Genomic DNA, 56,932 nt, shown 5'->3' with positions numbered 1-56,932 from the left:
CGACGTCCACCTCAAGGCGACCGCCCAGGCGATGGGTGTCGGCGACACCTTCCACCTGGCGCCCGTCGGGGTCTTCTTCGGCGACGGCAAGGACGCCGACGGCACGGCCAAGGCCGAACCGGGCCGGAAGGCCGACGACCCGTACTTCGGCGGCGCGGGCCCTTCCCGCCGCGCCTGCACCGAATGCGGCGAGTGCATGACCGGCTGCCGGCACGGCGCGAAGAACACCCTCACCGAGAACTACCTCCACCTCGCCGAGAAGGCCGGGGCCGTCATCCACCCCATGACCACGGTCACCGCCATCACCGAGGCCACGTCCGGCGACGGCTACGCCGTCTCGACCGTCCCCACGCACCGCCGCCGCAAGGCCGCCCCGAAGACCCTCCGCTGCCGGTACGTCGTCGTCGCGGCCGGCACGTACGGCACCCAGACGCTGCTGCACCGGATGCGGGACGAGGGGCGACTGCCGCGCATCTCCGCCCGCCTCGGCGAGCTGACCCGTACCAACTCCGAGGCCCTGGTCGGCTCCCAGACCACCGACCGCCGCTACCGCAAACGGCACGGCCACAAGCGCGCGGACTTCACCCAGGGCGTCGCCATCACCTCGTCCATCCACCCGGACGCCGACACCCACATCGAACCGGTCCGCTACGGCAAGGGCTCCAACGCCATGGGGTCGCTGTCCATCCTCCAGGTCCCGTACTCGCAGCGCCGCGTCCGCGCCTGGCTGGGCAACGTGGCCCGCCACCCGTGGCTCGCGCTGCGCGCGCTGTCCAACCGCCGGTGGTCGGAGCGGACCATCATCGGACTCGTCATGCAGTCCCTGGACAACTCCCTCACCACCTACCGCAAGCCTGACGGCCTCGGAAAGGGCCTCCTGACCGCCCGCCAGGGCCACGGTTCCCCCAACCCCAAGCAGATCGCCGAGGGCACCCGCGCGGCGAGCCTCCTCGCGGAGGAGATCAACGGCTTCGCCGGCTCCAACGTCGGCGAACTGATGGGCACCCCGCTCACCGCCCACTTCCTGGGCGGCTGCGTGATCGGCGCCACGGCCGAGGACGGCGTCATCGACCCGTACCACCGCCTCTACGGCCACCCGGGCATCTCGGTCGTCGACGGCGCGGCCGTCTCCGCCAACCTCGGCGTGAACCCCTCCCTCACCATCACCGCCCAGGCGGAACGCGCCATGTCCTTCTGGCCCAACAAGGGCGAGGAGGACCCGCGCCCGCGACAGGGCGCGGCGTACGAACGCCTCGCCCCGGTCGCCCCCAAGTCCCCCACGGTCCCGGCGAACGCCTTCGGCGCCCTGAAGCTCCCGTTCCTCGGCATCCCGGCGGTCCCGCCGAAGTCCTGAAACCCCCCGACGACATGAGAGAGGCGCTGCACCCCCCTCCGAGTGCAGCGCCTCTCTTGCTATGTGGTGCGCGTGTTACGCGGTGGCACCGTTGCTACGGCGCTTCAGCGCGAAGACGACACCGGCACCGGCGACGATGGCGATACCACCGGCGATACCGATGGTCGGCAGCATCGAGTTGGAACCGGTCTCGGCGAGGTTGCCGGTGACCGGGATCTCCTTGGCCTCACCCTGCGGCTTCAGGTCCGTCGTGGGCTTCTCGCCGGTCGGCTTGGAGTCCTCGACAGGGCCCGGGTTGGTGCCGGCCGCGACGACCTGGAACGGGTACATGTCCCCGCTCTCGTAGCACTTGTACGAGTCGTCCTCGGCGCCGTTGTCGTGGCTGCCGGCGGCGAGCGCCAGGCCGTCGCCCGCGGGCGCACCCTTGTCGATCTTCACGCGAAGGTCGATGGTGACCTTCTGGCCGGCGTCCAGGTCGAACATGCCGAAGAAGAAGCCGTTGTTGAAGGGGGAGCCCTCAAGGTCGTTGACCCACTTGCCCGATGGGTCCTTGTACTCGAAGTGGGCGTACTTCTCCACGAGATCGTCCGCGGACTTCTCGAGGTTGTCGGCGTAGATGGCGACGGTGAAGACCTGGAGGTCCTTGATGTCGTCCTTGCCGGTGTTCTTCACGTTGAACGTGAAGTTCTTCCACCCACTACCGGCGGTGATCTTGTTCGGGAAGCCACCGAGCGAGACCTCGACGGAGGCCTCCTCGCACTGGAACTCCTCGCCGAGCTCGTCCTCGTCCTCTTCGGCCGGCTCTTCCTCGTCCTTGCCGGTCTCGGTGCCCGGCTTCGAGCCGTTCTCGGTACCGGTCTCGGTGCCGCCCGTGGTCTCGTCGTCCTCGGTCTTGGTGCCGTCCTCGGTCGCCGGCTCGTCCTCGGTCTTCGTACCGTCTTCGGTCTTCGTGCCGTCCTCGGTCGTGGCGGCACCGTCGTCGGTCGCCGAACCGTCCTCGGTCTTGGTGCCGTCCTCGGTCGTCGCGGCGCCGTCCTCGGTCTTCGTGCCGTCGTCCGTCGTGGTGGCGCCGTCGTTCGTGGTGCCGTCCGTCTCGCCCGTGGCGCCGGAGGTGGAGGTCGTGCTGGTGGTGCCGTCCGTCGCGTACGCGGCCGGAGCCGCCAGGAAGGCGGCAGGGGCTATGACGGCGGTCGCGGCGGCGACCGCCATGGCGCGGCGAAGCTTCATGAAGACCTCAGTGAAGTCCAGGCGTACCGCGAAGGCGCGGCACGGTGTCGTGGGGCCGACCCGGCGTGGGGTGTCACGGGCGTGGCCGTTGTTTCCGCATGCATGACCTGTGACGGCCGGGGATGGTTGCACGCCAACTGACGAAAACCTTATGTGGGCTGCATCACACATTCCGCTTGTGTGCGCCCGGTGCCCGCCGTGCCCAATCCGTGATCTCCCGGCCGCGCAACCATTCGGCCCGCCCCATGGTCGAACCCATGTTCAGGCAATCAGACCGCATGCCGCCAACCAGGGGTTCCTTGATGAGACGCCTTTCCTCCTCCCTCGTCGCCGCCGGGCTGCTCGCCGGTGTCGCGCTGAGCGCCGCCCCGGCCGCGTACTCCGCCGACGCCGCCGCCCCGGTGTTCCTCCTCGACGGTCCCGCCGAGGTGGGCCTGCGGCCCTACCCGGCCACCGGCGAGCCGCGGAGCGCGACCATCGACGTCACGGTGGAGAACCCCAGCGAGGACCAGGAGAACGGCGGCTTCGACGGCGAGTACACCGTCACCTTCGACCTGAGCGGCGTCGCGGGCGTCGCCGACGTGCGCTTCGGCCAGACCGGCAGCTCGGACTGCACGATCACCGGCACGACCGGGACCTGCACCGACCCGTTCGGCATCTCACCCGGCGTCAACAGCGTCGCCGAGCTGGAGATCACCGCCGCCAAGGGCAGCGCGCTCGGCGCCACCGGCGAGATCAAGGTCACCGGCAAGGCCGAGGGCGCGACCTTCACCTCGTACACGGCCGGCGTGACCGTCGGCGGCCCCGACCTCGTGATGCACCCCCTGGAGCTGAAGCACGAGGTCAAGCCGGGCGAGGTGCAGCACGCCCCGCTCACCTTCAGCAACGCCGGCACGGCCGACGCCGACGGCGTACGCCTCACGCTGACGAACTCGCACGGGCTCGACTACACGCGGCGGTACGCCAACTGCGACTACACCGAGACCAGGGGCGTGACCAAGGCGGTCTGCGACTTCCCGGGCACGTTCGAGGCGGGCGCCACCTACACGCTGGCCGAGCCGATCGGGCTGAAGGCCGCCGACCACGCCTACATCGAGATCTTCACCCACCGCATCGAGGAGCGCGGCGGCGTCCGCAAGGCCGCCAAGGGTTCCGGCCCCCTGCTCACCCTGAAGAAGGCGCCGGCCACCCCCCGCGCGGCGGACCTCGACCCCTGGGACAACCAGCAGGAGTTCGACTTCCGGGCCAAGAACACCGCCGACTTCGTCGCGTACGGCGACACGCTCCTCGCCGCGGCGGGCGAGACGGTCGAGGCGCGGGTCGGCTTCCGCAACAGCGGCCCCGCCTGGATCGCGTACCTCCGCTCCGGCGAGCCCGTCGCCACCGTGGACGTGACCGTCCCGGCCGGTGCCACGGTCACCAAGAAGCCGGCCGGCTGTGAGCCGCGGACCGCCAAGGGTGAGTACCGCGAGGAGCCGCTCGGCGCGCCGCGCTACTTCTGCGACACGCCGATCCGGGTCTTCGAGGACGAGGACTTCGCGCTGCCCTTCGAGCTGAAGATCGACAAGGTCGTCCCGGACGCCAAGGGCGCGGTCACCGTGCGGAACATGTTCCTGAGCCACCCGAAGCTCGCCTTCGACCCGAAGGCCGGCAACAACACGGCCCAGCTCGTCCTGAACCCCAAGGACACCGGCACGACCACCACGGGCGGCTCCACCACGGGCGGCTCCACCACCACCGGCGGTACGACCACGGGCGGTACGGCCACGGGCGGGACGACCACCGGCGGCTCCACCACCACGGGCGGCACGTCCACCACCGGTACCACCGGCACCACCGGTGGCTCGACCCCCACCACCCAGACCGGCGGCCTCGCAGCCACCGGCTCGCTCGCCCTCCCGGTGGCGGCCGGCGCCGCCGCCCTGATCGCCGCGGGCGCCGCGACCTACGCCGTCGCCCGCCGCCGCGCCAACGCCTCCTGAACGACAACCGGCACAACAAGGGCCCCGCGGAATCGCTTCCGCGGGGCCCTTGGCCGTCAGCACCGGCGTCAGGGCAGCGCCGGTGCCGAGGGAGGCGGCGCCGGGGGGTAGCGCCGCTCGTGGCGGTGGTCGTGGGGCATGAGTCGTGTCCGGCCAGGCGGTTGTGGACGAGGGCCTGGGCAACCGGTGGTGTGGACCTTTGGCGGTGCGGTGGTGCGGGGGACCCGACTCGTGTGCATCGTGCTGGACGGCCGCGGTCGGCGCAACCGTTCGGACCGGATGCGGTCGGCTCCGGGCGTCCCCGGAGCCGACCGCCTTTTTCGGGTGACCGGGCTGCTGTCCCCTGCCGTCCGGTCACGCGCGCTGGGGCGAGGTCCCACGACGTACCCCATGAGGTACGCCACACGCCCCAGCGGAGCCACGCGTGGTTTCTTCGGCCCGCCCCTGGCTGACACGGACAACCGATCCAACGAAGCCCGGGCCGGTGCGGTCACGCGCCGTACGGGTGAGAGCGCGCCCGAACTCAGATGCGTCCCCGGCACAGCTCCAGCATCGTCATGGCCAGCGAGGTGCCCGGCTTGCCCAGCGCGTCCCTGTAGTGGGCGAGCACCTCCATCTCGCGTGCCAGGTTCACGCGCCGGCCGCCGGACGAGATCCGCGCCTCCTGGATGACGGCCGAGACGGCCATCCGTTCCTGGATGAGGCCGATGATCCGGTCGTCGAGCGCGTCGATGCGCTCACGCGCGCCCGTGATCACGTCGGCGGCCTCGTCGGTGCGGGCGCCGGTCCTGTCAGCGTTGAGCGTGGTCATGTCGGGGCTCCTCTGGTGGGTGTGGGGCCCCGGGCCGGCGATCGGGTCCGGAGAAACGACAGGCGCCCCGGACCTTGTCGGCCCGGGGCGCCTGGGAAGTCGCTTGTCAGTGGCTCAAGCAGCACGACCATGGCAGCCGGACGGGCCCGGTGCCATAGGTAAAGACGAAGGTCGAGAGCTTGCGCATGCGGCCAGTATGGACCATCCGCCGAGCGGGGCGAGCCCGGGTTCGGATGGTGAGACAAAGGCCGACCTCCCCGCGCCGGTAGAATCGACATACAGACTCTCCCCGCTCCTCCCGCCGGAAGGCCGCCGTAGTGTCATCAGCGAATCCCGCTGCCGCGCCCGACGCCGTACTCGTCGTCGACTTCGGCGCGCAGTACGCCCAGCTCATCGCCCGCCGCGTCCGTGAGGCCCGGGTCTACAGCGAGATCGTCCCGTCCACCATGCCGGTGGCCGAGATGCTGGCCAAGAACCCGAAGGCGATCATCCTCTCCGGCGGCCCGTCCTCCGTGTACGAGGAGGGCGCCCCCCAGCTCGACCGCGAGATCTTCGAGGCCGGCGTCCCCGTCTTCGGCATGTGCTACGGCTTCCAGCTCATGGCCACGACCCTCGGCGGCACGGTCGACAACACCGGCGCGCGCGAGTACGGGCGTACGCCGTTGCACGTCAGCAAGACCTCCTCCACGCTGTTCGAGGGCACCCCGGCCGAGCAGCCGGTGTGGATGTCGCACGGCGACGCCTGCTCCGCCGCCCCCGAGGGCTTCACCGTCACCGCGTCCACGGACGTCGTGCCGGTCGCGGCCTTCGAGAACGACGCGAAGAAGCTGTACGGCGTGCAGTACCACCCCGAGGTGATGCACTCCACGCACGGCCAGCAGATCCTGGAGCACTTCCTCTACCGCGGCGCCGGGATCACGCCCGACTGGACCACCGGCAACGTCATCGAGGAGCAGATCGAGGCGATCCGCGCCCAGGTCGGCGAGAAGCGCGCCATCTGCGGCCTGTCCGGCGGCGTGGACTCCGCGGTGGCGGCCGCGCTCGTCCAGAAGGCCATCGGCTCGCAGCTCACCTGCGTGTACGTCGACCACGGGCTGATGCGCAAGGGCGAGACCGAGCAGGTCGAGAAGGACTTCGTGGCCGCCACCGGCGTCCAGCTCAAGGTCGTCGACGCGCAGGAGCGGTTCCTGACGGCGCTCGCCGGGGTCTCCGACCCCGAGGAGAAGCGGAAGATCATCGGCCGGGAGTTCATCCGGGTCTTCGAGCAGGCCCAGGCCGAGATCGTCGCCGAGGCGCCGGACGACCACCCGGTCGAGTTCCTCGTCCAGGGCACGCTCTACCCCGACGTCGTCGAGTCGGGCGGCGGTACGGGTACGGCCAACATCAAGTCGCACCACAACGTGGGCGGGCTCCCCGAGGACCTCGAGTTCAAACTGATCGAGCCGCTGCGCCAACTGTTCAAGGACGAGGTCCGGATGGTCGGCCAGGAGCTGGGCCTGCCGGAGGAGATCGTCCAGCGCCAGCCCTTCCCCGGCCCCGGCCTCGGTATCCGGATCGTCGGCGAGGTGACCAAGGAGCGGCTCGACCTGCTGCGCGAGGCCGACGCCATCGCCCGCGAGGAGCTGACGGCGGCCGGTCTGGACGGCGAGATCTGGCAGTGCCCGGTCGTGCTGCTCGCCGACGTCCGCTCGGTGGGTGTCCAGGGTGACGGCCGTACGTACGGGCACCCGATCGTGCTGCGGCCCGTCTCGTCCGAGGACGCGATGACGGCGGACTGGACGCGGATGCCGTACGACGTGCTGGCGAGGATCTCGACGCGGATCACCAACGAGGTGAAGGACGTCAACCGGGTCGTACTCGACGTGACGTCGAAGCCGCCGGGCACCATCGAGTGGGAGTGATCCCACCGCGCGCCTGACCGCCCGGCGGTCCCGAAGCCGTCGCCTACTTCCTGTGGGCGGCGGCTTCGAGCGTGAAGTCCTCGTAGTGGAAGCCGGGCGCGACGACGCAGGTGACCAGGACAGGCTCGTCGCCCGCGGGCTCGGCGGCCTGCCAGGTACCGGCCGGGACGAGGAGCTGCGGCTGTTCGCCGGTCTCGACCGACGGGCCGAGCACCAGCTCCCACGGCTCGGACGGGGCGTCGCCCTCGCCGCCCAGGGAGAGGCGCAGCGGGCCGCCGCGGTGCCAGAGCCACAGCTCGTCGGAGCGCACCCGGTGCCAGCGGGACCTCTCGCCGGGGTGCAGCAGGAAGTAGATGCCGGTCGCGTACGTGCGGGGACCGGGGTAGCCGGGCGGGGTGGTCGAGCCGGTCGTCTTCCACGTCTCCCGGAACCAGCCGCCCTCGATGTGGGGCTCCAGTTCGAGGAGGTCGACCAGGGGCGAGGGCGGGGTCGGGTCGTCGTCCGTCATACGGTCCGTCATGCGGTGCATTCTGCTCCAGCCGCCCGGTGGCCGCGATGTGGCTGCGATCTCTCTGGTCAGTTGTCGTGACCGGCGGTAACTTCCGGCCATGAGTGAAGCCGAAGCACATGTGCCGTCAGCACCTGCGCCGATACCCGTCGAGCGGCTGCACTTCGCGATGCCGCCCACGCACGCGTCCGTCGCCGACGAGCGGGCGTACCGCAAGCAGCGGCTGGCGGGCGCGCTGCGCCTGTTCGCGCGGTTCGGGTACGAGGAGGGCGTCTCCGGACACATCACCGCGCGGGACCCGGAGTTCCCCGACTGCTTCTGGGTCAACCCCTTCGGTGAGCCGCTCGCCGGCCTCACCGCCTGGGACCTGATCCTGGTCAACGGTGACGGGCAGGTCGTCGAGGGCACCGAGCACGTCAATCAGGCGGCGTTCACCGTGCACGCCGAGGTGCACCGGGCGCGACCGGACGTGGTGGCGGTGGCGCACTCCCACTCCACGTACGGCCGGGCGCTGGCCGCGCTCGGGGAGCTGATCGAGCCGATCACGCAGGAGGCGTGCGCGTTCTACGAGGACCACTGCCTGTACGACGCATACACGGGCGTCGCGGTGGACGCCGCCGAGGGGCGGCGGATCGCGGCCGCGCTCGGTGGCCGCAAGGCGGTGATCCTGCGCAACCACGGGCTGCTGACGGTGGGCGACTCGGTCGACGCGGCGGCCTGGTGGTTCATCTCCATGGAGCGGTGCAGCCGGGTGCAGCTCGCCGCGCGGGCGGCCGGGAAGCCGGTGCCGATCGGGCACCGGGAGGCGGTCGCGACGCGTGAGCGGCTCGGCACCGACCTGGTGGCCTGGATCAACTACCAGCCGTTGTGGCGTCAGATCAGTCGCTCCGAGCCCGAACTCCTGTCGTAGCCGGTCGAAGGCGGTCAACTTCGCGGTGTGCTTTTCACCCCCGTGGGAGGTGTGAGCGGGGCGCGGGCCGTGACTTTCATAGGAAAGAATTCCTTTTCCTTGTCGGGTGGTTGAGACGCCGGTTGAGACACGGAAGACATGGAAGGGGCCGCCATGGCGGTGCACGAGGCGGGGCGGTGCGGTGGGTGTACGCACGAGGCACGCGAGGAGCACCGGCGGGCGGTGGCCGCGTTCCGGGCCCGGCGCGACCGGCTGGCGGTGGGGGACGGTGTCCCGGACCTCCCCGGCGGCGCGGCGCGGCGGTGGGTGTCCGAGCAGCTCGCCGAGCACGCCCGCACGGTCGCCGAGCACGGCAGGGCGCTCGGCGGGGCGTGGCCGCACGCGGTCTGGCGCGGCACGCTGTACGCGGTGTGGGGCACCGTCGCGGTGCTCGCGGGCGTCCTGCCCGTCCTGCACGCGGTGACCGCGCCGGACGGCGGCGGCTGGACCGGGGCGCGGACGGCGGGGGTGGTCGCCGCGATATGCATGGGCACCCTGCTGACCGGCGCGGCACGCGTGCACCGGGCGTACGGCGGGCTGCTGGCGCCCCTGATCGGTGAGGACAACCGGCTGTCGACGTCCCGGGCGGTGGCCGCCGCGTGGGTGCTCCTCGTGGTGTTCGCTGCCCTCCACCTCACCCTCCAGGGCGCCGCCGGGGGCGCGGTCCGGCTCGCGGGGGGCGCCCGGCTGCTGACGGTGCTCGCCCTGGTGTGCGCCGTGGTCGTCGCCGTACGCAAGATCGTGACCGTACGCCTCCTGGGGCAGCGGGTGCAGAAGGTGCGCGCCGAGCGGCCGCGCGCCGCCGACCTGCTGTGCGACGACGCGGGGCGCGCCGGTCTCGCGGACGCGCAGTACGTCCTGGTGTCGGCCTTCGCGGTGCTGTTCGCCGCCGCCCGGCTGGTCCGGCGCCCGGGCGAGCTGCCCCAGTTGCCGTGGGCGCTCGTCGCGCTGGTCGCCCTCTCCGCCGCGACCTACCTGGCCGCCAAGTGCGCCGAGGGCGTCCGCCCGGTCATCCTCTCCGTGGTGCGCGCCCCGGACGCCGGCGCCCCGGACGCCCCGATCCGTACGGGCGACGACATCGAGATCCGGGGCGCCGGCTTCGTACCGCCGGGGGCCATGACCCCCGCCCACCTCACCCGCACGGTCGTGCGCATCGGACCCGTCCACGTCCACGTGCCGCTCGTGCCCGCCCCGGGCGGCTTCACCAACCCCACGGACACCACCCTCACCGTCCCGGTCCCGGCGGACGTGCCACCCGGCTGGACGGACGTCCAGGTCGTCACCGCCGCCGGCGCGGTGACCAACCGCGTCGTCATCGACGTGGCCCCGTGAGACGTGGCCCCGTGAGACGTGTCCGCGTGTGACGTGTCCGCGTGTGACGTGTCCCCATGACGGCGGGGCTCCGGCCTGAACCGGCGCCCGGTCCGCCGCGTATCCATGGGCGGGAAGGCCGGGGAGAATCGGCTCCGGGGACCGTTGTGTGGAGAGGCAGGCCGGCGATGACGCACACCTACCGGACGACAGCGACCTACGGGAACGCCGGCGAACCACGCGGCTGGAGGGCCACCGCCTCCCGGTACGCGCTGCTTCCGCTGCGGGTCTTCCTCGGCGTCACCTTCATCTACGCCGGGCTCGACAAGATCACCGACGAGGGGTTCATGGCGGCCTCCGGGACCGGCTCGATCGGGGAGATGATGCGGTCCGTCCGGGACTCCTCGGCCGTGCCGTGGCTCGTCGACCTGGCGCTGAAGAACCCCGAAGGCTTCGGCTACGGCATCGCCTTCGGCGAACTGGCCGTCGGCATCGGCACCCTCCTCGGCCTGCTGGCGCGGCTCGCCGCGGCGGGCGGGGCGCTCATCTCGCTCAGCCTGTGGCTGACCGTGAGCTGGCAGGCCGACCCGTACTACTACGGCAACGACCTCGCCTACCTGATGGCGTGGCTGCCGCTGGTGCTGGCCGGCGCCCCGCTGCTCTCGCTCGACGCGGCCCTGGCCGCGCGGCGGCGCCGGGCGCGGTAGCCGATCCAGCCGGCGACGCCCGCCAGGAGCAGCCCGGCGCACAGCAGTGGCAGCGCCGCGTACCAGGGCGTGTCCCAGGAACCGGCCACGTCACCCGCGTACAGCGCCGCGATGGCCAGGCCCGTGGCGCCCAGGACCAGCCGGCCCGGGCGGAACTCATGACGCCACTCGCGGTGGTCGTCGGGCACGGTCTTCTCCTGATCCGGCGTGGTCTTCCCACGGCCCGGTACGCCCTGGCCACCACCCGGTCCGCCCTGCCCGGCACCCGGTACGGCCTGCTCATGACCCGGCACGGGAGACCTCCACCTGTCCGAGCCCGACCTCCAGGGTGAGGTCGAGCGTGCCTGCCGGGGCCGTGCCCCTGGGCGGGGCGATCGTGCGGGTGACGTCGCGGTCCGGAGCGACGTCCACGTCGTCGGCGGGCTCGGAGGGCAGCCGCAGATCGCCGAACCCCACCTGGACGCGCACCTTCACGGTCACGTTCCTCGGGACGACGACGTGGAGGCGGCCCGCGCCCACCTCGGCGGCGGTGCGCGCCGTCCGCTCCGCCGGAACGGCCAGGCGGGACAGGTCCAGGGTGCCGACACCGGTACCCAGCTCGTACCGGGGGCGCAGGTCAGCCGCGGACGCCGGTCTCCAGTCCGTACGTATCCACTCCGTGTCGATCTGCTGGGGTATCAGGGCCGCGCCCGTCAGCAGCACGGCCGTCACCACCGTCATGAAGACCGTGCCGACGCCCGTCCGGCCCAGGAACGAGCCGGCCACCAGCCCGAGCGCGAACACCGCCAGCGCGCACACCAGGCCGATCTGGAGGCAGACCCCCAGGGGCTGCGACCCCCAGGACAGCCCCGTGCCCAGCCCGCCCGCCACCAGGGCCAGCAGGAGGACCGGGCCGCCGATGGAGCGCGGGCCACGGGCGGCGGCCGCCACCCCCGCCCCGGCGTTCTTCGGAGGGCGCCGCAGGATCGCGTCCTCCACCCCCGCACCGTCCTCGGGGCCCCACAGATAGCCGAGCGGAACCGGCCCCGACGTACCGTCCTTGACGATCGGCTCCCGCCACCACGACGGGAACTCCGGCGGCGGCGGCGCCTTCGTCTCCGGGGGCGCCTCCGCCACCGTGTGCGCCGTCGCCGGGTCCGCCACCGCCTCGTGGCCCTCGACCAGCCGGCGCCGCCGCGACCAGACGGCCGCACCGCTGACCGCGATGATCAGGAGCAGCGAGAAGGAGACCGTGCTGCCGCTGCCCAGCATCGACAGGAACAGGCCGCAGCCGACCAGCGCCATCAGCAGGGCGATCAGCGAGGCGCCGTCCACCCGGCCCGTCACCAGCCGCCGGGCCTCGTTCTCGTCCTCGTCGTCCGCCGCCATGAGCAGCCAGGCGAAGCCGTAGAAGACCAGGCCGAGGCCCCCGGTCACGGCCAGCACGCCGGTCACGACCCGGAATATCACCGGGTCGAGGTCGAAGTGCCGCCCGAGTCCGCCGCAGACCCCCGCCACGACCTTCCGCCGCGGCGTGCGCCGCAGCGGCGGGTGAGGCGGTGCTTCATCGGCCTCTGCGGAAGCGGGGGTCGTACGCGTCATACGTCCATGGTGACGGCCCGTGAGCCCCGTCGGCACCTTCCGCGACCCTGGCCCGTCCCTGATATTGCCCCCAGGGGCCGCCGGGCTCCGGGCGGTTCCCCGTCGGGACATCTCAGGGTCGGATGAGGGGCGGCCCTGATGTCCGGGGCCGGGCGGCGTGTGACGATCGGGTCATGCCAGTCGCCGCCCGCCCGCCCGAGACGACCGACGAACCACCCGTGCGCAAGCTCTACCGCAGCGCCGACGGGCGGATGCTCGGCGGCGTCGCCCGCGGTCTGGCCGGGCACCTGGGGCTGCCCGTCATCTGGGTGCGCCTGGTCTTCCTCGCCCTCTTCATGGCCGACGGCCTCGGTGTGCTCGTCTACGCCGTCTTCTGGATCGTCGTCCCCCTGGGCGTCGGTGGCCGGTCCGCCGAACCGCGCTCGGTCTTCGAGACCACGCCCGACGGGCGGCGCCGGCTCCGCAAGCCCGACAAGGGCCAGATCGTCGCGCTCATCGCGCTCACCGTCGGCGCGGTCGGCTTCGTCAGCAGCGTCGACCTCGGCGGCAACGCCAACCGGTACGTGTGGCCGACACTGCTCGTCGGCGTCGGCGTGGTCCTGGTGTGGCGGCAGGTCGACAACGCGCGGCGGGCGAGCTGGACCGAGCCCGGCCGGCGCAAGCGGCTCTTCCAGCTCGTACGGGGCCTCGCGGGGGTGGCGCTCGTCGGCATGGGCCTGACCGTCTTCATGGTGGTGCGCGGCTCGGCCGCCCAGCTCGGCACCGCGCTCACCGCCGCGATAGCCGTCCTCGCCGGGATGGCCCTGCTCGCCGGACCCTGGCTGGTGCGGATGTCGCAGGACCTGTCCGAGGAGCGCACCATGCGCATCCGCGCCCAGGAGCGGGCCGAGGTCGCCGCCCATGTGCACGACTCCGTCCTGCACACCCTCACCCTGATACAGCGCAACGCCGACGACCCCGGCGAGGTCCGCCGCCTCGCCCGCGCACAGGAGCGCGAGCTGCGCAACTGGCTGTACCGGCCGGAGGGCACCGGCAAGGACGAGGACCAGGAGCCGGACACCCTGGCCGAGGCGGTCAAGAAGACCGCCGCCGAGGTCGAGGACAAGCACGGCGTGCCCCTGGAGGTCGTGGTCGTCGGCGACTGCCCGCTCGACGAGAAACTGGCCGCCCAGATGCAGGCCGCGCGCGAAGCCATGGTCAACGCCGCCAAGTACGGTGGCCAGGGAGGGGCGGTGCAGGTGTACGCGGAGGTCGAGGGCCGGACGGTCTTCGTGTCCGTACGGGACCGGGGTCCGGGCTTCGACCTCGATTCCGTACCCGCCGACCGGATGGGCGTACGAGAATCGATCATCGGCCGGATGCGGCGCAACGGCGGCACCGCGCGGCTGCGGTCGGTGCCGGGCGACGGCACCGAAGTGGAGCTGGAGATGGAGAGGGCGGACGGATGACCGACGAGACGACGGTTTCCGGGGAGCGGCGGGTACGGGTGGTGCTCGTCGACGACCACCGGATGTTCCGCACCGGGGTGCAGGCCGAGATCGGCCGGACCGAGACGACGGGCGTCGAGGTGGTCGGCGAGGCCGCCGACGTCGACCAGGCGGTGGCCGTGATCACCGCGACCCGCCCCGAGGTGGTCCTCCTCGACGTCCACCTGCCGGGCGGCGGCGGCGTCGAGGTGCTGCGCCGCTGCGCGAGCCTGATGAGCGCCCCCGAGAACCCGGTGCGGTTCCTGGCCCTGTCCGTGTCGGACGCCGCCGAGGACGTCATCGGTGTCATCCGGGGCGGCGCGCGCGGGTACGTCACCAAGACGATCACCGGGACCGACCTGGTCGACTCGATCTTCCGCGTCCAGGAGGGCGACGCCGTGTTCTCGCCCCGGCTGGCCGGCTTCGTGCTGGACGCGTTCGCCTCGACGGACGCCCCGCCGGTCGACGAGGACCTGGACCGGCTCACCCAGCGGGAGCGGGAGGTGCTCCGGCTGATCGCGCGCGGATACGCGTACAAGGAGATCGCCAAGCAGCTCTTCATCTCGGTGAAGACGGTCGAGTCGCACGTCTCGGCGGTGCTGCGCAAGCTCCAGCTCTCCAACCGCCACGAGCTCACCCGCTGGGCGACGGCCCGTCGGCTGGTCTGACCCGGCCTGGTATGACCCCGGCTGGGGGCCGTCGGGCGCAGTCGGGAGGATTTGTGAGGTAACCGGTACATAGGAGCGGCAACCAGTACGGCACAGGTTCCCTCCTACTCCCCGTGATGAGCCTGACAGGTACTCCCTTCTTCGTGACCGCGGTGGTGCTGGCCGTGATCGCCGTCCTGCTGCCCCTGGCGATGTGGAGCCGTGTGCGCGGCCCCGCCGTCGTCCGGGGCGCCCTGCGGCTGGGCATGGTGGCCTTCGCCCAGCTCACGGCGATCGTCGTGGTCTTCGTGGCGGTGAACAACGTCAACGGGCTGTACGACAGTTGGGACGACCTGCTGGGCACCAGCGACCACGTCGACTCCGCCATCGACCTCGGCCCCGACGGCCTGGGCGGCAAGCGCATCTCCGACCTGCCGAAGGTCAGGCAGACCTTCACGCGCGTCGACGACCCCACCATGGGCCCCGGCGTACAGAAGACCATCCTGAAGGGTCAGATATCGGGGGTGAAGGCCGAGGTGTACGTGTGGCTCCCGCCGCAGTACGACGACCCCGCCTACAAGGACAAGAAGTTCCCCGTCGTCGAGCTGCTCTCGGGCTTCCCCGGCTCGCCGAAGTCCTGGTTCGTCGGCATGCACGTCACCCAGCAGGTGGAGCCGCTGATGCGGAACGGCACCGTCGAGCCGTTCATCCTCGTGGCGCCGCGCAGCCACCTCCTCGGCCACACCGATACCGGCTGCGCCAACGTACCCGGCAAGATCAACGCCGACACCTGGCTCAGCGTGGACGTGCGCAAGATGGTCACGGACAACTTCCGGGCCTCCGACAAGCCCGACGCCTGGGCGGTCGCCGGATTCTCGTCCGGCGCCCACTGCGCCACCAAGCTGGCCATCGCCCACCCCGACCGCTACCGCTTCGGCGTCAGCATGTCCGGCTACAACGACCCGGCCGCCGAGCCGTCCTCGCTCACCGGGAAGGACCCGGAGCTGCGGCACGCGCACAACCCGCTCAACATGCTCAGGTCCGCCCCGGTCCCGCCCCGCGTCACGCTGCTGCTCACCGGGGACGGGGGCGACGGCTACCAGCAGGGCGTCGCGTTGCGGGAGGCGTCCAAGCCGCCGACGCGCGTCGACGTCCAGCAGGTCTACGGCGGTCACCGCGTCAGCACGTGGGTGCGCGAGGTGCCGTCGGTCTTCCAGTGGCTGACCCAGCAGTTCCGCACCGAGGCCGCCGGCGCGGGTGCCGCCTCCGGTGCCGGTGTGGGCGCGGGTACGGGTGCCGGTACGGGTGCCGCCTCCGGTGCCGGTGCGGGTACCAGTGCCGGTACGGGTGCCGCCTCCGGTGCCGGTGCGGGCGCGTGATCGCCTCAGTGGACGAGCACTTCCCTCACGTCACGCGTGTGGCGCCCGCCCACGGCATCTCGTCGATCGGCGCGATCCGCACCGGGGCGCCCGGGCGCGGGGCGTGGATCATCCTGCCGTCGCCGATGTAGAGACCGACGTGGCTCACCCCGGAGTAGAAGAACACGAGGTCGCCGGGGGCGAGCGCGGAACGGGGCACGCGCCGGCCGGCGTCGATCTGGGTGTACGTGGTGCGGGGCAGCGACACCCCGGCGGAGCGCCAGGCGGCCTGGGTGAGCCCCGAGCAGTCGAAGGCCGACGGGCCGGTCGCGCCCCACACGTACGGCTTGCCCAAGGCGCCGTACGCGTACGAGACGGCCTGCGCCGCGCGGGGGTTGGGCGCCGGGACCGGGCCTCGCGGCGCGGTGCCCGGTGCGGTACGGGAGGGGGCGTCGTACGCGGCGCGCTGGGCGGCGGTGAGCCGGGCGAGGAGCTTCTCGGCGGCGGCGAGCCTGGACCGCACGGTGGCCTTGTGGCGGCCCAGCTCCGCCTGGTGGGCCGTGAGGTCGCGCTGCCGCCCGGCGGCCTCGGCGCGCAGCCGGGCCAGCTCGGTGACCTGGCTCCGGGCGACGGTGACGGCCGTGGCCTGGCGGTCACCGACCCGTTCCGCGAGGGCGGCGCCCTCCAGGTAGGTACCGGGGTCGCTGGAGAGCGCGAGCTGGGCGGCCGGGTCGAGGCCGCTGTTGCGGTACTGGGCGGTGGCTATGGAGCCGAGCGCGTTGCGGGCGGCGTTGAGCCGGCCGGTCCGGCGCGCGGCCTCGTCGCGCAGCGCGTCCAGTGACGCCCGGGCCCGTTCCGCCTCCTCCTTGGCGCCGTTGTACTTCTCGGTGGCCTCCTCGGCCTCCTGGTACAGCCGGTCGACCCTCGCCTTCACCTGGGCGGGGGTGAGGTGGGGCTCGGCGTGGCCGGAACCCTCGAAGGCGGTGGCGGTGGCCGCCCCGGCGAGCGCGAGGGTGACGGCCGTGCGGCCGCTCAGAGGGTGCTGCCTGGGCTTCCGGTGCGCTGCCACGGGACGGGTCACTTCCCTTCGGACGGGGCCTGGGGCGGCTGGGGAAGGACGCTAAACCTGGGGGTCACGGCGGGGCGGTGACATGACCGCAGTTGGCCGCAGGTGAGGGTTCAGGGAGCGGATCCGACAGAAGACACCCGCTCGGAATCCCGCATTCCGTATCAGCCGTGACCGATGCGGCGAATGAGGCAACCCTGACCGGCGGCCGGTGGTATTGCCCCGGCTAGGCTCCGCCCCATGGACGTACTCATCAATGTCTTCGTCGCGCTGCACATCATCGGTATCGCCGCCCTCCTGGGCGGCTTCATGACCCAGATGAAGGCGATGGGCGAGGGTACGGCGCGCTTCGGCCCGGCGATGCTGCACGGCGCCCTGACCATGCTCGTCACGGGCGTGATCCTGGTCGGCCTCAACCAGGCCGACGACCAGACCGTGAACAACATCAAGATCGGCGTGAAGCTGGCGATCCTGGTGGCCATCCTCGGCCTGGTCTACGTCAAGCGGGACGAGGAGCGGGTCGACAAGGCGGTCTTCGGCGCCGTGGGCGGCCTGACGATGGCGAACATCTTCATCGCCACCGTCTGGACCTGACCCGGGTCACCACCGTCTGGAGCTGACCCGGCTCGCGGGCCCGTCAGGCCGGGCGCACGCTGCTGTGGATGGGCATGTAGTAGATGGACTCCTCGCGGACGTTGGCGCCGGGCCTGGGGGCGTGGATCATCTTCCCGTCGCCCTTGTAGATGCCGACGTGGCTGATGTCGTCGTAGAAGAACACCAGGTCGCCGGGGCGAAGGTCCTCCGTGGCGACCCGCGTGCCGGCCTTCACCTGGTCCCACGTCGTACGGGGCAGGTCGACGCCCGCCGCCCGCCACGCGGCCTGGGTGAGCCCGGAGCAGTCGTACGAGCTCGGGCCGGTCGCCCCCCACACGTACGGCTTGCCCATCTGCGCCTCGGCGAAGGCGAGGACCTTGCCGGCCTTGGCGGTGTGGCCGCCGTCCCCCTCCGGCTGCCGGTCCTCCTCCTGCTGCCGCCCCTCGTGGCGCTTGCGGGCCTCTTCCGCCTCCGCCCGCGCCTTCTCCTCGGCGCGCGCCCTCTCCTCCGCCCGCGCCTTCTCCTCGGCCCGGCGGCGGGCCTCCTCCTCCCGCTCGCGCTCCAGCTCGGCCAGCCGCGCCCGCTCCTCGGCCGTCAACCGCGCCAGCAGCGCCCGCGCCTCGCTCAGTTGCCGCTGCACGGTCTGCTTGGCGGTACGGAGTGAGGCCTGCGAGGCGCTGAGCGACTCCAGTTGCCGCGTCGCCTCCGCCCGCTGCTCCGCGGCCTCGGCCTGCCGGGTCCGGTAGTCGGTCAGCGTCTCGTGCTGCCGCTCGGTGAGCCGGTCCATGAGCTGCGCCTGGTCCACGAACGCCTGCGGGCTGTCCGAGAAGATCAGCGACGCGGTCGGGCCCAGCCCGCCCGAGCGGTACTGGGCGGCCGCGTAGCTGCCGAGGGTGCGGCGCGACTCGTTCAGCGCTTCCGTTCGCCGAGCGGCCTCGTCGAGCATCCCGCCGACCTCGCGCCGCTGCCGGTCCGTGGCCTCCTTGGCCTTGTTGTACTGCTGCGTCGCCGTGCCCGCCTGGCGGTAGAGGTCGTCGACCTTTCTCTGGACCTCCTCGACCGTCGGCCCCCGGTCCGGGTCGGCCGGCGCACCCGGCGCGGCGGTCGCGCTCTGTGACGACAGGAGCGTGACCGAGGCCAGGGCGGCGGCCGTCGTGACCCCGACGGCGGGGGAGTGGGCATGCAGGGTCTGCAAGGTGCGCGATGCGCGCGGCTTGCGATGCGACGCCAAGGCCGGCATCTCCTTCCGTGGACCGCCTACCGGGTTAGCTGTCAGGTTCGGGCGGAACGGAAGGTGCCCTACGGCCGTGCCCGAGGGGCTGCGGGCCGATTCACCTCGGTCGTACGTGATGGGTCCCCGGTTCCGAACTGCCATGAGAGCAGCACGAATTCGGCGTGGGCGATCCGATTGGCGTGGTTCGCCGATGAGAGAACGGACCGCTTGGGCGAGCACGCTAGCCAACCTGTGGTGGTGCTGTGAAGGATGATGTTCGATATGCCCGATACGTTTTCGTGACCTTGGCGTGATGTCGTCGACTCGGTACGGAGGGTGACGAATCGGGCCTCTTCCGGGTCGGTCCACGGCTGTCGGCCGTTCCGTCCGCGGCTGTCGGCCGGTTCGTCCACGGCTGTCAGTGGGGCGGCCTAGACTCGATAGGCGATGAGCAGCCTCTTTGACGACAGCTTCCTGGCGGACCTCCGGAACCACGCCTCCGAGGAGCCCCCGCCGCCGCCCGAGGACTCCGAGGGCCCCGGGGACGCCCCGGCCGCGGAGGAGGTCCCGCACGACCTCTTCGGGGACCGCTTCGACGTGCCCCCGCCGCGGGACACGTACTACCGCGACGGTGCCCCGCGCCCCGTCGTCGACCCCGCCGCGCTGCTGGAGGGGCTGAACGACCAGCAGCGCGCCGCCGTCGTGCACACCGGCTCGCCGCTGCTCATCGTCGCCGGTGCCGGGTCCGGCAAGACCCGGGTGCTGACCCACCGCATCGCCCACCTGCTGGCCACCCGCCACGTCCACCCGGGCCAGATACTGGCGATCACCTTCACCAACAAGGCCGCCGGTGAGATGAAGGAGCGCGTCGAGCAGCTCGTCGGCCCGCGCGCCAACGCCATGTGGGTCATGACCTTCCATAGCGCGTGCGTCCGCATCCTGCGCCGCGAGTCGAAGAGGCTGGGCTTCACGTCGTCCTTCTCGATCTACGACGCGGCCGACTCCAAGCGGCTGATGTCGCTGGTCTGCCGCGACCTGGACCTCGACCCGAAGAAGTTCCCGCCGAAGTCCTTCAGCGCCAAGATCTCGAACCTGAAGAACGAGCTGATCGACGAGGAGACCTTCGCCGACCAGGCCGCCGACGGCTTCGAGAAGACCCTCGCCGAGGCGTACCGGATGTACCAGGCGCGGCTGCGCGAGGCCAATGCCCTGGACTTCGACGACATCATCATGACGACGGTCCACCTGCTCCAGGCGTTCCCGGACGTCGCCGAGCACTACCGCCGCCGCTTCCGCCATGTGCTCGTGGACGAGTACCAGGACACCAACCACGCCCAGTACACCCTCGTCCGCGAGCTGGTCGGCACCGGGTACGAGGACCTCGACCCCGCCGAGCTGTGCGTCGTCGGTGACGCCGACCAGTCGATCTACGCCTTCCGCGGCGCGACCATCCGCAACATCCTCCAGTTCGAGGAGGACTACCCGGACGCGACCACCATCCTGCTGGAGCAGAACTACCGCTCCACGCAGACCATCCTGTCCGCCGCCAACGCCGTGATCGAGCGCAACGAGAGCCGCCGCCCCAAGAACCTGTGGACCAACGCCGGCGAGGGCGCCCGCATCATCGGGTACGTCGCGGACACCGAGCACGACGAGGCGCAGTTCGTCGCCGACGAGATCGACCGGCTGACGGACGCGGGCGAGGCGAAGGCCGGCGACGTCGCCGTCTTCTACCGGACGAACGCCCAGTCCCGTGTCTTCGAGGAGATCTTCATCCGCGTCGGCCTGCCGTACAAGGTCGTCGGCGGCGTCCGCTTCTACGAGCGCAAGGAAGTCCGGGACGTCCTCGCCTACCTGCGCGTGCTGGCCAACCCCGAGGACAACGTCCCGCTGCGCCGCATCCTCAACGTCCCCAAGCGCGGCATCGGCGAGCGCGCCGAGGCGATGATCGACGCGCTGGCGCTGCGCGAGAGGATCACCTTCCCGCAGGCGCTGCGCCGCGTCGACGAGGCGTACGGCATGGCCGCCCGGTCGGCGAACGCCGTGAAGCGGTTCAACACGCTGATGGACGAGCTGCGAACCATCGTGGAGTCGGGCGCCGGACCGGCGGTGGTCCTGGAGGCCGTCCTGGAGCGGACGGGATACCTCGCCGAGCTCCAGGCCTCCACCGACCCGCAGGACGAGACCCGCATCGAGAACCTCCAGGAGCTCGCCGCCGTGGCCCTGGAGTTCGAGCAGGAGCGCGGCGAGGAGCCCGGCACCCTGGCCGAGTTCCTGGAGCAGGTGGCGCTCGTCGCCGACTCCGACCAGATCCCCGACGAGGACGAGGAAGGCTCCGGCGTCATCACGCTGATGACGCTGCACACCGCCAAGGGCCTGGAGTTCCCGGTGGTGTTCCTGACCGGCATGGAGGACGGCGTCTTCCCGCACATGCGCGCCCTCGGCCAGACCAAGGAGCTGGAGGAGGAGCGGCGCCTGGCGTACGTGGGCATCACGCGCGCCCGCGAGCGGCTCTACCTGACGCGCTCCACGATGCGCAGCGCGTGGGGCCAGCCCTCGTACAACCCGCCGTCGCGGTTCCTGGAGGAGATCCCGGGACAGCACCTGGAGTGGAAGCGTACGGGCGCGATGGCCAAGCCCGCCGGACCGACGTCCGGGATCGCCTCGTCGCTGTCCTCGTCGCTCTCGGCCCGCTCCCGGTCCGGCCCCTCGGGCTTCGCCACGCGGCGTACGACCGACAAGCCGGTGATCTCGCTGGCGGTCGGCGACCGGGTGACGCACGACCAGTTCGGCCTTGGGACCGTGATGGCGGTGACGGGCGCGGGCGCCGACGCGCAGGCGACGATCGACTTCGGGGACGAGAAGCCGAAGCGGCTGCTGCTGCGGTACGCGCCGGTCGAGAAGCTGTAGGAGTCGCTCAGAGGCTTACGAGGTCGGGTCGAGGCCGTGGCTGCGCAGCCACGGCAGCGGGTCGATCGCGGCGCCGCCGCCGGGCCGTACCTCGAAGTGGAGGTGCGGTCCGGTGGAGTTGCCCGAGTTACCCGAGTACGCGATGACCTCGCCGGCCTTGACCTCGCCGGAGCGGATCTTGGTGCTGCTGAGGTGGCAGTACCAGGTCTCGGTGCCGTCCTTGGCGGTCACGATCGCCATGTTCCCGTACGCGCTGTTCCACTGGGTGCGTACGGTGCCGTCGGTCGCGGCCATCACGGGCGTGCCGTACTGGACGGGGAAGTCGATCCCAGTGTGCAGGGACATCCAGTTGACGCCCGCCTGCCCGTAGCGCGCGCTGAGCTGGTGCAGCTCCACGGGGAGGGCGAACTTGGGGCGCATCGCCTCGCGGCGGGCCGCCTCCTCCTCGCGCTTCTTCCGCTCGGCCTCCTGGCGCGCCTTGAGGTCGATGCGCTCCTGGGTGCGGCTGGCGCGATCACCGAAGTCGCGGGCGTCGGCGCTGAGCGCGGCGAGCTGGGTGTCGAGTTCGCTGTTGGCGACGACAGGCTTGACCGAGGCCGGGTCGGCGGCGGTCACCGCCTTCTCGTCGGTCTTGTTCTCGCCGGGGGTGTTGCCGGTGAGGCCGCTGACGGACGCGGCGGCGATACCGGCGACGCCCATCACGCAGGCGGAGGGCACCGCGACGGTCAGGAGCGCGGAACGCTTGGCGGGGGTGCGGCGACGGCCACGGCTGCCGCCTCCTCCGCCTCCGCCGGAGCGGCGGGTGGCGCGGGGAGTGGCGGGCACGACCGGTGCGATCGCGGTCTCGGTGAGGCTGTCGTGCACGGCGACGGGATCGGGCTCGGGCGCGTACTCGGCCGCGTACTCGGCCTCGGTCACCGGCTCCTGCTCGGCCGCGGACTCGGGCTCCGGCTGCGGCTCGGGCGCCGCCAACTGGTCAGCCGCCGCGTAGTCGTACTGCTCGGGGACGGTGAACGTCTCGGTCGGCGCGGCGGCGTAGTTCCAGGCGGTGGCGTCGTACGCCCCGGTGTCGAAGGTCGCCGTCGCGGCGGCGGCCACGTTCCACTGGCCGGTGGTGTCGTAGGCGCTCGCCTCGCTCCAGGCGCCGGCGTCCCACTGCCCGGTGTGCTCCGAGTACTCGACGTACCCGGTGGTGTCGGTGGTGGCCCACTGCTGGGTGGCGGCGGCCCACTGAGTGGAGTCGTACTGGCCGCTGTGGTCGGCGGTGTAGCCGGCCTGGTAACCGCTGCTGCTCTCGTAGGCGTTCTCGTAGCTGCCGGGAAGGGCGCCGAAGAGGGGGTCGGTGGCGAAGCTGCCGGTCTCGAAGCTGCCCGTGGAATAGGCGTCGTCTCCGACGTACCCGGCGTGGGGGTGCTGGTCGTTCACCAACTTCTCTCTCGCCTCGGCAGCAGGACCAGGTCTGGGATCGGCCCCGGCGAAGGGGGGACCCAGAGGGGAAAGCAGTGGGCGCGACTGTACCCGGCGGTACGCGCGAGCGACAATCTTCCGTGGGTTTTAGCCCCGGGGGAAAGGGGCATTCGGCCGCCTTTCGGCGGAGTGTGGGGAGAGCTTTGGCCGTACGTTCGAGAACTGTTCGAAGTTTGACCGGGCTTTGATCGGGTCGGGTCAGGCCACGGACATGGAATCGGATGTTCCGGCGGTCGCTCCGTCGGACTCCAGGGCCTGACGGATGCCGGCGGCCACCGCCGGGTGCACGGGCAGGGCGAGATGGCCGATCCCGGTGACGCGTACGTTCCGCGCGATCAGGTCCGGGTGATCGATGCGAGCCGTCTCGACGGGCACCATCCACCGGTCGAGATCGCTCCAGAAGCCGACGAAGTGCGTACGGCAGTGCGGGGCCGGCTCGCTCAACTCCCGCAGCACGGCGGAGCCGGGGCGCATCTGGCGCACCAGGGGGTGCGCGCCGGCGAGCGGCGCGACGCTCGTGCCCGAGTGCGGCGTGCCGAGGGTGACCAGGGTGCGGACGCGCCGGTCGCCGCCGAGCCGCTGGACGTAGTAGCGGGCGATCAGTCCGCCGAGGCTGTGCCCGACGATGTCGACCTCGTGGTGCCCCGTGCGGTCGCAGATCTCCTCGACGTGGCGGCCGAGCAGTTCGGCGGCGGCGCGGATGTCGCACGTGAGCAGCGAGTAGTTGAGTGACTCCACATGGCGTCGGCCGTGCCGGGCGAGGGACCGGCGCAGCAGGACGAAGACGGAGCGGTTGTCCACGAAGCCGTGCAGCAGCACGGTCGGCGGGTGGTCGCGTCCGCCGGTGACATCGGCGCCGCCGGTGACGGGCGGCCGGCGTTCCGGGGTCAGGCCGGTGGGGTAGAGGACCAGGTGGCCGACGAGGATCGCCAGCTCCAGGGCGGTGGCCTTGATCAGCGCGGTGGACAGCCGGAACGGGAAGAAGGACAGCAGCTTCCAGGGCAACAGGACCTTCACGGCCGACCTCCGAACTGGGGTGCCGTCTCGGAGGGTGGTGGCGATGAGGCCGTACCGCCGCGCCGCGCGGCTGGCGGCACGGTGATACGACGACCTCGTTGCGGCTCCCGTAGCGATCGTCCCGGCTCTCCTGTGGCCGATGGGGCCGCCCGGTGCGGGGACGACGCGTGGCGAACATGTCCCACGTGTGATTTCCCCCTCGCTATCCACCGCGAAACGGCCGGTTGCGGGATGCTGTCGATAACGTTCGTTCACCTCCCCGGCATATAGGTACGGGGGACGCATGTGGAGGCAGTGATGGGTGTGACCGGTCCGATCCGCGTGGTGGTGGCCAAGCCGGGTCTCGACGGCCACGATCGCGGCGCGAAGGTGATCGCGCGGGCGTTGCGTGATGCCGGTATGGAGGTCATTTACACTGGCCTGCACCAGACGCCGGAACAGATCGTCGACACGGCGATCCAGGAGGACGCGGACGCGATCGGTCTGTCGATCCTGTCGGGCGCCCACAACACGTTGTTCGCGAAGGTGCTCGAGCTGTTGAAGGAGCGCGACGCGGAGGACATCAAGGTGTTCGGCGGCGGGATCATCCCGGACGCGGACATCGCGCCGCTGAAGGAGAAGGGCGTGGCGGAGATCTTCACGCCCGGCGCGACGACGGCGTCGATCGTGGACTGGGTCAACGCCAACGTGCGCGTCTCCGCCGAGGCGTAACCCCCGGCAGCGGTGCCTTGAGCCGGCGGGCCGGCCCGGGACGGCGCCTTTCCCGGCACGGACCCGGGGGCCTTGGGTGCCCGTGCGCGGGCGGGCACCGTCGGGGCCGCTCCGGGACGCTCCCTCGGACGGGAGGGGGCGGGGCCGGAGCGTGGGGGTGCTCGGACGTAAAGGAGCGAAGCGACCAGTCCGGAGTCCCCCCCGCCGGAGGACCCGGCACCCGTCCTCGCCCACCGGCGCGAGGCCCTGCCCGGTGTCGCCGCACCGGTGCCCGTCCTCGCCCACCGGCGCGAGGCCCTGCCGGGTGTCGCCGCACCGGCACCCGTCCTCGCGCACCGGCGCGAGGCCCTGCCGGGTGTCGGCGCACCGGCGCGAGCCCGAGCCCGCCCGGCCGCGGCGGGCACCATGGAGCCACCCGCTTGCCCCCGCCCGGCCGCGGCGGGCACCGCGTTGCTATCCGGCCGCACCCGTCAGGGGGCCGGGGGCGGAGCCACCGGGGTCAGTTCCGCGCGCATCGCCGCGCGGAGGCGCAGCGTGGCGACCAGGCGCTGGAACGCTTCCGACCAGTAGCCGCCCGCCCCCGGTGACGCGCCCTCCGTTTCGTCCGGGACCGCCGTGAGGACCTCCAGGCGGTCCGCCTGGCCGGGGTCGAGGCACCGTTCCGCCAGGCCCATCACGCCGCTGAAGCTCCAGGGGTAGCTGCCCGCGTCGCGGGCGATGTCCAGCGCGTCGACCACCGCGCGGCCGAGCGGCTCGGCCCAGGGCACCGCACAGACGCCCAGGAGCTGGAACGCCTCCGAGAGCCCGTGCGCCGCGATGAAGTCGGCGACCCAGGCCGCCCGTTCGTCACCGGGCAGGATGGACAGGAGCTTGGACCGCTCGGCGAGCGAGGAGGTGCCGGGGCCCGTCGCCGGGGGTGTCGTCGGCGGGCCGAGCAGCGCGCGGGCCCAGGCCGGGTCCCGTTGCCGGACCGCCGCGCGGCACCACGCGGCGTGCAGCTCGTCGCGCCAGTCGTCCGCGACGGGCAGGGCGACGATCTCGACGGGCGTCCGGCCGCCGAGCCGCGACGGCCACAGGGACAGCGGGGCGGACTCGACCAACTGGCCGAGCCACCAGGACCGTTCGCCCCGGCCGGTCGGCGGGTCGGGCAGGACGCCGTCGCGCTGCATGCCCGCGTCGCACTCGTGCGGAGCCTCGACGGTGATCAGCGCGTCCCCGCCCGTACGGTCCAGGCCCACGCAGGTGGACGCGCGCTCGGCCATGCGGTGGGCGAGCGCCGAGTGGGGCAGCGCGGACAGCAGCTCGGCGGCGGTGGAGCGGACGTTGCGGCTGCGGTCGGAGAGCGCCTGTTCCAGGAACGGCTCGTCGGCGTCGGACAGGCCGCCGCGCAGCGAGTCGAGGAACATCAGCCGGTCCTCGGCCCGCTCGGTGGACCAGGTCGAGGCGAGCAGGGCGACCGCGGCGGCGGGGTCGTGGGCCCGCACGGCGCCGAGCACGGCGACCCGCTCGGCGAACAGCCCTTCCTCCCACAGCCGCCGCACGGCGTCCTGGTCGGCGGGGTCAGGCGGCGCGGTTCCGCCCGGGGCGCCGCGCAGCGCGAACCGCCACTCCGGGTTGAGCCGGGCCAGCCACAGCCCGCGCGGCCCGGCGAACGCCAGCGCCGCCGGGCGCAAGTCGGTGCGGGCCCGGGCTGTGTCGAGGAGCGCGGGCAGGGCGGCCGCCGGCGCCCGGTAGCCGTGCTCGTTGGCGGCCGCCAGCCACTGCGGGAGCAGCTCGGTCAGGTCGGGCGCCGCGCCCCGGCGGCCGCCGCCCGAGGAGGCGCCGGAACGGTCGGCGAGCAGTTGGCCGAGCCGGCGCCGGGCGGGGCCGGGAAGCGGTGGCCGGTCGTCGTGCGGCGCCGGCTCGGGCAGGGCGGCGGCGGGCCCCGGGAGCAGCCCCGCGCGGCGCCGTACGGTGTGCAGCGCGGCGGCGTCCAGCAACGCGACCGGCGCGTCCTTGCCGGGCGCCAGGACGTCGGCGGCCGGCGGCCGGCGGTCGGTGCCCAGCAGCGCCGTGGTGACGAGGTCTTCCCAGGTCGTGGTGGTCATCGGGGTCCTTCCGTACGTCAGGTCAGCGCGACCGTCTCGGGCGTGTCCGCGGACCAGGCGGTCAGCGGGGTGAAGCCGCGGTGCCCGCACTCCCCGAACACCGTGACGGGCCTGCCGCCGGACAGGGCGGCCAGCCGCCACAGCCCGGGCCGGGCGAGCGCGGCCGGGGCGACCGGCAGCGCGGCACCGCCGTCCGCGTCGGCCACCTGCCAGGTGCCGTCCTGGCAAGGCACGGGTACGACGCCGGTCAGCGTCACCGGCCAGGACTCCAGCCACGGGTCGTCCCGCAGGGCCGATCCGTAGGCGGCCGGCGCGTCGGCCACGGGCCCGCCCGGCGGCGGCCCGGCGTCGGGCACCGGTGCGGAGAACCGCTCGCCCAGCTCCGCCCGCAACTGCCCCGCGCCCGGGTACGGGACGACTTCGGCGTCGATCGTCACGCCCACGGGCAGGGCCAGCTCGGGCGTCCGCCCGGCCGCGCCGAAGGAGAGCAGCAGCGCCGTGCGCCCGCTGTCCCGCCCGTACAGCCAGACGCGGCGCGTGGTCAGCCTGCCGTCGGAGGTGTCGTACTGGGCGAGGACCGACCAGTGGTCGCGCACGGCCGGGCCCTCGGCGGGCGCGGTCAGCCCGACCCTGGTGCGCACCGTCGCGGCCAGCGGCCCCGGGAGCCGCCCGATGTCCAGCCACGCCCGGTCGAGCAGGTGTGTCAGCGAGCACTCCTCCAACAGCCGCACCGGCCAGCCCGGCCCCGAGCCGGGTATCGCGCCCAGTTCCCTGACCCGGCCGGCCAGGCCGGGCGCCTGCGCGTCGACCATCCGGGCCGCGGTCTCCTCCCACAGCCCGTACCCCGACCGGTCGGCGGCGGCGAGCCCGCCGCGCAGCAGGTCGGCCAGCCGCTGCTCCAACTCCTCGGCGCCCGCGGTGATCCGGGCGGCCCGCTGCTCGGCCCGGCGCCGTGCCGCCTCCGGATCGGCGTTCTTCGCGGGCGTCCCGCCACCCGCCTCTCCCTTCCCGGCCGCGCGTGCGCGCCGGCCCTCCAGCCACTGCGCGGCCCAGTCCGGCACGTCCGAGCCGGGCAGGGCCTCCCCGTCGGCCGCCCAGAGCAGCAGCAGCCCCAGCGCGTGCTTGCACGGGAACTTCCGGCTGGGACAACTGCACTTGTACGCCGGACCCTTGGTGTCGACGACCGTCTGGTACGGCTTGCTGCCGCTGCCCTTGCACAGTCCCCAGACGGCCCCCGAGCCGTCGCTTCCGCCGCCCGACCACGGCCCGGCCGTGGAGAGCTTGCCGCCCGCTCTGCGTGAGGCGTCGTCAGGAGCCAGTGCCAGCACCTGTTCCGCCGTCCAGCGCACCCCCTGCTGATTCATGCCACCGACGGTAGGCGGCGGCACTGACAATCGGCGGTGACCAGCGGATTCGCCCCGGAAGCGGGCGCTTGGCGCGATCAGTTGACTTTGCTTTCCCTTTACTGTTTTCTGCCGGTGACGCAGTCAACTCATCCGGGGGGTCAGCATGAACCGCATCAGCCGCTCCATCGCTTCCGTACTCATCGCCGGCGGTCTCGTCGCCGGGCTCGGCGCCTGCTCCGAGATCGCGGACGAGGCCGCCAAGCAGGTCGAGAAGGAAGTGAACGAGCAGTACGAGGTGACGTACGAGATCACCGGCAAGGGCATCGACTCGATCGACTACCACGTCGACGGCGGGGACGCGACGAAGCCCAAGGTCGAATCCGTGCAGAAGCCCACGCTGCCGTGGAAGAAGACGGTGAAGCTCCGCGGTCTGCTGCCGCCCGGCGTGATCCCCGTCGCGGTCGACCCGGCGGGCGTCGAGATGACCTGCAAGATCACCTATCAGGGCAAGGTCATCTCCGAGCAGTCCGCGAAGGGCATGGCCGCCGCCACCGGCTGCATCGCCGTGTCGCCGGTCGCGGGCTGACACCGCGCCAACTCCGTTCGAACATCGGCCGTTTCCGCCTGTGAGCTGCGGAAACGGCCGATTGTCAGTGGCGTGGTGCACGGTGGATTCCACACCCGGTCGAACACGATGTGGAGGGGGATCCATCACCGTGCCCGTAACCACCGAAGCCACCGCGGTATCCCGCGACGAGGCCCTGCGCCCGCACGCCGAGGACGCGTTCGCGCACGAACTGAAGGCGCTCGCGGCGGCCGACGACCGGCCGCGCCCGGCCCGCTGGCGACTGTCGCCGTGGGCCGTCGCCACCTACCTGCTCGGCGGCACACTGCCCGACGGCACGGTGATCACACCCAAGTACGTGGGACCGCGCCGGATCGTCGAAGTCGCCGTCACCACCCTCGCCACCGACCGCGCCCTGCTCCTGCTCGGCGTCCCCGGCACCGCCAAGACCTGGGTGTCCGAACACCTCGCCGCCGCCGTCAGCGGGGACTCGACCCTCCTCGTGCAGGGCACCGCAGGCACACCCGAGGAAGCCATCCGGTACGGGTGGAACTACGCGCGGTTGCTCGCCCACGGCCCCAGCCGCGACGCCCTCGTACCCAGCCCGGTCATGCGCGCCATGTCCGACGGCATGACCGCCCGCGTCGAGGAGCTCACCCGCATCCCCGCCGACGTGCAGGACACCCTCATCACGATCCTGTCCGAGAAGACCCTGCCGATCCCCGAGCTGGGCCAGGAGGTCCAGGCGGTCCGTGGATTCAACCTCATCGCCACCGCCAACGACCGCGACCGGGGCGTCAACGACCTGTCCAGCGCGCTGCGCCGCCGCTTCAACACCGTGGTGCTCCCGCTGCCCGCGACCCCGGACGCCGAGGTCGACATCGTCTCCCGCCGCGTCGACCAGATAGGGCGCTCCCTCGACCTGCCGGCCGCACCCGAGGGCATCGACGAGATCCGCCGGGTCGTCACCGTCTTCCGCGAACTGCGCGACGGCGTCACCACCGACGGCCGCACCAAGCTCAAGTCCCCCTCCGGGACGCTCTCCACGGCCGAGGCCATCTCCGTCGTCACCAACGGCCTCGCCCTCGCGGCCCACTTCGGCGACGGCGTGCTGCGCCCCGGTGACGTGGCCGCGGGCATCCTCGGCGCGGTCGTCCGCGACCCGGCGGCCGACCGGGTCGTCTGGCAGGAGTACCTGGAGACGGTCGTGCGCGAACGGGACGGCTGGAAGGACTTCTACCGGGCCTGCCGGGAGGTGTCGGCGTGACGGCCACGACCGGCCCCCTGCTGCTCGGCGTCCGCCACCACGGCCCCGGATCGGCCCGCGCCGTGCGGGCCGCGCTCGACGCCGCCAAGCCCGTGGCCGTGCTGATCGAGGGCCCGCCCGAAGGGGACGCCCTCCTGCCGCTCGCCGCCGACGAGCGGATGCGCCCGCCGGTCGCGCTGCTCGCCCACGCCGTGGACGACCCCGGACGGGCGTCGTTCTGGCCGATGGCCGAGTTCTCCCCCGAGTGGGTCGCCATCCGCTGGGCGCTCGACCACGGCGCGGCCGTCCACTTCATCGACCTGCCCGCCACCCACACGCTCGCCATGGCCAAGGACCCCACCTGGGAGGACGGCGAGGGCGAGGAGACCGACGGCGGCGAGCCCGAGGAGCGGCGCCACGGACTGCGCGTCGACCCCCTCGCCGTCCTCGCCGAGACCGCCGGATACGACGACCCGGAGCGCTGGTGGGAGGACGTGGTCGAGCACCGCGGCACCGGAGCCGCGCCCAACGGGCCGCCGGGCGACGGCACCCCGGGGCACGGGCAGGACCACGCCGGCGATCACGACCCGGTCGCGGTCTTCGCCGGACTCGCCGACGCCATGGCCGCCCTGCGCGAGACCTACGGGCACGGCGGCCACCACCGAGACCTCGTCCGCGAGGCGTACATGCGCCTCCAGCTCCGTGCCGCGCGCAAGACCCACGGGGACGGCGTGGCCGTCGTCTGCGGTGCCTGGCACGTGCCCGCGCTCGCCGCGAAATCCACCGTCACGGCCGACCGCGCCCTGCTCAAGGGCCTGCCCAAGGTCAAAACGGAGATCACCTGGGTGCCCTGGACGCACCGCCGGCTCGCCCGGCACAGCGGGTACGGCGCCGGCATCGACTCGCCCGGCTGGTACGGGCACCTGTTCAGCGCCCCCGACCGGCCGGTCGAGCGGTGGATGACCAAGGTCGCCGGGCTGCTCCGCGACGAGGACCGGATCGTCTCCTCCGCCCACGTCATCGAGGCCGTGCGGCTCGCCGGGACGCTCGCCGCCATGCGCGGGCGCCCCCTCGCCGGACTCACCGAGACCATCGACGCCGTACGGGCCGTGATGTGCGACGGCTCCGACGTGCCGCTCGGGCTCATCAGGGACCGGCTCGTCATCGGCGACGCGCTCGGCGAGGTGCCCGAGAGCGCCCCCGCCGTGCCCCTGCAACGCGACCTCACCAGGCTCCAGCGCACCCTGCGCCTCAGACCCGAGGCCCTGGAGCGCGAACTGGACCTGGACCTGCGCAAGGAGACCGACGCGGCGCGCAGCCGCCTGCTGCACCGGCTGCGGCTCCTCGGCGTCGGCTGGGGCGAACCGGCCGCCGGACGCGGCAGCACCGGCACGTTCCGGGAGAGCTGGCGGCTTCGCTGGGAGCCGGAGTTGTACGTCCGGGTCGCCGAGGCCGGCGTGTGGGGCACCACCGTGCTCGCGGCCGCCACCGCCAAGGCCGAGTCGGACGCCGCCTCGGCGACCGCGCTCGCCGACGTCACCGCCCTCGCCGAGCGGTGCCTGCTGGCCGGGCTGTCCGACGCCCTGCCCGTGGTGATGAGGGCCCTCGCCGACCGCGCCGCGCTCGACGCGGACGTCGGCCACCTCGCCCAGGCCCTGCCCGCGCTGGCCCGCTCCCTGCGGTACGGCGACGTGCGGTCCACGGACACGGCCGCGCTCGGAGAGGTCGCCACCGGACTCGCCGAGCGCGTCTGCGTCGGCCTGCCGCCCGCCTGCACGGGCCTCGACGCGGACGGCGCCGCCGAGATGCGCGGCCACCTGGACGCCGTGCACACCGCGATCCGGCTGCTTCCGCGGGCCGAGGACATCACCAACCGCTGGGCCGGCGTCCTGCACAAGCTCGCCGCGCGGGACAGCGTGCCCGGCGTCATACGGGGGCGGGCCGCCCGGCTGCTGCTGGACGACGGGCGGCTCGCGGAGGACGAGGCCGCCCGGCTGATGGGGCTCGCCCTCTCGCCGGGCACGCCGCCCGCCGATGCGGCCGCCTGGATCGAGGGGTTCGTCGGCGGGGGCGAGGGCAACCCCGGTGGCGGGATGCTGCTCGTCCACGACGAACGGCTCCTCGGGCTCGTCGACGCCTGGCTCACCGGGGTTCCGGCCGAGGCGTTCACCGACGTACTGCCGCTGCTGCGGCGCACGTTCTCCGCGTACGAGGCGGGCGTGCGGCGCACGCTGGGCGAGTTGGTGCGGCGCGGCCCGGCGGGCGGCGGCCCGGCCCGCCCGGAGGCCGGGGTGCCCGGCTTCGCGCCGGAGCTGGACGAGACGCGGGCGGACGCGGTGCTGCCGCTGCTGCGGCTGCTGCTGGGCACGGGGGACAGGGACGGGCAACGAGCTGTTGGGGGTGGGCTGTGAGCGGGACTGAGGACGAGCGGCTGCGGCGCTGGCGCCTGGTGCTGGGCGGGGGAGCGGCCGACGGGACGGGCTGCTCGCTCGCCGGGACCGATGCCGCCATGGACGGCACGCTGGCCGCGCTGTACGGGGAGAAGAGCGGCCAGGGCCGCGGCGGGCGGGACCGTTCGGCGGGGCTCGGAGCGTCGGCGCCGTCCGTCGCCCGCTGGCTCGGCGACATCCGCACCTACTTCCCCAGCTCGGTCGTCCAGGTGATGCAGCGTGACGCCATCGACCGGCTCGGCCTGTCGACGCTGCTCCTGGAGCCCGAGATGCTGGAGGCCGTCGAGGCGGACGTCCACCTCGTCGGCACCCTGCTCTCGCTCAACAAGGCGATGCCCGAGACGACGAAGGAAACGGCGCGGGCCGTCGTACGCAAGGTCGTCGACGACCTGGAGAAGCGGCTCGCCACCCGCACCCGCGCCACGCTCACCGGCGCGCTCGACCGCAGCGCGCGCATCAGCCGGCCGCGGCACCGGGACATCGACTGGGACCGCACGATCCGGGCGAACCTCAAGAACTACCTCCCGGAGTACCGCACGGTCGTGCCCGAGCGGCTCATCGGGTACGGGCGGGCCGCGCAGTCCGTGAAGAAGGACGTGGTGCTCTGCATCGACCAGTCCGGTTCCATGGCGGCGTCCGTGGTGTACGCGTCGGTGTTCGGAGCCGTGCTCGCCTCCATGCGGTCCATCGCGACCCGGCTCGTCGTCTTCGACACGGCCGTCGTCGACCTCACCGACCAGCTCGACGACCCCGTGGATGTCCTGTTCGGCACCCAGCTCGGCGGCGGCACGGACATCAACCGGGCGCTGGCGTACTGCCAGTCGCAGATCACCCGCCCGGCCGACACCGTCGTCGTGCTGATCAGCGACCTCTACGAGGGCGGCATACGCGACGAGATGCTCAAGCGGGTGGCGGCGATGAAGGCGTCGGGCGTGCAGTTCGTCGCGCTGCTCGCCCTCTCCGACGAGGGGGCCCCGGCCTACGACCGCGAACACGCGGCGGCGCTCGCGGCGTTGGGTGCCCCGGCGTTCGCGTGCACCCCCGACCTCTTCCCGGAGGTGATGGCGGCGGCGATCGAGAAGCGGCCCCTGCCCATACCGGACATGGCGACTCATCAGTAACACGGGACTTGCGTCACCCCGGGATGTTCGTGCAAGCATCAGCGCGACGTACGCGGAAGGCGATGTTCCGCGACGTGTTCCGCGAAGGGGGAGGATCCGGGCACCGTGACCGCCGCAGCCGTCGTCCCCCTCGCCGTTCCGCGCCTCCCGCGCGGGGCGGTGGCGCGGCGCGCCCTGGCCGTCATGCTGTTCCTCGGGGGCCTGCTGGCCCTCGGCCTCCTCTGCGGTTCCCCGGCACAAGCGGCGGACCACCCGTCGCCGACGCCCGTCGGCCCACCGTCGCCTCCGGCCGCCGCCGGGGTCACCCCCGGCACGGCCGACCCCGTCCCGGGCACCGTGCGCGGGGCTACGGAAACCACCGAGCTGGTGGCCCCTTCCGGAGCCGCGCCCGGTACCGGGATCGTGTCCGGTGCCGACGCCACTGCCGTGTCCGGTGCCGGTCTCCGGCCCGACGCCGGTGCAGTGCCCGTCCCGGGCGCCGCCCCCGGCACCCAGCCCGGTGCCGGTGCGGCTCCCGGCGCCCTGCCCGGCACCCCTGCCCTCCCCGCCACCACCGCCCTCCCCGCCACCACCGCCCTGCCCGACGCCACCGCCCTGACCCAGACCGGCGCCCTGCCCGGTGTCGGGGCAGCGCCCGGTGTCGGGGCAGCGCCCGGTGTCGGGGCAGCGCCCGGCGTGGGGGCAGCGCCCGGTGGCGTGCCCGGGCATGTCGTCGGCGGCGTACAGGAGGCGGCCGGGGGCCTGCCGGGGCAGGGGGAGTGGCCGGCGGCGCCGGTGGCGCCCGACGTGCCGGTGACGCCGGCGCCCCAAGCGCCGTCGCCGCTCGCGCCGGGCGCGCTTCAGGTGGAGCCGCAGTCGCGACCGCAGTCGGAGTGGGGGTCCCAGGCCCAGCGCGGGGAGCGGAGCATGGTGCCCGGCGCGCCCGGGCCCGAGGGCGCCGCGCCCCGCACCCCGGCCGGTGCCACCCCGTACCCCACGCAGGCGTACAGGCACGCCTTCACCGACCGGGCGGACCGGGGTGACCGGGCGGACCGGTCGGCGGGCGCGGTGCTCGCCGCGCCGCTGCCCTTCGCGCCCGGACCCTGCCACGGCGCCGTCCGGCAGTCCGCCGTCGGTGACAGCGGCACGTCGCGCACGGGCGGTGACCAGCACGCCCTGGCGTCCACGGTGGCCGCGCACCCCGGACCGGTCCGGGGCGCCGCGCTGCCGGCGACCGCCGCGTCCGTCCAGGACCGGCCCCACAACATCCTCGAATTCCCCGGCTAGGGCAGACCTCCCCCCGCTCAAGACCTGCCGCGCGGGGGCGGGACAGGTCTGCCCGCCGTCTCAAGAGCTCCTCAGGGGCTCAAGAGCTCAAGAACTGAATTCGAAGGATCCGACGCACCCATGCACAAGAACATCCGCCGCTCCATAGCCGTTGCCGCCACCGCCACCGGCATGTGGGCGATCGGCACCGCCGCCGCCAGCGCGACCGAGGTGTCCGTCTCGGTGCCGCTCTCCTCGCCGGACAAGGCCGCCGTGGCCGCCGACACGCCCGTCGACTCGCTCGTCGACGGCACCACCGCCGCCGCCACCTCCGACGTCCAGGCCACCCAGCAGGCCGCCCAGCAGGTCACCCAGGACGTCCAGCAGGACACCCAGCACCTCACCCAGCAGGTGACCCAGGACGTCCACACCGACGCCCGGTACGCGTCCGCGCAGGTCCAGGGCGTCGGCGGCGAGGTCCAGAGCGAGGTCCAGGGCGAGATCGACTACCTCTTCGGCCCGCTCGACGCCTTCGCCCACGAGGTGCAGAGCGACCCCGTCGCCACCGCCACCCCCCTCGCGGACGCCGCCCTCCAGGACACGCTGCCGCCCATCGCGTACCGCACCGTCCACGCCGCCGCCCCCGTGGCGGGCCAGGCCGTCGGTGACGCGGGCGTCCTCGCCGAGGACGTCGTCTCCGACGCGTACCCGTTCGCCGAGGGCGTCGTCTCCGGCGTCCAGCCGCTGGCCGGCGGCGTGGCCGGGCAGGTGGACCCGTTCGCGGACGGTGTCACCGGCTCCGTTCAGCCGTTCGCGCAGGCGGTCGTCGACACCGTCTCCGACCACGTCGAGCCGGTCGCCCAGGGCGTCAGCGGCAGCGCGACGGGTCTGGCGTACGGCGTGACCGGTGAGGTGGCGCCGTTCGCGCACGACGTCACCGGCGACGTCCAGCCCTTCGCGACCGGCCTGGTCGGGGGCGTCACCTCCGACGTCCAGCCGCTCGGCGCCAACGCCGTCTCCGGCGTGCAGGGCACCGTCGGCACGGTCACCCCGGACTACCTCCCGTACGGCGTGTGACCGGAGTCTGATCCGGTACGAAATCCGTAGCAACGGGCGGTCTCACATCCGGTGGGGCCGCCCGTTTGAGGTCCGTGCTTGTGACAGGTATCACCGCTCCGGTGTGATCTGCGATTTAGGTGCCCAGGTCTCACGGGGATAATCTGCGAGACGGACATGCCGCGTCCACGGACACCGTGTACGCCTCCCTTGTGACAGCGCAGTCACGTTGCCCTCCGCGGCACGCCCACGCAGACAACGAACCGCGATCACCAGAAAAGGGACGGACGCGCGTGGACCTGTTCGAGTACCAGGCGAGGGACCTCTTCGCCAAGCACGGTGTACCGGTGCTGGCCGGTGAAGTCATCGACACGCCTGAGGCGGCGCGCGAGGCGACCGAGCGACTGGGCGGCCGTTCGGTCGTCAAGGCGCAGGTGAAGGTCGGCGGCCGCGGCAAGGCCGGCGGCGTGAAGCTGGCCGCCACGCCGGACGAGGCCGTCGCCCGCGCGACGGACATCCTCGGTATGGACATCAAGGGCCACACGGTCCACAAGGTGATGATCGCCGAGACGGCACCCGAGATCGCCGAGGAGTACTACGTCTCGTACCTCCTCGACCGCACCAACCGCACCTTCCTCGCCATGGCCTCCGTCGAGGGCGGCATGGACATCGAGGAAGTCGCGGCCACCAAGCCCGAGGCCCTGGCGAAGATCCCGGTCGACGCCAACGAGGGTGTCACCGAGGCCAAGGCCCGCGAGATCGTCGAGGCCGCGAAGTTCCCGGCCGAGGTCAAGGACCAGGTCGCCGAGATCCTGGTGACCCTGTGGAAGACCTTCGTCGCCGAGGACGCCCTCCTCGTCGAGGTCAACCCGCTGGCCAAGGTCGCCGACGGCCGGGTCATCGCCCTCGACGGCAAGGTGTCCCTGGACGCCAACGCCGACTTCCGCCAGCCCGAGCACGAGGCGCTCGAGGACAAGGCCGCAGCCAACCCGCTCGAGGCTGCCGCCAAGGCCAAGGGCCTCAACTACGTCAAGCTCGACGGCGAGGTCGGCATCATCGGCAACGGCGCCGGCCTGGTCATGTCGACCCTGGACGTCGTCGCGTACGCCGGTGAGGCGCACGGTGGCGTCAAGCCCGCCAACTTCCTCGACATCGGTGGCGGCGCCTCCGCCGAGGTCATGGCGAACGGCCTCGAGATCATCCTCGGTGACCCCGACGTCAAGTCCGTCTTCGTCAACGTCTTCGGCGGCATCACCGCCTGCGACGAGGTCGCCAACGGCATCGTCCAGGCCCTGAACCTGCTGTCCTCGCGCGGCGAAGAGGTCACCAAGCCGCTGGTCGTGCGCCTCGACGGCAACAACGCGGAGCTGGGTCGCAAGATCCTGTCGGACGCCAACCACCCGCTCGTGCAGCGCGTGGACACCATGGACGGCGCGGCCGACAAGGCCGCCGAGCTCGCGGCTGCGAAGTAAGGGACGAGGTCAGAAACACCATGGCTATCTTCCTGACCAAGGAAAGCAAGGTCATCGTCCAGGGCATGACCGGTGCCACGGGCATGAAGCACACCAAGCTCATGCTGGGTGACGGCACCAACATCGTCGGTGGCGTGAACCCCCGCAAGGCGGGCACGACCGTCGACTTCGACGGCACCGAGGTCCCGGTCTTCGGCTCCGTCAAGGAGGCGATGGAGAAGACGGGCGCCGACGTCTCCGTCCTCTTCGTGCCGCCGGCCTTCGCCAAGGCCGCCGTCGTCGAGGCGATCGACGCCGAGATCCCGCTGGCCGTCGTGATCACCGAGGGCATCGCCGTCCACGACTCCGCCGCGTTCTACGCGTACGCGGTCGAGAAGGGCGGCAAGACCCGGATCATCGGCCCGAACTGCCCCGGCCTGATCACCCCCGGCCAGTCCAACGCCGGCATCATCCCGGGCGACATCACCAAGCCCGGCAAGATCGGTCTGGTGTCCAAGTCGGGCACGCTCACCTACCAGATGATGTACGAGCTGCGGGACATCGGCTTCTCGTCCGCCGTCGGCATCGGTGGCGACCCGGTCATCGGCACCACCCACATCGACGCGCTCGCGGCCTTCGAGGCCGACCCCGAGACCGAGCTGATCGTGATGATCGGTGAGATCGGTGGCGACGCGGAGGAGCGGGCGGCCGACTTCATCAAGGCCAACGTCACCAAGCCGGTCGTCGGCTACGTCGCGGGCTTCACGGCCCCCGAGGGCAAGACGATGGGCCACGCCGGTGCGATCGTGTCCGGTTCGTCCGGCACCGCCCAGGCGAAGAAGGAGGCCCTTGAGGCCGCGGGCGTCAAGGTCGGCAAGACCCCGACCGAGACGGCCAAGCTGGCGCGCGCCATCCTCGCGGGCTGAGTCACCGCCTGACACAACCGCAAGCGCAACCGCACAGCGATGGGCCCGCTCCCGGACGTACTCCGGGGGCGGGCCCGTCGGCGTGTGCGGCCGCCCGCGTCCCTGTGCGTCCGCGCGTCAGTGCGCGTCCGGGACCAGACGTGCGGGGCCGGTGACCGGCTCGGAGGTGAGCCGGTCGTGCAGGGCCTTGTCCTTGGGGGTCAGGCGTTCGGGGCCGCTGAGGACCGGGACGCCGCCGACCGCCTCGCCCGGCGCCAGCGGGGGCCGGTAGCCGGTCGGCGCGGTGGCCAGGGTGAACGCGGTCGCGCCGACGATGACCGTCGTCAGCGCGATGGCCCCCCTCGTCCAGAACCTGGCCCGGCGCTCACTGCCGCTGCGCACGGTCCGCGCGGTGGCCAGCACGATGGTCGGCCCCTTGGCGAGCAGCGAGGCCAGCCGCTGGTGCAGGACCGCCGGGTCGGCGAGCTCCGGGATGCGCGCGGCGAGCACCTCGCGGGCGTGCAGGACGCGGTTGCCGGCCGCCGGGGTGCTGGCCTCGGTCTCGGCCGCCGTCTCCGGCAGGTCCAGGCCGAGGCCGTCGTACAGCAGCAGTGTGCGGCGGTACGCGGGCGGCAGCTCCAGCAGCGCGCCGCGCAGCGCCTGGGCGGCCCGGTCGGTGGTCGGGGCGTCGGGGTGCCGGTAGGAGCGGCGCAGCCGGTGCCAGGGCGACAGGGCGTACTCGTGCATCGCCGCGCGCACCCACCCGGCCGGGTCCCGGTCGACGGCGACCTCCGGCCAGCGCTCCCACGCCAGGTGGAAGGCGTACTCGACGGCCTCGCGGGACAGCCTGCGCCGCCCGGTGAGCAGGTAGGCCTGCTGTACGAGGGCGGGGGCGGCGTACGCGTACAGCACGTCGAACGCCTCGAACGCGTCGGCCGGCCCGGACCCGGGCGCGGGCACGGCGGCGGCGACGGGCACGGCGGCGGCCGCGGGCTCCGGCTTCCGTGCCGGCTCCGGTGAGGGCTCCGGCGACTCCTTACGGGCCGGGCGGTCCCCCTGGGCGGCGCCCAGCAGCCTCGCGTACGCCTCCCGTTTGCGCCCGCGCGGGCTGGTGCGCCCGGTCTCCCAGGAACGCACCGTCGCGCGCGTGACCCCGACCAGTTGGGCGAGCTGTTCCTCCGTCATGGACATCGCCTCGCGCAGCCGGCGCCGCTCCTTGGGGGACGGCAGCGGGGGCGCGGTACGGGGGGTGGTGGTCGTGGTCCGGGTCATGGCCGGACCCTGGCAGGGCTGCACTCGACGAAAAAGTACATAACCGTATATTGCGCGCCACACCGGCCATTCTCCCGTTACATGGATCAAGCGCGTGTCGTTGGCAGCATGGCGCCGTGACCGAAGCGACCGACCACCCGCCGGCCCTCGTCCAGGGCGGCCGGACCGCCGCGCTGGCCGGGGCCTGTGTGCGCGGCGCGCTCGCCGCCGGGCTCGGACTCGGCTCCGTCACCGTCCTGGTGATGGTGATGTGGATCAGCTCCCCGTACCCCGACAGCGGCCCCGGCGGCGCCCTGCACGTCGCGGCGGGCGTCTGGCTCCTCGCCCACGGCGTCGAACTGGTGCGCCCCACAACGCTCTCCGGGACGCCCGCGCCCGTCGGCGTCGTCCCGCTGCTGCTCGTCGCGCTGCCGGTATGGCTGGTCCACCGGACCGCGCGGGACGCCGCCGAGCCCGCAGAGGCCCGCCCCAGGCCGTCGGCGACCGGCGCCGTGGGTGCCGTGACGGGCGGCTACCTGCTGGTCGCCGCCGGGACCCTGGGGTACGCGGCCGGCGGGCCGCTGCTCGCCGAACCGGTCGCCGCCGCGCTGCACGTGCCGCCGCTCGTCGGGCTCGCCGCGGCCGCCGGGGTGTGGACCGCGCACGGGCGGCCGTCGGGGCCGTTGCCGGCCTGGGTGCCGGAGCGGGTCCGGGTCGGGCTGGCCCGGTCCCGGACGGCGGTCGCGGTACGCGCCGCGGGCGCCGGGCTGGGCGTGCTCGTGGGCGGCGGAGCGGTCCTGGTCGCGGTCTCGCTGGTGTGGCACGCGGGCGCGGCGCGGGAATCGCTGCTCGGCCTGTCCGGCGTCTGGTCGGGGCGGATGGCGCTGCTGCTGCTGTCGCTCGCGCTCGCCCCGAACGCGGCGGTGTGGGGCGCGGCGTACGGGCTCGGGCCCGGCTTCCTGCTCGGTACGGGGGCGACGGCGACCCCCCTCGGGGTGACCGGGGCCGACGCCCTGCCGCCCTTCCCGTTGCTGGCCGCCGTACCGGCGGACGGGCGGGGGACCTGGGTGCACTGGACGGCCGCGGTGGTGCCGGTGGCGGCGGGCGCGGCGGTCGGGTGGTTGTGCGGGGGGCGGGTGCGGGGCGCGGGGGCGCGCGACGCGGGGCTGCGGGACGCGGCGGTGGCCGCGCTGCTGGCGGCCGTACTGCTCGGGGCGGCGGTCGCGGCGCTGGCGGCGGCCTCGGGCGGGCCGCTGGGCACGGGGCGCCTCGGGGCGTTCGGCCCGGTGTGGTGGCGTGTGGGCGGTGCGGCCGTGGCGTGGACGGCGGGGCTGGGCGTGCCGGTCGCGCTGGCGCTGCGGGCGTGGCGGCGGCGGGACCGGGGCGGGACGGTGGCGGTGCCGGAGCCCTTCCCGGGCACGCCGCCGGTGCCGGTGCCGGACACGGCGGCCCCCGCGCCGGCCCGGTCCGCGCCCGTCGGGCCCGCCGCCGCCGAGCGGCCGGCCCCGGAGGACGACCCCGGCGACCCGGCCTTCGAGCCGTACGACTTCCTCCCGGCGGCCTGGGAGGACCCCTCGGCCCGCGAAGCCCGCTGGACGGCGCTCAAGGAGGCCTCGGGCGGCCTCATGGCGGCCTTCCCGCCCAGCACCCCGGCCCGCGGGGCCCCGGGCGGTGAGACCCCCGGCCGCGAGACCCCGACCCGGGAGGCCCCAGCCCAGGAGACCCTGGGCAACGAGACCCCGGCCCGCGAGATCCCGGCTCACGAGACGCCCGCCCGCGAGACCCCGACCCGGGAGGCCCTGGCCCACGAGACCCCGGCCCACGGGACACCGGACGAGCCCGCGCAGGAGCAGGCGGCCCCCGGCGGGCCCGCCGAGGGCCGGGCGGTCCCCGGCGGACCCGCCTAGGTCCTACTCCTTGACGCCGAAGACGTCGCGCAGCGGCTCCGGGAGCATCTCGTTGCAGGAGAGCTGGCCCGTCTTGGTCAGGGCGTCGTCCACGCACGCGTAGTAGTCGCGGTAGACGACCTGGATCGTGAACGTCGCCGCCACGATCATCAGGGCCAGCGCCGCCGTGACCAGACCGCTCACCGCGGCGGTCGTCTGCGGGCGGCCCGAGCCGGGCGCGGGGCCGGCCGGGGCCGGGTCCGGGGCGCCCGTCGTGACCGGCTGGGGGGCGGCGGCGGTGCGGGACTTGCCGCGCAGGGAGCTGATGCCCCAGTACAGCGCCAGGGTGCCCAGGAGCAGACCGATCTCCGGGAAGTCGAAGATCGCGAAGAAGAACGCCCACATGCCCGACAGCAGCGCGTACCGCGCGCGGCGCTGCGCCGGGTCGGTCGGGTCCCAGCGCAGGTTGGGCGCCTCGGGGCCGCCCTGGCCCTGGCCGCCACCCTGCCGCCCGTCGCTCGGGCGGTTGCCGAAGCCGCCCGACGAGCGTCCCGGCTGTCGCGGGCTCCACTGGCTGCCCCAGGCCGGGCGCTCCTGGTCCCGGGAACCGTCCGCGGAGCCGTCGGAACCGTCGGAGCCCCCGGCGCCGTCCCCGCCGTCACCGTTGTCCGGTCGGCGCGGCTGCCAGGGCTGGTCCGGCCTGCCCTCCGGCGGCGGCGCGAACGGATTGTTCTCGTCCCTGGGCTCCGTGGACTGGCGTTCCCGCGGCAGGAGGTGGATGGCCGTGCGGCGGCGTCGGTCCGGCATGTGGTGAACGTCTTCCCCTCAGACCCCGGGCCGGCGCGACAGCGCGGGCGGGGGTCTCGTGTCGTCGTGTCCGTCCGTTCGGGGACGGCCCTGCCTCAGACGCTACCCCCCGGCTCCGCCCCCGTCCCGTGGGGGCGGCTCGGTGTGCCGGTATCGTTGCTGACGGTCGGCTCTCTCGTAGAGTTCCCCGTATCGAGGGGCTCGATTCGTTCGTACGACCATACAAAGCAACGCGAAAAGGGTTTCCCCGTGGCTGCCGCCCGCCTCGTCGTCCTGGTCTCCGGATCGGGCACGAACCTCCAAGCTCTGCTCGACGCCATCGGTGATGATCCCCAGGACTTCGGGGCCGAAATCGTCGCCGTCGGCGCCGATCGCGACAACATCGCCGGTCTGGAGCGGGCCGAGCGCGCCGGACTCCCCACCTTCGTGTGCCGGGTCAAGGACCACGCCACGCGCGACGAGTGGGACCACGCGCTCACCGAGGCGACCGCCGCGTACGAGCCGGACCTCGTCGTCTCGGCCGGGTTCATGAAGATCCTCGGGAAGGAGTTCCTGTCCCGGTTCGGCGGCCGGATCGTCAATACGCACCCGGCCCTGCTGCCCAGTTTTCCCGGTGCCCACGGAGTGCGGGACGCGCTCGCGCACGGCGTGAAGGTCACCGGATGCACCGTCCACTTCGTCGACGACGGCGTCGACACCGGCCCGATCATCGCCCAGGGCGTGGTCGAGGTCCGGGACGAGGACGACGAAGCCGCTCTCCATGAGCGCATCAAGGAAGTCGAGCGCTCGCTGCTCGTCGAGGTCGTGGGGCGTCTGGCCCGGCACGGCTACCGCATTGAGGGACGAAAGGTTCATGTCGGTGAATAAGCCCATCCGTCGCGCGTTGATCAGTGTCTACGACAAGACGGGGCTGGAGGAGCTCGCCCGCGGGCTGCACGAGAACGGCGTCGAGCTGGTCTCCACCGGCTCCACCGCGGCCAGGATCGCCGCCGCTGGTGTCCCGGTCACCAAGGTCGAGGAGCTGACCGGCTTCCCCGAGCGCCTGGACGGCCGCGTCAAGACCCTGCACCCGCGCGTGCACGCCGGAATCCTCGCCGACCTGCGCCTGGACGCGCACCGCGAGCAGCTCGCCGAGCTGGGCGTGGAGCCGTTCGAGCTGGTCGTGGTGAACCTGTACCCGTTCCGCGAGACCGTCGCCTCGGGCGCGACGCCCGACGAGTGCGTCGAGCAGATCGACATCGGCGGCCCCTCCATGGTCCGCGCCGCCGCCAAGAACCACCCCTCCGTCGCGGTCGTCACCTCCCCGGCCCGGTACGGCGACGTCCTCGACGCCGTCAAGGCGGGCGGCTTCGACCTGGCCGCCCGCAAGCGCCTGGCCGCCGAAGCGTTCCAGCACACCGCCGCGTACGACGTCGCCGTCGCCTCCTGGTTCGCCGACGAGTACGCCGCGGCCGACGACAGTGGCTTCCCGGACTTCCTGGGCGGCACCTACACCCGCCAGAACGTGCTGCGCTACGGCGAGAACCCGCACCAGGGCGCCGCGCTCTACGTCGACGGGACGGGTGGCCTCGCCGAGGCGGAGCAGCTCCACGGCAAGGAGATGTCGTACAACAACTACACGGACACCGACGCTGCGCGCCGGGCCGCGTACGACCACGACGAGCCGTGCGTGGCGATCATCAAGCACGCCAACCCGTGCGGCATCGCGATCGGCGCGGACGTCGGCGAGGCGCACCGCAAGGCGCACGCCTGCGACCCGCTGTCCGCCTTCGGCGGCGTCATCGCCGTCAACCGGCCGGTGACCGTGGAGATGGCCGAGCAGGTCGCCGAGATCTTCACCGAGGTGATCGTGGCGCCCTACTACGAGGCCGGCGCGGTCGAGGTCCTCTCGCGCAAGAAGAACATCCGCGTGCTGCGCTGCCCCGACGCCCCGTCCGCCCCCGTCGAGGTCAAGCCCATCGACGGCGGCGCGCTGCTCCAGGTCACCGACCGCCTCCAGGCCGACGGTGACGACCCGGCGAACTGGACGCTCGCCGCGGGCGAGGCCCTGCCCGCCGAGGAGCTGGCCGAGCTGGCCTTCGCCTGGAAGGCGTGCCGGGCCGTCAAGTCCAACGCGATCCTGCTCGCCAAGGACGGCGCCAGCGTCGGCGTCGGCATGGGCCAGGTCAACCGCGTCGACTCCGCCAAACTCGCCGTCGAGCGGGCCGGCGAGGAGCGGGCCCGTGGCTCGTACGCCGCGTCCGACGCGTTCTTCCCGTTCCCCGACGGCCTGGAGATCCTCACCGCGGCGGGCGTCAAGGCCGTGGTGCAGCCGGGCGGTTCGGTCCGCGACGAGCAGGTGATCGAGGCCGCGAAGAAGGCGGGCGTGACGATGTACTTCACGGGCACCCGCCACTTCTTCCACTGACGGGACGCGACCACGGGCCGCACCCTTGGGAAGGATGCGGCCCGTGGTCACGGCAGCCATGAGCGAGGGTGTGCGGCGGTCCTCAGACCCTGCGCATCCACACCGCGTAGCTGGTGGCGGTCCAGTGGCTGCTGTCGCCGGGCGCCTTGCTGAAGTTGTCGACGTCGCCCTGGGGGCAGGCCTGACCCGAGTAGTCGGCGTCGTACTTGCCGTTGGTGCCCCACCATTCGATGACGACCTGGGCGCAGTAGCCGTCGGCGGCGGTGTCCTTGACCCAGCCCGAGGCCGCGGTGCTCGAGATCGTGCCCGCCGAACTCCCGTACGAGGTGGACCTGCTCCAGGAACCCTGGGCGGTGAAGTCCCCGCTCTTCGTGACGAGGACCCAGCCTTCTCCGGCCGGCGCCTCGGGGGCCCGCGACTCCGCGGCGGCGGGTGCCGCCAGCCCTGCCAGGAGAGCGGCCGAGGCGGTGGCTCCCAGGAGTGCCTTGCGTACGATCGACATGCCGTTTCCTTCCTCCGTTGGTGTGCTCGCATCCGAAGATGCCGGGGACGGGGAAGGGCCGGAACCTGGAACGTTGCAGGGTCCGCCTCAGCAGTGATCGACCCATCGGTGGGACAGCGGGGCGTACGTCCCCGCCAGGTTGCCCTGCTGCCGTACGGCGGTGCAGCCGGTCCGGCGGCTGGCGCGGGTGAGGTCGACGCCCACGGGGGTGAAGTCGCGGCCCCGGAAGTACTCCACGCCGCCCCACCTCGATCCGTCGTCGGGCATGTTGACGAAGACCGACCTCACCGGCCGGTCCCTGGTCCACGCACAGGTCTCCTTCCCCGAGAGCCAGTCGGTGTCGTCGCGCTCCCAGTCGCACATCTCGCCGTTGCCGTACTGCTCGCTGAAGAAGCAGACGGAGCGCTGCGGGCAGTGGTGGTAGCCGTACGACAGCTCGTCGTCCCGCATCAGGTGAACCCCCGATGCCCCGAGGAGAGCCGACGCCAGAGCGGCCACCAGGGCCGGGCGGCGCCGCCACCGGCGCGGGCGCGGTCTCGGCAGGCGGGCCGAACGGGCGGCCCCGGCGGCGCGCTCCACCCGCCGCAGCAGTGAGGCCGTGTCGTGGGCGGCGCGCTCCGCGTGCGTACGGGCCAGGCAGTCCGTGATGATGTCCCGCCACGCGCCCGGAAGTTCGGGGGACAGCCGGAGTTCCTCGGCGCCCCGCGCGTAACGCACCGCCGCGTCGCGGCGCGCCTCGGGCGTGCCGCCCGGCAGCGGCAGGGAGCCGGCCAGTACGAGGTGCGCCAGTACGCCGAAGGCCCATACGTCGGCCGTCGGGCGGATCTCCCTGCCGTGTTCGCCGATCTCGGACCACAGGAGTTCCGGCGGGGTGTAGTCGGGGGTGGAGAAGGCGGGGGAGTAGGCGTGTGTGCCGTCCAGCTCCGCCGCGAGGTTGAAGTCGCCGAGCTTGACCGTGCCGTCCCGCATCAGCAGCACGTTGGCGGGCTTCAGGTCGCCGTGCAGCCACTCCGCGTGGTGCAGTTGGTGCAGCCCCGCGCACACCTGCGCCAGCAGCGCGGGCCCCGACCCCGGTACCGGGGTCCGGGCCAGCAGGGTCTCCAGGGAGCCCTCGGCCCGTTCCAGTACGAGGACGGTGGCACCGTCGAGTTCGGGGCGGTCCGGGTCGTCGACCGTCAGCGCCTCGTACATGCGGATCAGCCGTGGCGCGCGCAGCCTGCGCAGCAGCCCGACTTCACGCTCGGCCAGTTCCCGGAGGTGACGCAGCCGGCGCGGCGTCTGCGTGCCGGTCGGCAGGAACTTCAGGGCGGCGTGCCGGGGCGGTCCGGGCGGCCCGTCGCCGGTGCGCCGGGCCGCGTACACGCTGCCGAACGCGCCGGACGCGATGGCCTCGCGTACCTCCCAGTGGCCGACGCGGTAGCCCTTCGGCACCGGTACCGCGAACGGCTGCCGCGGCGGTGGGGTGCTCATCGCACCGCCCCGCTGGGGAGGGCGGCGAGGACGATGAGGTCGTCCTCGCGGACCAGGTCGAAGCGGAGGGCCAGCGAGACCAGCGACTCCTTCTTGCCGTTCTTGCGCGGGCCGGTGTCCGCGGTGTCCGGGGCCGGCTTGAGGCGCAGTTTCACCGCCAGGTAGTCGATGTTCCAGTTCACCGACGAGCGGTTCGCCGCCGGCCAGGTGGGGCGCAGCCGCTCCACCACCTGGTCCAGGGTGGGCAGCGGGGCGTGGGGCAGACCACGCAGCCGTGGCTCGCACAGCGCGGCGAGCACCGCGTAGTACCGGGTGGTGCGGTCGAGGGCGAAGGCCGGGGCGGTGGTGGCCCCGGAGAGACCCGCGCGGTCGACGGCGCGGTAGTCGTGGCGGGGCGCCCAGACGTCGAAGGTGAGCAGCTCGCCCGCGGCGGGCAGGACCACACGGGAGAACTCGAACGGTACGGGCGCGTCCAGGCGGCCAGGCGCGATCTTGATGTGCTCACCGGCGCCCTCCGGGTTCTCCACCACGTAGGTCTGCTCGTGGCTGAGATTGCTCAGGATCCAGAACGCGCGGTGCGCGGTGATCTCACCGGCGACCCGGGACACCCCTTCGTGGGCGATGGTCAGACCGTCCTCGGCGGTGGCCGCCCTGCCGAAGACGAGCCTCTCGCCCGCCGCGAGCCTGATCCGGCTGTCGGGGCTCTGACCGGTGCCGCCGCCGGTGCCGCCGCCGGTTCCGCCACGGGTTCCGCCGCACCGCGGTGGAACAACGATGATGGTGTACACGGAGTTCCCCCTCCTCCTGCGCCAACGGCAGTCAGGGTAAGGGCTTTCCGGAGGAGGCGTCCGTGGCCGAGGGAGAGGGTAAACGGCCGTTTCGGCGTAAACGCGGGAAGGCCGCCCCGGGTGGTTCATCGTTCGTTCGGTGGACGTTTATCCGGCGGCGGAGACGGCGAAGGCCGTGTGCCGCCGCCGGAGAGCGGTGGCACACGGCCTTCGTACGCGTACGGTCCGCGCGCGTATCAGTAACGCGGGCGGTTGAACCACGCGGTGGCGCTGCTGTTGACCATCGACGCGAGGATGATGCCGCCGATGGCGAGGCCGATGACGCCGCCGATCGCCGCGCTGGCGGTGCCCTGCGTGAAGTTGCTCAGGCTCATCAGGATGAACAGCGCGGAGTAGACGATGGTCGTCACGCGAACGCCGTTGCCTCCCTTGGAGAACTTGGCGCCGAGGACGATGGCCCAGACCGCGAAGGCGATCAGGATCAGGACCACGATGAAGCCGAGCCCGGCGAGACCGTCCGTCGCGTCACCCGCGCCCACCGAGTCCGAGACGTCCTGCGCCGCGGCGATGACGAAGGCGAAGATGATGCCGAAGATGATCTGGAGACCGGCCACGATGAACAGGAGCACGCGGGCCGTCTGCATCAGGCCGGGCATCGTCATCGGCGCGCCGCCCGGGTAGCCGGCGCCGTACGCCGGCGGGGGCGGGGCGGCCGGGTAGCCGTAGCCGGGCTGCTGCGGCTGGCCCTGCTGGGGGTAGCCGTAGCCGGGCTGCTGGGGCTGGCCCTGCTGGCCGTAGGGATTGTTCGGGTCGCCGAAGCTCATGGCGGGTTTCCTCCGTTGTTTTGCGGGGACGGCGCGGCCCGCGCGGAGGAACTTCACGAACTTTTTAGCGGTTTGCCCCCCGGCACTGCCCGCGGCACTGCGCGGATCATCGTCGTCGTATCGTCGACTTTTTGTCCAGTCGGATAACGAGGGTGTTGTGCAAGTGCAACCTCCAACGGCCTCGAATTGGAACCGGGGCGGGGTCATCCGCGAGGATGGGCACATGACCGCCCAGATTCTCGATGGCAAGGCCACCGCCGCCGCGATCAAGTCCGACCTGACCGCCCGCGTGGCGGACCTCAAGGCCAAGGGCATCACCCCGGGCCTCGGCACCGTCCTGGTCGGCGACGACCCGGGCAGCCAGAAGTATGTCGCGGGCAAGCACCGCGACTGCGCGGAGGTCGGCATCGCCTCCATCCAGCGGGAACTGCCCGCCACCGCCACGCAGGAGGAGATCGAGGCGGTCGTACGCGAGCTGAACGAGGACCCGTCCTGCACCGGCTACATCGTGCAGCTCCCGCTGCCCAAGGGCATCGACGAGAACCGCATCCTGGAGCTGATGGACCCGGCCAAGGACGCGGACGGGCTGCACCCGATGAACCTGGGCCGCCTCGTGCTCAACGAGCCCGCCCCCCTGCCCTGCACCCCGAACGGCATCATCGCGCTGCTGCGCGCGCACGGCGTCGAGATCAACGGCGCGGAGGTCGTGGTCGTCGGGCGCGGCACCACCATCGGGCGTCCGATGCCGCTGCTGCTCACCCGCAAGTCCGAGAACGCGACCGTCACGCAGTGCCACACGGGTACGCGTGACCTCGCCGCGCACCTGCGGCGCGCCGACATCATCGTGGCCGCGGCGGGCGTGCCGCACCTGATCAAGCCCGAGGACGTCAAGCCGGGCGCCGCCGTCCTGGACGTGGGCGTCAGCCGCGACGAGAGCGGCAAGATCGTCGGCGACGTCCACCCGGGCGTCAACGAGGTCGCCGGGTGGCGCGCCCCGAACCCGGGCGGCGTCGGCCCGATGACGCGGGCCCTGCTGCTGGTCAACGTCGTCGAGGCGGCCGAGCGCGCCGCTGCCGCCACCGCGAGCTGAGCCGGACCGGAGAGGGCGACCCCATGGGCGTACGGGCGAACGACGACCCCGCCACCACGGCCGGCACCCCGGCCCCGGGCGGGCCGACCGAGGAGACGGCGGCCCGCGCGGCGACCGACGGCCGGTCGCCGGACCCCGCCACGGCGGCCGACCGCCCCGCCGCCGCCCCGGCGGACGACACCCCGGACGCCGGGCGCACCGCCCCCGGCGCCCCCGCCGCGGACGCCCCCGACACGCGGCTCACCCCCGACCCCGCCGACGCGACCGACCCCGCCGACGCCCCCACCGGCCGTTCCGGCACCGACGCGGCCGACCCCGCCGACGCGGCCGACCCCGCCACCGGCCGCTCCGGCACCGACGCGACCGACCCCGCCGACGCCCCCACCGGCCCTTCCGGCACCGACCCCGCCGACGCGGCCGACCCCGCCACCGGCCGCTCCGGCACCGACCCCGCCGACGCGGCCGACCCCGCCACCGGCCGTTCCGGCCGTGAGGAGTCCCTTGCCGCGCCGGCCGACCGTTCCCGCGCCGGGGTGGCCGCGTCGGGGGAGGCGCTTGCCGAGGCAGGGGGCCCGGGCGCCGGGCGCCCCGGCGCGGAGGGGGACGGCCGGAGCGCCGGGGCAGGGCCGGCCCGGCCCGTGCGGGCGTCCCGGCGGCCGCCGACCGTTACGCGGGACACCGCGCGGCCCGAGGGCGGCGGGCGGGCCGCGCCGGGGGACGCGCCGGCGCCCGCGCGGCAGTGGCCGTTGCTCACCGTGCTCGGGCTGACCGCGCTCGGGCTGCTGGTCGTCGGGTTCGACCCGTTCCCGCAGGCGCCCCGCGTCGGGGCCATGCTGATCGGCGTCGCCTTGCTCACCGGTGCCGCCATGCGGCGCGCCCTGCCGTCCGTCGGGATGCTGGCCGTCCGGTCGCGGTTCACCGACATGGCCGCGTACGGCCTGCTCGGCGCCGCCATCGTGCTGCTGTCGCTGATGACCCAGCCGGACCCCTGGCTGGAGATCCCGTTCCTGGAGGACGCCGTCCGGTTCGCGGTGCGCTAGGCCCTGTCCGGCCGGCCTCGCCGGGCCGGCCCGATCGACCGGACAGGCCCTGGACGGCCGCGTCGGGCGGCCGCGTACGGCCTCGCGCTCTACCTTGACGACGAGACATGTCGTCGTCGCGCGAGAGGGACGTACCGCCTCATGTCCAAGATCAAGGTAGCCAACCCCGTCGTCGAGCTCGACGGCGACGAGATGACCCGCATCGTCTGGCAGTTCATCAGGGACCGGCTGGTCCTGCCGTACCTCGATGCCGACCTGAAGTACTTCGACCTGGGCATCCAGAACCGCGACGCCACGCGCGACCGGGTGACCGTCGAGGCCGCCGAAGCCATCAGGGAGCACGGCGTCGGCGTCAAGTGCGCCACGATCACGCCGGACGAGGCGCGCGTCGAGGAGTTCGCTCTCAAGGCGATGTACCGCTCGCCGAACGCCACCATCCGCACCCTCCTCGGCGGCGTGCTCTTCCGCGAGCCGATCATCATGAGCAACGTGCCACGGCTGGTCCCCGGCTGGACCCGGCCGATCGTCATCGGCCGCCACGCCTTCGGCGACCAGTACCGCGCCACCGACCTCAAGGTCCCCGGCCCCGGCACGCTCACCATGACCTTCACGCCGAAGGACGGCTCCGACCCGGTCGAGCTGGAGGTGTACGACTTCCCGGGCGCGGGCGTCGCGCTGTCGATGTACAACCTCGACGAGTCGATCCGCGACTTCGCCCGCGCGTCCTTCCGCTACGGCCTCGCCCGTGGCTACCCGGTCTACCTGTCCACGAAGAACACGGTCCTGAAGAAGTACGACGGGCGCTTCAAGGACGTCTTCCAGGAGGTCTTCGACGCCGAGTTCAAGGCACGCTTCGACGCCGCGGGCCTGACCTACGAGCACCGGCTCATCGACGACATGGTCGCCTCGGCCCTGAAGTGGGAGGGCGGCTACGTCTGGGCGTGCAAGAACTACGACGGCGACGTCCAGGCCGACGCCGTCGCCCGGGGATTCGGCTCGCCCGGCCTGATGACCTCCGTCCTGATGTCCCCCGACGGCGGGACCGTCGTCGCGGAGGCCGCGCACGGCACGGTCACCCGCCACTACCGCCGCCACCAGCAGGGCCGGTCGACCTCGACGAACCCGGTCGCCTCCGTCTTCGCCTGGACCCGGGGCCTGGCCCACCGGGGCGCGCTGGACGGCACTCCGGAGGTGACGCGGTTCGCGCAGACCCTGGAGCAGGTCTGCGTGGAGACGGTCGAGGGCGGCCAGATGACCGAGGACCTGGCCCGGCTCATCTCCCCGGAGCACCCGTGGCTGACCACGGAGCAGTTCCTGGACGTCCTCGACACCGGCCTCCAGAAGCGGATGCTCTCGATGTGAGCCCCCGGACGTGTGCTCCGGGTGTGAGCCGCGTCATGCGGGTCGCGGCGCCCATCCTCTCCCCCGAGCAGGACGGGCGCCGTGACCTGCATAAGAGCGTCATGCACGCGCCAAGCTCGATCAAGGTATGTCCGGGGCCTGTGGCACGGAGGTGACCATTCCGGCATGGTGTGATCGACCCGCAACGGATGCGAAACTGGGGCGGCACTCAGGACAAGGGCGCGTAAGGGGGCACGCCCATGTTCCGGATGCGCCCGTGCGCCCCCGCTTCAGGAACTGTCATCCTGGCTCCGCGCATCCCTCTCGGTGGACACCTTGGTGAGCTCCGGGAGGCGTCAGGGGGGACGCAGCGCGGGGAGCACATCAGGCACGTATCGGGGGACAAGGGGGAGGCAATGCCTCGTTGGAAGGCGCTACCGGAGGAACTCGACCCGCAGGTCAAGGAGTTCGCGAGTCAGTTGCGCCGGCTGGTCGACCGCAGCGGGCTCAGCATCGCGGCGGTCTCGGACCGCACCGGTTACAGCAAGACGTCGTGGGAGCGCTATCTGAACGGGCGCCTCCTCGCGCCCAAGGGGGCGATCGTCGCGCTGGCCGAGGTCACCGGCACCAACCCGGTGCACCTCACGACCATGTGGGAGCTCGCGGAGCGCGCCTGGAGCCGCGCCGAGATGCGCCACGACATGACGATGGAGGCCATACGGATCTCCCAGGCGCGCGCCGCGCTCGGTGAGTTCGGCGGCACCGCCGGCCCCGGCGCGGACGGCTCCTCGCAGGTGAAGGCGGCCCCGGGCCCCGACCGGGGCGCCCACCGCGCGCCGGCCGGCCGCCCGTCCGTCATACCGCCCGACGGCGGCCCCAACGGCCCGGCCCGCCGCGGCCCGGCCGCCCCGCCCGCCGCGGCCGCGCCGGCGCGCGCACAGGCCCGGGGCGGGGGCAGGAACAAGGCGACCCTGTTCCTCGCCGGCGTCGTCGGCGCCCTGCTGGTGATAGCCGCGGCCGTCCTGCTGACCGACCTCGGCGGTGGCGGCGACGAACCCGCGAAGAACGTCGCCCAGTCGCCGTCGGCCACGCCCAGCACCAGCGCCTCCAAGTCGCTGCCCGCCGGGGTGAAGTGCAGCGGCGACGACTGCACCGGCCAGGACCCCGAGGCCATGGGCTGCGGCGGCCAGTACGCCACGACGACCGGCTCCGCGACGGTCGGCACGACGAAGGTCGAGGTCCGCTACAGCGAGACGTGCGGTGCGGCCTGGGCCCGTATCACCCAGGCGGTGGCCGGGGACAAGGTCACGATCAGCGCGGGCGGCGAGACCCAGAACGGCGCGGTGAAGATCGACAAGGACGCGTACACGCTGATGGTCGCGGCGGCCGACGGCGCCGAGCCGAAGGCCTGCGCCACGCTGGCGAACGGCACGAAGGGCTGCACGGGGGAGCAGTGAGCCGAGACACAAGGGGGCGGGGGTTGAGGGGGGTCCGGGTCGGATAGCCTGACCGCTGGATATCTCTTCACGTCGAGACACCGATCGATCAGGAAGGATGTCCAGCACCAGGGGCACGGCCCCACCGCCAGTCTGTCTTACGGAGATCGCCATGACCCGCACTCCCGTGAATGTCACCGTGACCGGCGCGGCCGGCCAGATCGGTTACGCGCTGCTCTTCCGCATCGCCTCCGGCCACCTGCTCGGCGCGGACGTGCCGGTCAAACTGCGCCTCCTGGAGATCCCGCAGGGCCTCAAGGCCGCCGAGGGCACCGCCATGGAGCTCGACGACTGCGCCTTCCCGCTGCTGCGCGGCATCGAGATCACCGACGACCCGAACGTGGCCTTCGACGGCGCGAACGTCGCCCTCCTCGTCGGCGCCCGCCCCCGCACGAAGGGCATGGAGCGCGGCGACCTCCTGGAGGCCAACGGCGGCATCTTCAAGCCGCAGGGCAAGGCCATCAACGACCACGCCGCGGACGACATCAAGGTGCTGGTCGTCGGCAACCCGGCCAACACCAACGCGCTCATCGCGCAGGCCGCCGCCCCGGACGTACCGGCCGAGCGCTTCACCGCGATGACCCGCCTGGACCACAACCGCGCGCTGTCGCAGCTCGCGAAGAAGGCCGGCTGCCAGGTCTCCGACATCAAGAAGCTGACGATCTGGGGCAACCACTCCGCCACCCAGTACCCGGACATCTTCCACGCGGAGATCGCCGGCAAGAACGCCGCCGAGGTCGTCAACGACGAGGCGTGGCTGGCCGACGAGTTCATCCCGACCGTCGCCAAGCGCGGCGCGGCCATCATCGAGGCCCGTGGCGCCTCCTCGGCCGCCTCCGCCGCGAACGCCGCGATCGACCACGTCCACACGTGGGTCAACGGCACCGCCGAGGGCGACTGGACCTCGATGGCCATCCCGTCCGACGGCTCCTACGGCGTCCCGGAGGGTCTGATCTCCTCCTTCCCGGTCACCTGCAAGGACGGCAAGTACGAGATCGTCCAGGGCCTGGCCGTCAACGAGTTCTCGCGCACGCGCATCGACGCCTCGGTGCAGGAGCTCGTCGAGGAGCGCGACGCGGTTCGCGGCCTGGGCCTGATCTGAGCCTGATCGCTCCGTATGCGTACGGACTTCACCGCCCCCGGTAGCTCTCCCGCTGCCGGGGGCGCGGTGTTTCCGCGTCGGCCCCCGGACCCAGGTAGGGGCGGCGCAGCCGCAGGAAGGGCAGTTCGATGGCGTGGTACGTCACGAACGACACCGCGACCGTCAGCGGCAGGGCCACCAGCAGCGTGACCAGGAAGGCGCACCACACGGGCGGCAGCCCGCCGGGGAACCACCGGTACCCGTACTCGCCGATCACCGTCAGCACCATGAAGTGCGTCAGGTAGACGGAGAAGCTGACCTCCCCGAGCCTGGCCACGGCCCGCGAGAGCCACCCGCCGGTCCCCCGTCCGGCTCCCCATCCCGTCCCCCGTCCGGCCCCGGGCCCGGTCCCGCGCGCCGCCCCGCCGCCGGCCCCCGCGACGTACACCGCCACCACCAGCGCCCACACCGCACCCTCCGCGCCGCTCCAGGCCAGCTTCAGCGGGCTGTCGGAGACGAATCCGTGGGCCTGGTTGAAGGACCAGAGCAGGCCCAGCGCCAGGGCCGCCGCGACCGGCGGCAGCCACCGCGCCCGCAGCCGGCCGGGGTGGTGGACGTACACCCAGGCGGCCAGCATGCCGAGCAGGAACTGGTCGATCCGCCCGGCCAGGCCCAGGTACAGCGACGCCGTGTGCGGTTCGGCCGCCGGGCTGCTCAGCCACACCAGCGCGCGCAGCAGTGACACCGCCGCCAGCAGTCGCAGCAGGGCGCCGGGCCCGCGCTCGCCGAGGAGCCGGACCAGGAGCGGGAAGACCAGGTAGAACTGCATCTCCACGCACAGCGTCCAGAAGACGCCCCCGTACGGCTGGGTCGGCGTCGCGAACGTCAGGACGCGCACCAGGTCCTGGAACGTGGGCAGCGAGACCTGCGTGGCCAGGCCGAGGACGGCGACGACCAGGTAGAGCGGGTAGATGCGCAGCAGCCGGTTGGTGAGGAAGCGGCCGTAGCGGATGGGCCTGCCGTACGCGCCGACGGTGAAGATGAAGCCGGACAGGACCATGAACAGGGCCACGCCCGTGTGGCCCTCGAAAACGAGCGTGGCGGCCGGGTTGGCCGAGTAGAGCCAGTCCGTCGCGGGGACGAAGCGGCGGCCCTCGATGCGCGCGCTGAGCAACTGGCACCCGTGGTAGAGGACGACGAGCACGGCGGCGACGGCCCGCAGGTGGTCGACGGGGGCGAGGTAGACGCGGTCGTCGCTGCTGCGCATGGACGCACCCTAGGTCGGCCCGGGGGCCGGGGCAGGGAGCGACGCCGGGACCGGTCATCCATTCGGATCATTGCGAAAGTGCTAACGAATGTAGTACTTCTTATACATGAGCGAGCAGGTACACAACAGGCTGGCCGTGGTGAGGGCGGAGCGGAAGGTGTCGCGCCAGGCACTGGCCGACGCCCTGGGCGTCCACTACCAGACCATCGGCTACATCGAGCGGGGGCAGTACAACCCGAGCCTCGACCTGGCGCTGAAGGCCGCCAGGTACTTCGGGCTTCCGGTGGAGGCGCTGTTCTCCCTGGAGCCGTTCCAGCCGCTCACCGACGAGATCTACGGGGCACACGGGAGGAAGCAGTGACCATCACCGCGACGCGCAACGACCGGCGCATGTACATGATCATGAACCAGGACGCCGGGACCGCCATGTACGCGACCGCCGCACGGCGGCGCCTGGTCGTCGGGGCGCACATCGCCCTGACCGCCGCATCGGTGGCCGCCTGGCTCGGCGCCGTGCACGGGGTCTCCGTCTGGTGCGCGTTCGCGATACTCGCCCTGCTGGCGCCCTGGTGCCTGGCGATGGGCGTCATCAACGGCTCCACCCGCGGGCTGCTCCAGTTGCGCGGCCACATGCTGGACGAGCGCCAGCTCGTCGAGCGGGACCGGGTCCGGGCCGTCGCGCACCGGATCACCGTCGGGCTGCTCTTCGCCGGGGCGGCCGGAACGGGGCTCGCCACCTGGCTCGGCGAGCTCCGCTTCGACGGCGCGTGGCTGTTCCCGGCGCTCTTCGCGCTGCTGGTCACGCACTGGCTGCTGCCCTCGTGGGTGGCCTGCCTGCGGGTGCAGGACGACGCCCCCGACGAGGTGGAGGAAGCCCTGCGGGGCAACTGAGCGCAACCGCCCGGCTACCCGCGCCGGGAGTGAGCAAACCCACTTTCGCGCATGCTTTCCGTCCCTGAGGGCAGGGACCCCGGTCGCCGACCACCGTCGGTGACGAAATGATCGGGAACGGAAGGCAAACGCGACGTGTCGGACCAACAGACCATCCACGTGGGCGGAGAGTGGCGAGCAGCGGCCACCGGCGCCACGCGCGAGATCCTCGACCCCGCCGACGCCACGACCCTCGCGGTCGTCGCGGAAGGCGGGGCCGAGGACACCGACGCCGCGATCGCCGCCGCCCGCACCGCGTTCGACCAGGGCCCCTGGCCCCGCACGCCGGTCGCCGAGCGGGCCGCGCTGCTGCGCCGCGTGGCCGACCTGCTCCAGCGCGACCGCGAGCAGCTCGGCCTGCTGGAGAGCCGCGACGCCGGCAAGACCCTCGAAGAGGGCCGCGTCGACGTCGACTGCGTCACCGACGCCTTCCGCTACTTCGCCGACCTCGTGGTGAACGAGAGCGGCGGCCGGGTCGTCGACGCCGGATCGCCCGACAT

Annotated in this window: 49 protein-coding genes and 1 riboswitch (2 of these 50 only partly in view); of the genes, 31 read left to right on the top strand and 18 right to left on the bottom strand. The window is 72.9% G+C overall.

Going from position 1 to position 56,932, the window contains the following annotated elements:
* Positions 1-1,354 carry the 3' portion of a GMC oxidoreductase gene (locus ACZ46W_RS29195; RefSeq protein WP_468343733.1) on the top strand. 455 nt of this gene lie to the left of the window's left edge, so only the last 1,354 of its 1,809 coding nucleotides appear in the window; the start codon falls outside the window, past its left edge; the stop codon is at positions 1,352-1,354.
* Between the two features lie 75 nt (positions 1,355-1,429).
* Here the strand turns inward: ACZ46W_RS29195 and ACZ46W_RS29190 are convergent, their stop codons facing one another.
* Positions 1,430-2,581: an LPXTG cell wall anchor domain-containing protein gene (locus tag ACZ46W_RS29190; protein ID WP_468343730.1), complete on the bottom strand. Its 1,152-nt coding sequence runs from the start codon at positions 2,579-2,581 to the stop codon at positions 1,430-1,432.
* A 302-nt stretch (positions 2,582-2,883) separates the two neighbouring features.
* Between ACZ46W_RS29190 and ACZ46W_RS29185 the strand changes: the two genes are divergently transcribed.
* Complete coding sequence (locus ACZ46W_RS29185; protein ID WP_468343727.1) at positions 2,884-4,563, top strand: peptidase; 1,680 nt, start codon at positions 2,884-2,886, stop codon at positions 4,561-4,563.
* A gap of 523 nt (positions 4,564-5,086) precedes the next feature.
* Here the strand turns inward: ACZ46W_RS29185 and ACZ46W_RS29180 are convergent.
* Entirely contained in the window at positions 5,087-5,374 is a 288-nt protein-coding gene (locus ACZ46W_RS29180) for a chorismate mutase (protein ID WP_468343724.1), read from the bottom strand.
* A 317-nt stretch (positions 5,375-5,691) separates the two neighbouring features.
* Between ACZ46W_RS29180 and guaA the strand changes: the two genes are divergently transcribed.
* Entirely contained in the window at positions 5,692-7,275 is a 1,584-nt protein-coding gene (gene guaA, locus ACZ46W_RS29175; protein ID WP_468343721.1) for a glutamine-hydrolyzing GMP synthase, read from the top strand.
* A 43-nt stretch (positions 7,276-7,318) separates the two neighbouring features.
* Here guaA and ACZ46W_RS29170 read toward each other — a convergent pair whose 3' ends face one another.
* Positions 7,319-7,795, bottom strand: coding sequence for a cupin domain-containing protein (locus ACZ46W_RS29170; RefSeq protein WP_468343718.1), 477 nt, complete (start codon positions 7,793-7,795; stop codon positions 7,319-7,321).
* Positions 7,796-7,883: 88 nt separating this feature from the next.
* Between ACZ46W_RS29170 and ACZ46W_RS29165 the strand changes: the two genes are divergently transcribed.
* From ACZ46W_RS29165 to ACZ46W_RS29155, 3 genes are all read left to right on the top strand, one after another.
* A complete protein-coding gene (locus tag ACZ46W_RS29165) occupies positions 7,884-8,693 on the top strand; it encodes a class II aldolase/adducin family protein (RefSeq protein WP_468343715.1) in 810 nt (269 codons plus the stop codon).
* A 153-nt stretch (positions 8,694-8,846) separates the two neighbouring features.
* A complete protein-coding gene (locus ACZ46W_RS29160; protein ID WP_468343712.1) occupies positions 8,847-10,064 on the top strand; it encodes a hypothetical protein in 1,218 nt (405 codons plus the stop codon).
* 167 nt (positions 10,065-10,231) lie between these two features.
* Positions 10,232-10,750, top strand: coding sequence for a DoxX family membrane protein (locus ACZ46W_RS29155; protein WP_468343709.1), 519 nt, complete (start codon positions 10,232-10,234; stop codon positions 10,748-10,750).
* On the opposite strand, the gene ACZ46W_RS29150 is transcribed toward ACZ46W_RS29155, so the two are convergent.
* Positions 10,657-11,043, bottom strand: a complete 387-nt coding sequence (locus ACZ46W_RS29150) for a hypothetical protein (protein WP_468343706.1) — start codon at positions 11,041-11,043, stop codon at positions 10,657-10,659. The genes ACZ46W_RS29155 and ACZ46W_RS29150 overlap by 94 nt on opposite strands.
* The gene (locus ACZ46W_RS29145; RefSeq protein ID WP_468343703.1) at positions 11,030-12,331 is read right to left on the bottom strand and encodes a PspC domain-containing protein; all 1,302 of its coding nucleotides are present in this window, start codon (positions 12,329-12,331) and stop codon (positions 11,030-11,032) included. Before ACZ46W_RS29145 ends, ACZ46W_RS29150 begins: the two co-directional genes overlap by 14 nt.
* Positions 12,332-12,504: 173 nt before the next feature.
* Here ACZ46W_RS29145 and ACZ46W_RS29140 point away from each other — a divergent pair, with 173 nt between their 5' ends.
* The 3 genes from ACZ46W_RS29140 (at position 12,505) to ACZ46W_RS29130 (ending at position 15,823) form a co-directional block, all read left to right on the top strand.
* Entirely contained in the window at positions 12,505-13,779 is a 1,275-nt protein-coding gene (locus tag ACZ46W_RS29140; RefSeq protein ID WP_468343700.1) for a PspC domain-containing protein, read from the top strand.
* The gene (locus tag ACZ46W_RS29135) at positions 13,776-14,465 is read left to right on the top strand and encodes a LuxR C-terminal-related transcriptional regulator (RefSeq protein WP_468343697.1); all 690 of its coding nucleotides are present in this window, start codon (positions 13,776-13,778) and stop codon (positions 14,463-14,465) included. The genes ACZ46W_RS29140 and ACZ46W_RS29135 overlap by 4 nt, the downstream gene beginning before the upstream one ends.
* 116 nt (positions 14,466-14,581) lie before the next feature.
* Positions 14,582-15,823, top strand: a complete 1,242-nt coding sequence (locus ACZ46W_RS29130) for an alpha/beta hydrolase (RefSeq protein ID WP_468343694.1) — start codon at positions 14,582-14,584, stop codon at positions 15,821-15,823.
* Positions 15,824-15,848: 25 nt separating this feature from the next.
* Here ACZ46W_RS29130 and ACZ46W_RS29125 read toward each other — a convergent pair whose 3' ends face one another.
* Entirely contained in the window at positions 15,849-16,871 is a 1,023-nt protein-coding gene (locus tag ACZ46W_RS29125; RefSeq protein WP_468343691.1) for a C40 family peptidase, read from the bottom strand.
* Positions 16,872-17,108: 237 nt separating this feature from the next.
* Here ACZ46W_RS29125 and ACZ46W_RS29120 point away from each other — a divergent pair, with 237 nt between their 5' ends.
* Complete coding sequence (locus tag ACZ46W_RS29120; RefSeq protein WP_468343688.1) at positions 17,109-17,462, top strand: hypothetical protein; 354 nt, start codon at positions 17,109-17,111, stop codon at positions 17,460-17,462.
* A 43-nt stretch (positions 17,463-17,505) separates the two neighbouring features.
* Here the strand turns inward: ACZ46W_RS29120 and ACZ46W_RS29115 are convergent, their stop codons facing one another.
* On the bottom strand, positions 17,506-18,702 hold the full coding sequence (locus tag ACZ46W_RS29115; RefSeq protein WP_468343685.1) for a C40 family peptidase: 1,197 nt from the start codon (positions 18,700-18,702) through the stop codon (positions 17,506-17,508).
* Positions 18,701-18,868: riboswitch (cyclic di-AMP (ydaO/yuaA leader) on the bottom strand. Its footprint overlaps the gene before it by 2 nt.
* Positions 18,869-19,122: 254 nt before the next feature.
* Between ACZ46W_RS29115 and pcrA the strand changes: the two genes are divergently transcribed.
* Positions 19,123-21,585 carry a DNA helicase PcrA gene (gene pcrA / locus ACZ46W_RS29110; RefSeq protein ID WP_468343682.1) on the top strand — a complete coding sequence of 821 codons (2,463 nt, stop codon included), beginning with the start codon at positions 19,123-19,125 and terminating at the stop codon, positions 21,583-21,585.
* Between the two features lie 15 nt (positions 21,586-21,600).
* Here the strand turns inward: pcrA and ACZ46W_RS29105 are convergent, their stop codons facing one another.
* Positions 21,601-23,010: a M23 family metallopeptidase gene (locus tag ACZ46W_RS29105; RefSeq protein ID WP_468343679.1), complete on the bottom strand. Its 1,410-nt coding sequence runs from the start codon at positions 23,008-23,010 to the stop codon at positions 21,601-21,603.
* 240 nt (positions 23,011-23,250) lie between these two features.
* Positions 23,251-24,069 carry a lipase family alpha/beta hydrolase gene (locus tag ACZ46W_RS29100; RefSeq protein ID WP_468343676.1) on the bottom strand — a complete coding sequence of 273 codons (819 nt, stop codon included), beginning with the start codon at positions 24,067-24,069 and terminating at the stop codon, positions 23,251-23,253.
* A 297-nt stretch (positions 24,070-24,366) separates the two neighbouring features.
* Here ACZ46W_RS29100 and ACZ46W_RS29095 point away from each other — a divergent pair, with 297 nt between their 5' ends.
* Complete coding sequence (locus ACZ46W_RS29095) at positions 24,367-24,780, top strand: cobalamin B12-binding domain-containing protein (protein WP_073753619.1); 414 nt, start codon at positions 24,367-24,369, stop codon at positions 24,778-24,780.
* Between the two features lie 470 nt (positions 24,781-25,250).
* Here ACZ46W_RS29095 and ACZ46W_RS29090 read toward each other — a convergent pair whose 3' ends face one another.
* A complete protein-coding gene (locus tag ACZ46W_RS29090) occupies positions 25,251-26,867 on the bottom strand; it encodes a DUF5691 domain-containing protein (protein ID WP_468343673.1) in 1,617 nt (538 codons plus the stop codon).
* 17 nt (positions 26,868-26,884) lie between these two features.
* Positions 26,885-28,231: an SWIM zinc finger family protein gene (locus ACZ46W_RS29085; RefSeq protein ID WP_468343670.1), complete on the bottom strand. Its 1,347-nt coding sequence runs from the start codon at positions 28,229-28,231 to the stop codon at positions 26,885-26,887.
* A gap of 145 nt (positions 28,232-28,376) precedes the next feature.
* Here ACZ46W_RS29085 and ACZ46W_RS29080 point away from each other — a divergent pair, with 145 nt between their 5' ends.
* The 8 genes from ACZ46W_RS29080 to sucD all read left to right on the top strand — a co-directional run bounded on the left by ACZ46W_RS29080 (position 28,377) and on the right by sucD (position 38,273).
* Positions 28,377-28,799 (top strand): MmpS family transport accessory protein, encoded by a 423-nt coding sequence (locus ACZ46W_RS29080; RefSeq protein WP_468343667.1) that lies wholly within the window; start codon positions 28,377-28,379, stop codon positions 28,797-28,799.
* A gap of 124 nt (positions 28,800-28,923) precedes the next feature.
* A complete protein-coding gene (locus ACZ46W_RS29075; protein WP_468344368.1) occupies positions 28,924-30,045 on the top strand; it encodes an ATP-binding protein in 1,122 nt (373 codons plus the stop codon).
* Complete coding sequence (locus ACZ46W_RS29070; protein WP_468343664.1) at positions 30,042-32,435, top strand: DUF5682 family protein; 2,394 nt, start codon at positions 30,042-30,044, stop codon at positions 32,433-32,435. The genes ACZ46W_RS29075 and ACZ46W_RS29070 overlap by 4 nt, the downstream gene beginning before the upstream one ends.
* Positions 32,432-33,595 (top strand): VWA domain-containing protein, encoded by a 1,164-nt coding sequence (locus ACZ46W_RS29065; RefSeq protein WP_468343661.1) that lies wholly within the window; start codon positions 32,432-32,434, stop codon positions 33,593-33,595. The genes ACZ46W_RS29070 and ACZ46W_RS29065 overlap by 4 nt, the downstream gene beginning before the upstream one ends.
* Positions 33,596-33,700: 105 nt before the next feature.
* The gene (locus ACZ46W_RS29060) at positions 33,701-34,861 is read left to right on the top strand and encodes a hypothetical protein (protein WP_468343658.1); all 1,161 of its coding nucleotides are present in this window, start codon (positions 33,701-33,703) and stop codon (positions 34,859-34,861) included.
* 120 nt (positions 34,862-34,981) lie between these two features.
* Entirely contained in the window at positions 34,982-35,917 is a 936-nt protein-coding gene (locus ACZ46W_RS29055) for a hypothetical protein (protein WP_468343655.1), read from the top strand.
* Positions 35,918-36,189: 272 nt separating this feature from the next.
* Complete coding sequence (sucC, locus tag ACZ46W_RS29050; RefSeq protein ID WP_468343652.1) at positions 36,190-37,368, top strand: ADP-forming succinate--CoA ligase subunit beta; 1,179 nt, start codon at positions 36,190-36,192, stop codon at positions 37,366-37,368.
* Between the two features lie 20 nt (positions 37,369-37,388).
* The gene (gene sucD / locus ACZ46W_RS29045) at positions 37,389-38,273 is read left to right on the top strand and encodes a succinate--CoA ligase subunit alpha (protein ID WP_468343649.1); all 885 of its coding nucleotides are present in this window, start codon (positions 37,389-37,391) and stop codon (positions 38,271-38,273) included.
* A gap of 117 nt (positions 38,274-38,390) precedes the next feature.
* Here the strand turns inward: sucD and ACZ46W_RS29040 are convergent, their stop codons facing one another.
* Positions 38,391-39,524 carry a sigma factor-like helix-turn-helix DNA-binding protein gene (locus ACZ46W_RS29040; RefSeq protein ID WP_468343646.1) on the bottom strand — a complete coding sequence of 378 codons (1,134 nt, stop codon included), beginning with the start codon at positions 39,522-39,524 and terminating at the stop codon, positions 38,391-38,393.
* Positions 39,525-39,640: 116 nt separating this feature from the next.
* Between ACZ46W_RS29040 and ACZ46W_RS29035 the strand changes: the two genes are divergently transcribed.
* On the top strand, positions 39,641-41,410 hold the full coding sequence (locus tag ACZ46W_RS29035; RefSeq protein WP_468343643.1) for a cell division protein PerM: 1,770 nt from the start codon (positions 39,641-39,643) through the stop codon (positions 41,408-41,410).
* A gap of 3 nt (positions 41,411-41,413) precedes the next feature.
* On the opposite strand, the gene ACZ46W_RS29030 is transcribed toward ACZ46W_RS29035, so the two are convergent.
* Positions 41,414-42,196 (bottom strand): hypothetical protein, encoded by a 783-nt coding sequence (locus ACZ46W_RS29030; RefSeq protein WP_468343640.1) that lies wholly within the window; start codon positions 42,194-42,196, stop codon positions 41,414-41,416.
* A 249-nt stretch (positions 42,197-42,445) separates the two neighbouring features.
* Here ACZ46W_RS29030 and purN point away from each other — a divergent pair, with 249 nt between their 5' ends.
* The gene (purN, locus tag ACZ46W_RS29025; protein ID WP_468343637.1) at positions 42,446-43,063 is read left to right on the top strand and encodes a phosphoribosylglycinamide formyltransferase; all 618 of its coding nucleotides are present in this window, start codon (positions 42,446-42,448) and stop codon (positions 43,061-43,063) included.
* Positions 43,050-44,603, top strand: coding sequence for a bifunctional phosphoribosylaminoimidazolecarboxamide formyltransferase/IMP cyclohydrolase (purH, locus tag ACZ46W_RS29020; protein ID WP_468343635.1), 1,554 nt, complete (start codon positions 43,050-43,052; stop codon positions 44,601-44,603). Before purN ends, purH begins: the two co-directional genes overlap by 14 nt.
* Before the next feature lie 82 nt (positions 44,604-44,685).
* On the opposite strand, the gene ACZ46W_RS29015 is transcribed toward purH, so the two are convergent.
* The 4 genes from ACZ46W_RS29015 to ACZ46W_RS29000 all read right to left on the bottom strand — a co-directional run bounded on the left by ACZ46W_RS29015 (position 44,686) and on the right by ACZ46W_RS29000 (position 48,187).
* The gene (locus ACZ46W_RS29015; RefSeq protein WP_468343632.1) at positions 44,686-45,105 is read right to left on the bottom strand and encodes a hypothetical protein; all 420 of its coding nucleotides are present in this window, start codon (positions 45,103-45,105) and stop codon (positions 44,686-44,688) included.
* Positions 45,106-45,192: 87 nt separating this feature from the next.
* Positions 45,193-46,575 carry a serine/threonine protein kinase gene (locus ACZ46W_RS29010; RefSeq protein ID WP_468343629.1) on the bottom strand — a complete coding sequence of 461 codons (1,383 nt, stop codon included), beginning with the start codon at positions 46,573-46,575 and terminating at the stop codon, positions 45,193-45,195.
* Positions 46,572-47,363 (bottom strand): FHA domain-containing protein, encoded by a 792-nt coding sequence (locus ACZ46W_RS29005; RefSeq protein ID WP_468343626.1) that lies wholly within the window; start codon positions 47,361-47,363, stop codon positions 46,572-46,574. The genes ACZ46W_RS29010 and ACZ46W_RS29005 overlap by 4 nt, the downstream gene beginning before the upstream one ends.
* A 236-nt stretch (positions 47,364-47,599) precedes the next feature.
* Positions 47,600-48,187 carry a hypothetical protein gene (locus tag ACZ46W_RS29000; protein ID WP_468343623.1) on the bottom strand — a complete coding sequence of 196 codons (588 nt, stop codon included), beginning with the start codon at positions 48,185-48,187 and terminating at the stop codon, positions 47,600-47,602.
* A gap of 223 nt (positions 48,188-48,410) precedes the next feature.
* Here ACZ46W_RS29000 and ACZ46W_RS28995 point away from each other — a divergent pair, with 223 nt between their 5' ends.
* The 5 genes from ACZ46W_RS28995 (at position 48,411) to ACZ46W_RS28975 (ending at position 54,256) form a co-directional block, all read left to right on the top strand.
* Complete coding sequence (locus ACZ46W_RS28995) at positions 48,411-49,277, top strand: bifunctional methylenetetrahydrofolate dehydrogenase/methenyltetrahydrofolate cyclohydrolase (RefSeq protein WP_468343620.1); 867 nt, start codon at positions 48,411-48,413, stop codon at positions 49,275-49,277.
* Positions 49,278-49,300: 23 nt separating this feature from the next.
* Positions 49,301-50,317, top strand: a complete 1,017-nt coding sequence (locus ACZ46W_RS28990) for a DUF3017 domain-containing protein (RefSeq protein WP_468343617.1) — start codon at positions 49,301-49,303, stop codon at positions 50,315-50,317.
* A gap of 141 nt (positions 50,318-50,458) precedes the next feature.
* Positions 50,459-51,679: an NADP-dependent isocitrate dehydrogenase gene (locus ACZ46W_RS28985; protein WP_468343614.1), complete on the top strand. Its 1,221-nt coding sequence runs from the start codon at positions 50,459-50,461 to the stop codon at positions 51,677-51,679.
* 395 nt (positions 51,680-52,074) lie between these two features.
* Entirely contained in the window at positions 52,075-53,115 is a 1,041-nt protein-coding gene (locus ACZ46W_RS28980; protein WP_468343611.1) for an XRE family transcriptional regulator, read from the top strand.
* A gap of 151 nt (positions 53,116-53,266) precedes the next feature.
* Positions 53,267-54,256 (top strand): malate dehydrogenase, encoded by a 990-nt coding sequence (locus ACZ46W_RS28975; RefSeq protein ID WP_468343608.1) that lies wholly within the window; start codon positions 53,267-53,269, stop codon positions 54,254-54,256.
* A 28-nt stretch (positions 54,257-54,284) separates the two neighbouring features.
* Here the strand turns inward: ACZ46W_RS28975 and ACZ46W_RS28970 are convergent, their stop codons facing one another.
* A complete protein-coding gene (locus tag ACZ46W_RS28970) occupies positions 54,285-55,502 on the bottom strand; it encodes an acyltransferase family protein (RefSeq protein WP_468343605.1) in 1,218 nt (405 codons plus the stop codon).
* A 106-nt stretch (positions 55,503-55,608) separates the two neighbouring features.
* Between ACZ46W_RS28970 and ACZ46W_RS28965 the strand changes: the two genes are divergently transcribed.
* From ACZ46W_RS28965 to ACZ46W_RS28955, 3 genes are all read left to right on the top strand, one after another.
* Positions 55,609-55,863 (top strand): helix-turn-helix transcriptional regulator, encoded by a 255-nt coding sequence (locus ACZ46W_RS28965; protein WP_126886202.1) that lies wholly within the window; start codon positions 55,609-55,611, stop codon positions 55,861-55,863.
* The gene (locus tag ACZ46W_RS28960) at positions 55,860-56,393 is read left to right on the top strand and encodes a hypothetical protein (RefSeq protein ID WP_468343602.1); all 534 of its coding nucleotides are present in this window, start codon (positions 55,860-55,862) and stop codon (positions 56,391-56,393) included. Before ACZ46W_RS28965 ends, ACZ46W_RS28960 begins: the two co-directional genes overlap by 4 nt.
* 135 nt (positions 56,394-56,528) lie before the next feature.
* Positions 56,529-56,932 carry the 5' portion of an aldehyde dehydrogenase family protein gene (locus ACZ46W_RS28955; RefSeq protein WP_468343599.1) on the top strand. It continues 1,081 nt past the right edge of the window, so 404 of the gene's 1,485 nt are visible here — the first part of the coding sequence; it begins with the start codon at positions 56,529-56,531; the stop codon falls past the right edge of the window.

The sequence above is a fragment of the Streptomyces sp. NPDC031064 genome (genome assembly GCF_055570965.1).
This window is presented reverse-complemented; position numbering and strand designations above follow the sequence as displayed.

Coding starts and splice junctions, on each gene's coding strand:
- purH (WP_468343635.1), top strand. CDS start 43,050: ATGTCGGTGAATAAGCCCATCCGTCGCGCGTTGATCAGTGTCTACGAC.
- ACZ46W_RS28980 (WP_468343611.1), top strand. CDS start 52,075: ATGCCTCGTTGGAAGGCGCTACCGGAGGAACTCGACCCGCAGGTCAAG.
- sucD (WP_468343649.1), top strand. CDS start 37,389: ATGGCTATCTTCCTGACCAAGGAAAGCAAGGTCATCGTCCAGGGCATG.
- ACZ46W_RS28970 (WP_468343605.1), bottom strand. CDS start 55,502: ATGCGCAGCAGCGACGACCGCGTCTACCTCGCCCCCGTCGACCACCTG.
- ACZ46W_RS28985 (WP_468343614.1), top strand. CDS start 50,459: ATGTCCAAGATCAAGGTAGCCAACCCCGTCGTCGAGCTCGACGGCGAC.
- ACZ46W_RS29010 (WP_468343629.1), bottom strand. CDS start 46,575: ATGAGCACCCCACCGCCGCGGCAGCCGTTCGCGGTACCGGTGCCGAAG.
- ACZ46W_RS28990 (WP_468343617.1), top strand. CDS start 49,301: ATGGGCGTACGGGCGAACGACGACCCCGCCACCACGGCCGGCACCCCG.
- ACZ46W_RS29160 (WP_468343712.1), top strand. CDS start 8,847: ATGGCGGTGCACGAGGCGGGGCGGTGCGGTGGGTGTACGCACGAGGCA.
- ACZ46W_RS29180 (WP_468343724.1), bottom strand. CDS start 5,374: ATGACCACGCTCAACGCTGACAGGACCGGCGCCCGCACCGACGAGGCC.
- ACZ46W_RS29080 (WP_468343667.1), top strand. CDS start 28,377: ATGAACCGCATCAGCCGCTCCATCGCTTCCGTACTCATCGCCGGCGGT.
- ACZ46W_RS29135 (WP_468343697.1), top strand. CDS start 13,776: ATGACCGACGAGACGACGGTTTCCGGGGAGCGGCGGGTACGGGTGGTG.
- ACZ46W_RS29120 (WP_468343688.1), top strand. CDS start 17,109: ATGGACGTACTCATCAATGTCTTCGTCGCGCTGCACATCATCGGTATC.
- ACZ46W_RS29085 (WP_468343670.1), bottom strand. CDS start 28,231: ATGAATCAGCAGGGGGTGCGCTGGACGGCGGAACAGGTGCTGGCACTG.
- ACZ46W_RS29090 (WP_468343673.1), bottom strand. CDS start 26,867: ATGACCACCACGACCTGGGAAGACCTCGTCACCACGGCGCTGCTGGGC.
- ACZ46W_RS29155 (WP_468343709.1), top strand. CDS start 10,232: ATGACGCACACCTACCGGACGACAGCGACCTACGGGAACGCCGGCGAA.
- ACZ46W_RS29190 (WP_468343730.1), bottom strand. CDS start 2,581: ATGAAGCTTCGCCGCGCCATGGCGGTCGCCGCCGCGACCGCCGTCATA.
- ACZ46W_RS29040 (WP_468343646.1), bottom strand. CDS start 39,524: ATGACCCGGACCACGACCACCACCCCCCGTACCGCGCCCCCGCTGCCG.
- ACZ46W_RS29145 (WP_468343703.1), bottom strand. CDS start 12,331: ATGACGCGTACGACCCCCGCTTCCGCAGAGGCCGATGAAGCACCGCCT.
- ACZ46W_RS28975 (WP_468343608.1), top strand. CDS start 53,267: ATGACCCGCACTCCCGTGAATGTCACCGTGACCGGCGCGGCCGGCCAG.
- ACZ46W_RS29130 (WP_468343694.1), top strand. CDS start 14,582: ATGAGCCTGACAGGTACTCCCTTCTTCGTGACCGCGGTGGTGCTGGCC.
- ACZ46W_RS29185 (WP_468343727.1), top strand. CDS start 2,884: ATGAGACGCCTTTCCTCCTCCCTCGTCGCCGCCGGGCTGCTCGCCGGT.
- ACZ46W_RS28995 (WP_468343620.1), top strand. CDS start 48,411: ATGACCGCCCAGATTCTCGATGGCAAGGCCACCGCCGCCGCGATCAAG.
- ACZ46W_RS29000 (WP_468343623.1), bottom strand. CDS start 48,187: ATGAGCTTCGGCGACCCGAACAATCCCTACGGCCAGCAGGGCCAGCCC.
- ACZ46W_RS29015 (WP_468343632.1), bottom strand. CDS start 45,105: ATGTCGATCGTACGCAAGGCACTCCTGGGAGCCACCGCCTCGGCCGCT.
- ACZ46W_RS29030 (WP_468343640.1), bottom strand. CDS start 42,196: ATGCCGGACCGACGCCGCCGCACGGCCATCCACCTCCTGCCGCGGGAA.
- ACZ46W_RS29170 (WP_468343718.1), bottom strand. CDS start 7,795: ATGACGGACCGTATGACGGACGACGACCCGACCCCGCCCTCGCCCCTG.
- ACZ46W_RS29095 (WP_073753619.1), top strand. CDS start 24,367: ATGGGTGTGACCGGTCCGATCCGCGTGGTGGTGGCCAAGCCGGGTCTC.
- ACZ46W_RS29055 (WP_468343655.1), top strand. CDS start 34,982: ATGCACAAGAACATCCGCCGCTCCATAGCCGTTGCCGCCACCGCCACC.
- pcrA (WP_468343682.1), top strand. CDS start 19,123: ATGAGCAGCCTCTTTGACGACAGCTTCCTGGCGGACCTCCGGAACCAC.
- ACZ46W_RS29140 (WP_468343700.1), top strand. CDS start 12,505: ATGCCAGTCGCCGCCCGCCCGCCCGAGACGACCGACGAACCACCCGTG.
- ACZ46W_RS29165 (WP_468343715.1), top strand. CDS start 7,884: ATGAGTGAAGCCGAAGCACATGTGCCGTCAGCACCTGCGCCGATACCC.
- ACZ46W_RS28965 (WP_126886202.1), top strand. CDS start 55,609: ATGAGCGAGCAGGTACACAACAGGCTGGCCGTGGTGAGGGCGGAGCGG.
- ACZ46W_RS29115 (WP_468343685.1), bottom strand. CDS start 18,702: ATGCCGGCCTTGGCGTCGCATCGCAAGCCGCGCGCATCGCGCACCTTG.